Annotated in this window: 49 protein-coding genes and 5 pseudogenes (2 of these 54 cut by a window edge); 32 read left to right on the forward strand and 22 right to left on the reverse strand. The window is 70.0% G+C overall.

Translation table 11 applies throughout. The annotated features are described in order from the left end of the window. The 7 genes from QPK52_RS26115 to QPK52_RS26145 all read right to left on the reverse strand — a co-directional run. On the reverse strand, positions 1–660 hold the start of the coding sequence (locus QPK52_RS26115) for a beta-ketoacyl synthase N-terminal-like domain-containing protein (RefSeq protein ID WP_410539965.1). The gene continues 2,334 nt to the left of window position 1, outside the view; 660 of the gene's 2,994 nt are visible here — the first part of the coding sequence; its start codon is at positions 658–660; its stop codon lies off the left edge, out of view. Beyond that, entirely contained in the window at positions 653–3,043 is a 2,391-nt protein-coding gene (locus tag QPK52_RS26120; RefSeq protein WP_410539966.1) for a non-ribosomal peptide synthetase, read from the reverse strand. The genes QPK52_RS26115 and QPK52_RS26120 overlap by 8 nt, the downstream gene beginning before the upstream one ends. Beyond that, positions 3,040–4,539, reverse strand: a complete 1,500-nt coding sequence (locus tag QPK52_RS26125; RefSeq protein ID WP_410539968.1) for an FAD-dependent protein — start codon at positions 4,537–4,539, stop codon at positions 3,040–3,042. Before QPK52_RS26125 ends, QPK52_RS26120 begins: the two co-directional genes overlap by 4 nt. Beyond that, positions 4,536–5,513 (reverse strand): phosphotransferase, encoded by a 978-nt coding sequence (locus QPK52_RS26130; RefSeq protein WP_410539969.1) that lies wholly within the window; start codon positions 5,511–5,513, stop codon positions 4,536–4,538. The genes QPK52_RS26125 and QPK52_RS26130 overlap by 4 nt, the downstream gene beginning before the upstream one ends. Next, positions 5,506–6,669: a hypothetical protein gene (locus QPK52_RS26135; RefSeq protein WP_410539971.1), complete on the reverse strand. Its 1,164-nt coding sequence runs from the start codon at positions 6,667–6,669 to the stop codon at positions 5,506–5,508. Before QPK52_RS26135 ends, QPK52_RS26130 begins: the two co-directional genes overlap by 8 nt. Positions 6,670–6,755: 86 nt before the next feature. Then, on the reverse strand, positions 6,756–7,724 hold the full coding sequence (locus QPK52_RS26140; protein ID WP_410539972.1) for a transketolase family protein: 969 nt from the start codon (positions 7,722–7,724) through the stop codon (positions 6,756–6,758). Continuing rightward, the gene (locus tag QPK52_RS26145; protein ID WP_410539973.1) at positions 7,721–8,491 is read right to left on the reverse strand and encodes a transketolase; all 771 of its coding nucleotides are present in this window, start codon (positions 8,489–8,491) and stop codon (positions 7,721–7,723) included. The genes QPK52_RS26140 and QPK52_RS26145 overlap by 4 nt, the downstream gene beginning before the upstream one ends. A 151-nt stretch (positions 8,492–8,642) precedes the next feature. Between QPK52_RS26145 and QPK52_RS26150 the strand changes: the two genes are divergently transcribed. Beyond that, a complete protein-coding gene (locus QPK52_RS26150) occupies positions 8,643–9,896 on the forward strand; it encodes an MFS transporter (protein ID WP_410539974.1) in 1,254 nt (417 codons plus the stop codon). Between the two features lie 1,046 nt (positions 9,897–10,942). Here QPK52_RS26150 and QPK52_RS26155 read toward each other — a convergent pair. Further along, positions 10,943–11,548, reverse strand: a complete 606-nt coding sequence (locus QPK52_RS26155) for a lytic polysaccharide monooxygenase (RefSeq protein ID WP_410539975.1) — start codon at positions 11,546–11,548, stop codon at positions 10,943–10,945. Between the two features lie 1,108 nt (positions 11,549–12,656). Between QPK52_RS26155 and QPK52_RS26160 the strand changes: the two genes are divergently transcribed. Next, a complete protein-coding gene (locus QPK52_RS26160; protein WP_410539976.1) occupies positions 12,657–13,427 on the forward strand; it encodes a calcium-binding protein in 771 nt (256 codons plus the stop codon). 567 nt (positions 13,428–13,994) lie between these two features. Here QPK52_RS26160 and QPK52_RS26165 read toward each other — a convergent pair. Next, complete coding sequence (locus QPK52_RS26165; RefSeq protein ID WP_410539978.1) at positions 13,995–14,930, reverse strand: ScbA/BarX family gamma-butyrolactone biosynthesis protein; 936 nt, start codon at positions 14,928–14,930, stop codon at positions 13,995–13,997. Between the two features lie 96 nt (positions 14,931–15,026). Here QPK52_RS26165 and QPK52_RS26170 point away from each other — a divergent pair, with 96 nt between their 5' ends. Genes QPK52_RS26170 through QPK52_RS26180 form a run of 3 tightly spaced genes read left to right on the forward strand, consistent with a single transcriptional unit; the run spans position 15,027 to position 17,342 of the window. Further along, positions 15,027–15,650 carry a ScbR family autoregulator-binding transcription factor gene (locus tag QPK52_RS26170; RefSeq protein WP_410539979.1) on the forward strand — a complete coding sequence of 208 codons (624 nt, stop codon included), beginning with the start codon at positions 15,027–15,029 and terminating at the stop codon, positions 15,648–15,650. Then, positions 15,651–16,556, forward strand: coding sequence for an NAD(P)H-binding protein (locus QPK52_RS26175; RefSeq protein ID WP_410539980.1), 906 nt, complete (start codon positions 15,651–15,653; stop codon positions 16,554–16,556). A gap of 15 nt (positions 16,557–16,571) precedes the next feature. Further along, positions 16,572–17,342, forward strand: coding sequence for an SDR family NAD(P)-dependent oxidoreductase (locus QPK52_RS26180; protein WP_410539981.1), 771 nt, complete (start codon positions 16,572–16,574; stop codon positions 17,340–17,342). Positions 17,343–17,361: 19 nt separating this feature from the next. On the opposite strand, the gene QPK52_RS26185 is transcribed toward QPK52_RS26180, so the two are convergent. Continuing rightward, positions 17,362–18,135: a TetR family transcriptional regulator gene (locus QPK52_RS26185; RefSeq protein ID WP_410539982.1), complete on the reverse strand. Its 774-nt coding sequence runs from the start codon at positions 18,133–18,135 to the stop codon at positions 17,362–17,364. Between the two features lie 889 nt (positions 18,136–19,024). On the opposite strand from QPK52_RS26185, the gene QPK52_RS26190 reads away from it, so the two are divergent. The 8 genes from QPK52_RS26190 to QPK52_RS26225 all read left to right on the forward strand — a co-directional run bounded on the left by QPK52_RS26190 (position 19,025) and on the right by QPK52_RS26225 (position 28,878). Then, positions 19,025–19,957, forward strand: coding sequence for a ParB/RepB/Spo0J family partition protein (locus tag QPK52_RS26190; protein WP_410539983.1), 933 nt, complete (start codon positions 19,025–19,027; stop codon positions 19,955–19,957). Positions 19,958–20,809: 852 nt separating this feature from the next. Next, positions 20,810–21,982: an NAD(P)/FAD-dependent oxidoreductase gene (locus QPK52_RS26195; protein ID WP_410539984.1), complete on the forward strand. Its 1,173-nt coding sequence runs from the start codon at positions 20,810–20,812 to the stop codon at positions 21,980–21,982. Next, complete coding sequence (locus tag QPK52_RS26200) at positions 21,979–22,278, forward strand: 2Fe-2S iron-sulfur cluster-binding protein (protein WP_410539985.1); 300 nt, start codon at positions 21,979–21,981, stop codon at positions 22,276–22,278. The genes QPK52_RS26195 and QPK52_RS26200 overlap by 4 nt, the downstream gene beginning before the upstream one ends. A 45-nt stretch (positions 22,279–22,323) precedes the next feature. Beyond that, positions 22,324–23,076, forward strand: a complete 753-nt coding sequence (locus QPK52_RS26205; protein WP_093852510.1) for a hypothetical protein — start codon at positions 22,324–22,326, stop codon at positions 23,074–23,076. A 90-nt stretch (positions 23,077–23,166) separates the two neighbouring features. Then, complete coding sequence (locus tag QPK52_RS26210) at positions 23,167–24,579, forward strand: ATP-grasp domain-containing protein (protein ID WP_410539986.1); 1,413 nt, start codon at positions 23,167–23,169, stop codon at positions 24,577–24,579. Next, complete coding sequence (locus tag QPK52_RS26215; RefSeq protein ID WP_410539987.1) at positions 24,576–25,901, forward strand: acetyl-CoA carboxylase biotin carboxylase subunit family protein; 1,326 nt, start codon at positions 24,576–24,578, stop codon at positions 25,899–25,901. Before QPK52_RS26210 ends, QPK52_RS26215 begins: the two co-directional genes overlap by 4 nt. Continuing rightward, complete coding sequence (locus QPK52_RS26220) at positions 25,898–27,160, forward strand: acetyl-CoA carboxylase biotin carboxylase subunit family protein (protein ID WP_410539989.1); 1,263 nt, start codon at positions 25,898–25,900, stop codon at positions 27,158–27,160. Before QPK52_RS26215 ends, QPK52_RS26220 begins: the two co-directional genes overlap by 4 nt. Beyond that, positions 27,157–28,878, forward strand: coding sequence for a DUF885 domain-containing protein (locus tag QPK52_RS26225; protein ID WP_410539991.1), 1,722 nt, complete (start codon positions 27,157–27,159; stop codon positions 28,876–28,878). Before QPK52_RS26220 ends, QPK52_RS26225 begins: the two co-directional genes overlap by 4 nt. Before the next feature lie 109 nt (positions 28,879–28,987). On the opposite strand, the gene QPK52_RS26230 is transcribed toward QPK52_RS26225, so the two are convergent. Next, complete coding sequence (locus QPK52_RS26230; RefSeq protein ID WP_410539992.1) at positions 28,988–29,446, reverse strand: winged helix-turn-helix transcriptional regulator; 459 nt, start codon at positions 29,444–29,446, stop codon at positions 28,988–28,990. An 86-nt stretch (positions 29,447–29,532) separates the two neighbouring features. Here QPK52_RS26230 and QPK52_RS26235 point away from each other — a divergent pair, with 86 nt between their 5' ends. The 3 genes from QPK52_RS26235 to QPK52_RS26245 all read left to right on the forward strand — a co-directional run bounded on the left by QPK52_RS26235 (position 29,533) and on the right by QPK52_RS26245 (position 33,832). Then, positions 29,533–30,792: an MFS transporter gene (locus QPK52_RS26235; RefSeq protein WP_410539993.1), complete on the forward strand. Its 1,260-nt coding sequence runs from the start codon at positions 29,533–29,535 to the stop codon at positions 30,790–30,792. A gap of 522 nt (positions 30,793–31,314) precedes the next feature. After that, entirely contained in the window at positions 31,315–32,643 is a 1,329-nt protein-coding gene (locus tag QPK52_RS26240) for an aminotransferase class V-fold PLP-dependent enzyme (protein ID WP_410539994.1), read from the forward strand. Positions 32,644–33,181: 538 nt separating this feature from the next. After that, the gene (locus QPK52_RS26245) at positions 33,182–33,832 is read left to right on the forward strand and encodes a nitroreductase (protein WP_410539995.1); all 651 of its coding nucleotides are present in this window, start codon (positions 33,182–33,184) and stop codon (positions 33,830–33,832) included. Positions 33,833–33,877: 45 nt separating this feature from the next. Here QPK52_RS26245 and QPK52_RS26250 read toward each other — a convergent pair whose 3' ends face one another. After that, positions 33,878–35,383, reverse strand: a complete 1,506-nt coding sequence (locus QPK52_RS26250) for an ISL3 family transposase (RefSeq protein ID WP_410540483.1) — start codon at positions 35,381–35,383, stop codon at positions 33,878–33,880. A 124-nt stretch (positions 35,384–35,507) separates the two neighbouring features. Between QPK52_RS26250 and QPK52_RS26255 the strand changes: the two genes are divergently transcribed. After that, on the forward strand, positions 35,508–35,630 hold the full coding sequence (locus tag QPK52_RS26255; RefSeq protein ID WP_410539996.1) for a hypothetical protein: 123 nt from the start codon (positions 35,508–35,510) through the stop codon (positions 35,628–35,630). Between the two features lie 285 nt (positions 35,631–35,915). Further along, positions 35,916–36,191 (forward strand): annotated as a pseudogene (locus tag QPK52_RS26260) (IS110 family transposase); the annotation flags it as partial. 357 nt (positions 36,192–36,548) lie between these two features. Here QPK52_RS26260 and QPK52_RS26265 read toward each other — a convergent pair. Then, entirely contained in the window at positions 36,549–37,166 is a 618-nt protein-coding gene (locus QPK52_RS26265) for a DUF6461 domain-containing protein (RefSeq protein WP_410539997.1), read from the reverse strand. 78 nt (positions 37,167–37,244) lie between these two features. On the opposite strand from QPK52_RS26265, the gene QPK52_RS26270 reads away from it, so the two are divergent. From QPK52_RS26270 to QPK52_RS26290, 5 genes and pseudogenes are all read left to right on the forward strand, one after another. Continuing rightward, positions 37,245–37,556 carry a hypothetical protein gene (locus QPK52_RS26270; protein ID WP_410540484.1) on the forward strand — a complete coding sequence of 104 codons (312 nt, stop codon included), beginning with the start codon at positions 37,245–37,247 and terminating at the stop codon, positions 37,554–37,556. 212 nt (positions 37,557–37,768) lie between these two features. Beyond that, the gene (locus QPK52_RS26275; protein WP_410539998.1) at positions 37,769–38,110 is read left to right on the forward strand and encodes an ankyrin repeat domain-containing protein; all 342 of its coding nucleotides are present in this window, start codon (positions 37,769–37,771) and stop codon (positions 38,108–38,110) included. Positions 38,111–38,396: 286 nt separating this feature from the next. After that, complete coding sequence (locus tag QPK52_RS26280) at positions 38,397–38,621, forward strand: hypothetical protein (protein ID WP_410539999.1); 225 nt, start codon at positions 38,397–38,399, stop codon at positions 38,619–38,621. A 67-nt stretch (positions 38,622–38,688) separates the two neighbouring features. Next, a pseudogene (locus tag QPK52_RS26285) lies at positions 38,689–39,549 on the forward strand (IS5 family transposase). Between the two features lie 898 nt (positions 39,550–40,447). Beyond that, on the forward strand, positions 40,448–41,785 hold the full coding sequence (locus tag QPK52_RS26290; protein ID WP_410540000.1) for a VanZ family protein: 1,338 nt from the start codon (positions 40,448–40,450) through the stop codon (positions 41,783–41,785). Between the two features lie 211 nt (positions 41,786–41,996). On the opposite strand, the gene QPK52_RS26295 is transcribed toward QPK52_RS26290, so the two are convergent. Further along, positions 41,997–42,521, reverse strand: coding sequence for a hypothetical protein (locus QPK52_RS26295; protein WP_410540001.1), 525 nt, complete (start codon positions 42,519–42,521; stop codon positions 41,997–41,999). A 115-nt stretch (positions 42,522–42,636) separates the two neighbouring features. Between QPK52_RS26295 and QPK52_RS26300 the strand changes: the two are divergent. The 3 genes and pseudogenes from QPK52_RS26300 to QPK52_RS26310 form a co-directional block, all read left to right on the forward strand. Beyond that, positions 42,637–42,864, forward strand: a pseudogene (locus tag QPK52_RS26300) (GAF domain-containing protein); the annotation flags it as partial. Between the two features lie 331 nt (positions 42,865–43,195). After that, positions 43,196–43,459, forward strand: a complete 264-nt coding sequence (locus QPK52_RS26305) for a hypothetical protein (protein WP_410540003.1) — start codon at positions 43,196–43,198, stop codon at positions 43,457–43,459. A 23-nt stretch (positions 43,460–43,482) separates the two neighbouring features. Next, on the forward strand, positions 43,483–43,683 hold the full coding sequence (locus tag QPK52_RS26310; RefSeq protein WP_410540004.1) for a helix-turn-helix domain-containing protein: 201 nt from the start codon (positions 43,483–43,485) through the stop codon (positions 43,681–43,683). A gap of 70 nt (positions 43,684–43,753) precedes the next feature. Here QPK52_RS26310 and QPK52_RS26315 read toward each other — a convergent pair whose 3' ends face one another. Then, on the reverse strand, positions 43,754–44,590 hold the full coding sequence (locus QPK52_RS26315) for an alpha/beta fold hydrolase (protein WP_410540006.1): 837 nt from the start codon (positions 44,588–44,590) through the stop codon (positions 43,754–43,756). Positions 44,591–45,282: 692 nt separating this feature from the next. On the opposite strand from QPK52_RS26315, the pseudogene QPK52_RS26320 reads away from it, so the two are divergent. Continuing rightward, a pseudogene (locus QPK52_RS26320) lies at positions 45,283–45,450 on the forward strand (IS5/IS1182 family transposase); the annotation flags it as partial. Positions 45,451–45,747: 297 nt separating this feature from the next. Here the strand turns inward: QPK52_RS26320 and QPK52_RS26325 are convergent. Next, the gene (locus QPK52_RS26325) at positions 45,748–46,401 is read right to left on the reverse strand and encodes a hypothetical protein (protein ID WP_410540007.1); all 654 of its coding nucleotides are present in this window, start codon (positions 46,399–46,401) and stop codon (positions 45,748–45,750) included. After that, complete coding sequence (locus tag QPK52_RS26330) at positions 46,398–48,095, reverse strand: PHP domain-containing protein (RefSeq protein ID WP_410540008.1); 1,698 nt, start codon at positions 48,093–48,095, stop codon at positions 46,398–46,400. Before QPK52_RS26330 ends, QPK52_RS26325 begins: the two co-directional genes overlap by 4 nt. A 236-nt stretch (positions 48,096–48,331) precedes the next feature. Here QPK52_RS26330 and QPK52_RS26335 point away from each other — a divergent pair, with 236 nt between their 5' ends. From QPK52_RS26335 to QPK52_RS26350, 4 genes are all read left to right on the forward strand, one after another. Beyond that, positions 48,332–48,514, forward strand: a complete 183-nt coding sequence (locus tag QPK52_RS26335; protein WP_410540009.1) for a hypothetical protein — start codon at positions 48,332–48,334, stop codon at positions 48,512–48,514. Positions 48,515–49,239: 725 nt separating this feature from the next. Beyond that, complete coding sequence (locus QPK52_RS26340; RefSeq protein WP_410540010.1) at positions 49,240–49,845, forward strand: dihydrofolate reductase family protein; 606 nt, start codon at positions 49,240–49,242, stop codon at positions 49,843–49,845. A 414-nt stretch (positions 49,846–50,259) separates the two neighbouring features. Beyond that, positions 50,260–51,399, forward strand: a complete 1,140-nt coding sequence (locus QPK52_RS26345; protein ID WP_410540011.1) for a CU044_5270 family protein — start codon at positions 50,260–50,262, stop codon at positions 51,397–51,399. Then, on the forward strand, positions 51,341–51,982 hold the full coding sequence (locus QPK52_RS26350; protein WP_410540013.1) for a carbonic anhydrase: 642 nt from the start codon (positions 51,341–51,343) through the stop codon (positions 51,980–51,982). The genes QPK52_RS26345 and QPK52_RS26350 overlap by 59 nt, the downstream gene beginning before the upstream one ends. 313 nt (positions 51,983–52,295) lie before the next feature. Here the strand turns inward: QPK52_RS26350 and QPK52_RS26355 are convergent, their stop codons facing one another. The 3 genes from QPK52_RS26355 to QPK52_RS26365 are packed head-to-tail and all read right to left on the reverse strand — an operon-like array spanning position 52,296 to position 54,842. Beyond that, positions 52,296–53,282 carry an L-threonylcarbamoyladenylate synthase gene (locus tag QPK52_RS26355; RefSeq protein WP_410540014.1) on the reverse strand — a complete coding sequence of 329 codons (987 nt, stop codon included), beginning with the start codon at positions 53,280–53,282 and terminating at the stop codon, positions 52,296–52,298. A gap of 12 nt (positions 53,283–53,294) precedes the next feature. After that, entirely contained in the window at positions 53,295–54,539 is a 1,245-nt protein-coding gene (fmdA, locus tag QPK52_RS26360; protein ID WP_410540015.1) for a formamidase, read from the reverse strand. Between the two features lie 21 nt (positions 54,540–54,560). Further along, the gene (locus QPK52_RS26365; protein ID WP_410540017.1) at positions 54,561–54,842 is read right to left on the reverse strand and encodes an FmdB family zinc ribbon protein; all 282 of its coding nucleotides are present in this window, start codon (positions 54,840–54,842) and stop codon (positions 54,561–54,563) included. A 403-nt stretch (positions 54,843–55,245) separates the two neighbouring features. Between QPK52_RS26365 and QPK52_RS26370 the strand changes: the two are divergent. Then, a pseudogene (locus QPK52_RS26370) lies at positions 55,246–55,380 on the forward strand (IS5/IS1182 family transposase); the annotation flags it as partial. Between the two features lie 150 nt (positions 55,381–55,530). Here the strand turns inward: QPK52_RS26370 and QPK52_RS26375 are convergent. Together QPK52_RS26375 and QPK52_RS26380 are read right to left on the reverse strand one after the other, a co-directional pair. After that, positions 55,531–56,091 (reverse strand): hypothetical protein, encoded by a 561-nt coding sequence (locus QPK52_RS26375; RefSeq protein ID WP_410540018.1) that lies wholly within the window; start codon positions 56,089–56,091, stop codon positions 55,531–55,533. Positions 56,092–56,208: 117 nt separating this feature from the next. After that, a protein-coding gene (locus QPK52_RS26380) for a CHAT domain-containing protein (protein WP_410540019.1) crosses the window boundary here: on the reverse strand, positions 56,209–57,164 show its final stretch. The gene runs 2,401 nt beyond the window's last position; 956 of the gene's 3,357 nt are visible here — the last part of the coding sequence; its start codon lies beyond the right edge, outside the window — the gene reads right to left on this strand; the stop codon is at positions 56,209–56,211.

The following is a 57,164-nucleotide window of genomic DNA, read 5'->3' on the forward strand; positions in this document are numbered from 1 at the left end:
CGAGAACGGCCGGCAGGTGCCGCTGGGGGAGCCGATGCCCCCGGGACGACTGACGTAGCCGTGCTCCAGGGGCACCCGGATCGCGGCCGCCCCGGCCAGGGCGGCGTCGCACTCGTAGGATTCCAGCGCCTGCACGGCCAGGTGCACGGCCAGCAGCCCGGTCGAGCAGGCGGACTGCACCGTCACGCCGGGGCCGTGGCAGTCGAGCCGGTAGCTGACCTTGGAGGCGAAGTAGTCCTTGTGGTTGCCGGTCTCCAGCAGGCTGCCGTCGGTGGCCTCGGTGATCCCGCTCTGCTCCAGCAGCCGCTCGTGCCTGTTCGTCCCGCATCCCGCGTACACCCCGATCTCCGTACCCGGGCCGCCCCGGACACCGGCGCTCTCGAGCGTCCGGCGTGCCAGATCGAGGAAGACCCTGTGCTGAGGATCGGTCAGCAGTGCCTCGCGGGGCGACATCCCGTAGAGGCCGGGGTCGAAGTCGAAGGGCGCCACCGGGGTGGCCGATGCGCTCACCCAGGTCGCTCCCGCGGGCAGGGCCCGCTCCGGTGAGGACGGGGTCCGGTCGACGGCGTCGCTCCCCGACCGGAGAAGGGCGTCCAGCGTTTCCTCGTCACCGGCGCCCGGAAAATCGAACGCGAGTCCCACGACGGCGATCTCAGTCACGCCTGCTCCTCGCCCTCGCGGCGCGACGGCGCAGCCGGGCCTGCTCACGCTCGGCGTTGCGCCGTCCGGCGTCGGCATCGGGCGGGGGCACGGCCTCGTCGCCGCCCCCGTCGTGATCCGCGGCGCCCCGGGCCCGCGCGGCGCGTATCAGGTCGGCCTGTTCCTGCACCGTCACCCGTCCCATGAGCTCACTCAGCGGCACGGCGACGCCGAACGCGTCCTCCATCGCCGCCCTCAGCACCAGGACCCGCAGGGAGTCGCCTCCGGCGTCCACGAACGGCAGGTCCGTGCCCACCTGCTCCAGTCCCAGCACCGAGCACCAGAGGGCTGCGAGCCTGGCCTCCGTCTCGTCGACCGGCCGGGCGCCTTCCAGAACGCCGCCCGAGGGAGGCTTCAGGGCAGACCGGTCGATCTTGCCACTCAGCAGCAGGGGCAGGCGCGGCAGCAGCACGATCAGCCGCGGAACGCAGTGCGCCGGAAGCCGCCTGGCCAGCTCCTCGCGCAGACCGGCGACGGTGACGTCCCGGCCGGGGTCCGGCTGGACGAAGGCGACCAGCTGGGCCCCCTGCTCCTTGTCGGGCTGCCCCACGACCGCGCCCTGCGTCACTCCCGGGAGAGCCCGCAGGACGGACTCGACGTCGCCCGGTTCCACGCGCAGGCCACGGACCTTGACCTGGAGGTCGCGTCGGCCGCCGTACTCGAGGTGGCCGTCGTGCAGAAAACGGGCGAGATCGCCCGTGCGGAACATGCGCAGGCCGTCGACATCGACGAAGCGTCGCGCCGTTTCCTCAGGGTTGTCCAGGTAACCCGTGGCCAGTCCGGGCCCTCCGGCGTACACCTCGCCCCAGCACCCGGGCGGGACTCGCCGGCCGTCGGGGTCGAGCAGACGGATGGTGCTGTCCAGTGGGGTGCCGATCGAGCAGGTACCGCCCTCGCGGGGCCCGCTGCGGTGGGTGGCGTAGTCGTACTCGGTGAGGGTGTAGGTGTTGTGCACTGCGGGACCCGCCGCGCGCACCCGGGCCTCGAGCGCCGAGTCGAGGGCCTCGCCGCCGACGAAGACGTGACGCAGGTCCCCGAGCCGGGCGAACTCCTGCGAGGAGCTGAGGATGCGGAGCATCGACGGCACGAAGCTCACCACGTTCACCCGTTCCCGGGCCAGGAGTTCGAGCAGGTAGCGATCGTCCTTCTCGCCGCCCGGCCGGGCGATGACCGCCGTGCCCCCGCTCGCCAGCGGCCAGATGAACTCGCGGAAACTGATGGGTGACTTGAGCAGGTGACGGTCATCGTCGCCGAACGCGTACAGCGACTGCTCCAGGGCGATCCGCGACGTGTGCATCCGATGGGGGCGTACCACCCCCCTCGGCGTACCGGTGGTGCCCGAGGTGAAGATCACGTACGCCGGGTCCTCGGCGCCGACCCCTCCGTCGTCCACCGGCGCCGGGGGCGCACCGGCCGCGGCGGTCCGGGCCTCGACGACGTGCCGGACCGAGGCAGGGACCTGACCGCGTCCGGCGCGGGTGGCCACCACGGTCCGCAGTCCGGCCTGGTCGGCCACGGCCTCCCGGTACACGGGGGGGAAGACCGGATCGAGGTAGCAGACCGCGCAGCCCGCCATCAGGATGCCGAGCAGGCCCGTGAAGAGTTCGGTGGACCGGGGGCCGACCAGCCCCACGATGCTCCGCGGCGTGACGCCCGCCCCGGCGAGGCTCCCGGCCACGGCCGCTGCCCCGGCCCGCAACTGCGCGTAGGTGGTGGTCCGGTCGCCGTCGACGAGGGCGATCCCATCCGGTCGGCGCGCGGCCGTTTCCAGGAAGAGCCGGTGAAGGGTGGTGTCGGGATAGGTGACGGCCCGGCCCTGGTGGCGTTCGAGGAAGGCGGCCTCCTCGTCGGTGAGGATGTCGACCGATGCCACGGCCGCGTCGGGCCGGGCCTCGAGCGCGGCCAGCGCCCGGCCCACATGGGCGAGGAAACGGGTCAGCACATCCCGGCCGACCGTCGCGTCGGTGGCTGTGAACGTCACGGAGTCCGACGCGACCTCGGCGTGCAGGTGCGCTCCCGCGGGCGGCGCACCGGCGGGTGTCACGCGGATCCGGACCGGGCCGACGGCCCCGTCGGCAGCCCGGCCGTCGGCGAGTCCGAGCAGCGATGCGTCCCGGGCCCAGTCGCCCGGCGACCACACTTCGGTCTGCGTCTCGACCGACCAGCCGCATCCGTAGCGGCGGGCCACGAGTCCGGCCAGCACCGCGAGCAGCCGCGCCGGGGCGAGGCCGTGCCGGCCGGCCAGCGCGTGCAGCCCGGCCGCCCAGGGGGCGGTCGCGGGCTCGCAGGGTGCTCCGGGCACCGGGGAGGTCGGCGGCGCCGGGAGACTGATCGGAGCGGTCATCGGGACATCGCCGCCTCCGCGGCCACCCGGCCGGTTACGGCCCCGTAGGTGACGCCGATGATCTTCGACGAACTGTCTCCCACGAAGAACAGACCGGGGACGGTGCTCTCCAGGTCGTGGGTCAGCTCGAGGTCCGGATAGACCCGCTCGACGACCGGCGCGGCGATCACCGCGTGCGGTCCGACCATGCCGGGGGAGAGCGTGTTGAGCCGGGTGATCATGCCCTCGACATCTGCGCTGAGCTCCGGCCCCAGGAGGGCACGCAGGTCCGTTTCGGTGGTCTCGAGCAGGGTGCACGGCACGGGGGGGCCGGAGAGAGGCTCCCCCAGGAAGTCACCGACCTGCTGGACCACCGGCAGGCCGTCGCCCGCCTTCATGGCCGCGCGCGAGAAGTCGAGCGCGAAGTCGGTGCCGTCCACGCCGTCGGGCACGGTCACGCTGGTGACGACGCCGAAGTTGGACCTCGTCGTCGGGGTGGTGAGACAGTGCTGGCCGTCCAGGGCCAGCCCACCGGCGAAGTCGTAGGCCATCAGACGCCCGCCCGGGCACACGCAGAAGGTGCGCACGGAGTCCCCCCGGTCGTTGAGGAAGGAGTGTTTGGGGTTGTGGCAGGCCTCGGTGAGCGGCGCGAGGTCGTTCCGCCAGGACTCGATGCGGACGCCGAGGTCGACCTTCCTGGGGGAGAGATGGCCGACGCCGAGGGTGCCGATCACGCCGCGCACCCACTCCAGTCCGAGCTTGCCCGCACCGATGATGACGTTGCGGCTGGTCACCCGGTGCTCTCCGGCGGTGACCGTGAAAAGCCCCCGGTCGCCGCGCTCCACCGAGGTGACCCGGGTCCCCATCAGCAGATGTCCGCCCAGCTGCTGCAGTTCCCCGACGAGCGCGCCGACCACGGTGAGCGACTCGTCGACGGTGATCTCCTGGGAGGGAGCGGCGTCGGAGTGCTGGAAGACCGCACTCACCGTACGGCGGTGCGCGCTCTGCCCGGCCGGGGCGGACGCCGGGGGCTCCAAAACCTCCGGCGGGGCCGTGCGGGCCAGGCCCCAGGCGTGGAACTGCTCATAGACGGAGGCGACGAGGTCGCGGGCCCGGTCGAAGTCGCCCAGAGCCCGTTCCAGACCGCTGTAGGAGCGGGTCCTGCCGTCGGAGGTGCGCTCGATCTTGGACCGGGTGAGGCCGTTGATGTACCCGAGGTTGGTGTCGAAGTGGAAGGCCGCGCCGCCCACTCCCGTCAGGCACGTGCAGCGCTTGCACTGCATCCGGAACTTCTCCAGGTCGCGGATCGGCCTTCCGGAGGCGGCGGCGCGGACTCGGGGACACAGGCTGGCGTACATGCCCTGTCCTGCCTCGATGACCAGCACACTGCCGCCCAGAGCCGCCGCGCGGTGGCCGGCGAACAGGCCCGCGGGACCGGCCCCGACGACGACGACGTCGTATGGGCCGTCAAGGGTTACGGGCCCGCCGGGGCCGGGGTGGTCGTCGGTGCGCCTCATCGTCCGAGCTCCCGTATCCACTTCCGGCCGTCCTGGGTGAAACGGGCCCGCAGCGGCGAGTAGAACAGGTGGTCCGTGGCGCGGCCCTGCCGCCGTATGCGCTCCTCCATCCACAGGCAGAACAGGGGGACGAGTGCTCCGACATCGTGGATGCACTGATCCGTGGCCCGGGCGTACCTCCGCAGCGAGGCGATGATCGCCGCCCCCATCGGCGATGCCGGATCGAGCATCTCGTCCACCAACGAGGCCATCTCCCGGTCCTGGTGGCCGGGGTCGGCGGCGAGCACCGACGTCATGGCGAGGTTGAGTACGTCGACCGCCTGAACGCCCTCTTCCCGGCAGTCCTCCCAGTCGATCAGTCCAAGAGCACCGCCTTCGCCGACGCGCAGGTTCCACGGGCCGAGGTCGCCGTGGAACAGGCCGGTTCGGGCGTGCGACAGCGACTCCACGGTGGATTCGGGCAGCTCGCGGAACCGGGGGCCGAGGTACTCCTCCACCAGCGGCCGCGCGTCGGCCCGGTACCCGTGCCCGTGCAGCGTGGCGACCGCGTCGGTGGCACGCGTCAGCAGCGCCGGGGCATCCGTGCCGACGGCCGACAGGACGTCGGGGAAGTCGGCCCGCGGGACCCAGGACATCACGAAGCCGTGCTCCAGGCGGGCCAGGGCCACCGGTGTCTCGAACACGGGATGTGTCCAGGTCCGCCGGGCCAGTACGTCCCACTCCCGGTCGACCATGGAGTCGGAGGGGTTGAGGGGGACCTTGGCGATCCACGCCGGGCCGTCCTCGAAGAGCACCTCGACGAACAGTCGGCGCGAGACGGTACGGGCCCCCCGGGAGACGAAGTGGCGCATGGTCCAGGCGGAGCCGGGGTGCCGGTCGGCGACGAGGTCGGTGAGCTGTTCCCGTACCCGGTCCAGGACGCCGGCGACCGGCGCGTCCTCGACCCGGGTACCGGTCTCGGTCAGATCAAGCACAGGTGACCCCCGACAGGGACTCGCTCATGTTCCTGAGCACGGTGGTTACGGGCGGGCCGTCAAGGGTGCGGCGCAGTTCGACGAGACCATGGGCACGGTCGGCTTCGGTGAGGTCGAAGAAGCTCTGGACGGAGTCGCCCATCATGCTGCGGAACCTCTCCAGACCACGATTGTCGTCCAGCAGCCGCCGCGCCTGCGCGACGATGCACCGGGTTCCTTCGAAGTCGTCCTCGACCAGCGGGTAGTCCACGCCCGGCACGGCGAGTGTGGCGCCCACCCTGGCGAAGGTGGTGTTCTTGAGCATGCGCATGTTCACCACATGGCCGTAGTGCTGCTCGGGCAGCGCCATCGGAAGCCGGCCCAGCGCCATCGCCTCGTGCAGCGCCGTGAGCCCCGGAGTCATCATGTACTGCGTGGCGGCGGCGACTTCACGGAGGAACGGACGCTGCGAGAGGCAGGTGAACTCGGCGGTACGCCCGTTCACCGTGATCGACTTCTGCCGGGGTCCGCGGAAGGCGCCACCGCACACCAGGACGTTGTCGAGCTGGTGCCAGTCCGTCAGCAGGTCCCGCACCCACACGTCAATCAGTTCGAGATAGTCGTTGTTCTCCTCGAAGTCCAGGAAGAAGTTCTTGAAGCCGCCCAGGTTGATCACCAGGTCGTGCTGCTCGCCGTCGGCCGCGGGCGCGGCGTCGTGGAGACCCTCGCTGTCGACGATCGACCCGGTCAGGTGGAAGGCGGTACCGCACAGGGCGACCATCTTCTGGACCCTTTCGGGCACTCCGGGGAAGTTCTGCAGGATCGACTGGTCGGCCAGTACGTGCGCGGCCAGGATCTGCTCGTGCGGGCTGAGTTTCCCGAAGTGAGCGGTCAGCCCGGCGTAGTCGGACAGCGGAGCGGAGGCGCACAGACCCGCTATCTCGTCGAGGGAGCGATCGTGCCGCCAGAAGCTGAACAGGCTGTCGACCATGGCCACGGGACGGCCGGCGGCGACCGCCCTCATCACCAGATCGGAGTCCATCACCGAGACCACCAGGTCACAGGCGGCCAACCGCGCGGATATGTCGACCGGTCGACTGCCTATGTCGTGGACCTCGTCGAAGACATCCGGATTGGCCTGGGCGAAGGCGGCAGCGAAAGAGTCACCGACGAACACACGCCGGTGGCCGGGAAGTGACCGAGCCACGGCGCAGGCTTTGGAGACGGGTCCGAAACCACAGCTCTGGGCACCTATGACGATGTTCACTGCTTCCTCCCGGTGAGGGCGGTGGGGAGATGGGCCGTGTTGCCAAGCTGGGCGACGACGCCTTCCACGACGTGCGCGGTATCGATGCCGTAGAAGGTGAAGAGGTCCTCCCGCTCGGCGACCGGGGGATAGCGGTTGTCGACGGAGTGGAAGCACATGCTGTTCGGCCGGCCTGCGAGGACCCGGGCCGTGGCCTCGCCGATTCCTCCCGAGCGGACGTGCTCCTCGACGACGCAGACGACCCGCGCCCGTGCGGCCAGCTCGCGTATCCGGGACTCGGGAAACGGCGAGACGAGGGTCAGCGCGAACACCGACGCCGTGACACCACGCCGGGCGAGTTCGTCCGCGGCGTCGAGCGCGACGGCCACGGTGGCCCCGGTGGAAACCAGCAGGACGTCCGCGGCTTCCGGGCCGCGCAGCAGATCGCCCCGGGCGGCGTCGTGCGGCGCGGATCCCACGAAGACGAGGCGGTCGGCGCGGGCGCCCAGCCGCACGTAGGCCGGACGGGCGAGGGACAGCGCCTGTCGCACCGACCAGGCCGCGGAAGGGGCGTCCGCAGGACAGAAGACCCGCGTGTTCGGCATGTTGGCGAAGGTGACCAGGTCTTCGGGCGCGTGGTGGGTCGGCCCCAGCGGGCCGTAGCTCAGCCCGCCCCCGACACCGATGAAGGTGACGGGCAGATTGGCGTTGCACACGTCGTTGCGCGCCTGCTCCGCGGCCCGGCGGGTGAGGAACGGTGCCATGGCCGCAGCGACCACACGCCGACCGGTGCGCGCGATGCCTGCAGCCACTCCGACCAGTGTGGCCTCGGCGATCCCGACGTCGATGAAACGCTCGGGATGGGCCGCCTTCAGCGGCAGACCGAGAGCGTGACCGTCGGCGACGACCAGGACCAGTGAGTCGTCGGCCTCGGCGGCCTCGGCGAGACACTCGGCCACGGCCGGCCGCATGGGAAGACTCGTCATGCGAACGCCCCGCCAGGCTCCAGTTCGGCCAGGGCCTCGTTGAACTGGACGTCGTCGACCGTGCCGACGTGCCAGCCCGGATCGTGCTCCATGAACGACACCCCTTTGCCCTTGACGGTCCGCGCGATCAGGACGCGCGGACGGCCCCCGCCGCGCATGGCCAGGGATCGCACGAGGTCGTCCAGGTCATGACCGTCGACGTCGTCGACGCTCCATCCGAAGGCCTCCCACTTCTCACGCAGCGGCTCGAGGGCGAGGATCTCCTCGGTCGGGCCTTCCTGCTGGAGACCGTTGCGGTCGATCACGGCCACTAGCGAGTCCAGGCGCTGGTGCCCGGCGAAGAGAGCGGCCTCCCAGACCGATCCCTCGTCGAGTTCGCCGTCACCCATGACGACGAACGTGCGCCGGGGGGAGCCGTCGAGGCGGGCGCCGATCGCCAGCCCGGCCCCCAGGGCCAGGCCGTGCCCCAGCGCTCCCGTGGCACCGTCGACGACGGGCGTCGACTCCACGGGGTGCCCGGGAAGATTGCCCTCGGGGATCTCCAGACCGAACTCCTCCAGGAGCCCGTACAGGGCCCAGACCGCGTGTCCCTTGCTGAGGACGACGCGGCCCCGGTCGGGCGAGTCGACGGTGGCGGCGTTGACACCGGCCGATCGCAGAACGGCGTACAGGATCTCGACGACCGACAGGGACGAACCCAGGTGGACGGAGCGCGAGCGTGCCAACTCGAGGATCCTCTGCCGCACCCGTCGACAAGTTGGCTCCACCGCGCAGGTCTCCCTGGGTGCTCGGTCCGAGTGCTGCTGCCTACGGAACTGGATCTTAACCGGACCGAAGGCTACATCGTCAGGCCGATGTTGTCGTCTAATCTTACGACCGCTCAAGGAGCACGTCTGCTCCCGCAATTGGTGGAGGACCATGTCCCTGCGAGATACTCCCGGAACCGGAAGTCAGAAAGCCTTCTGGACCTATTACCTGGCCTCCACCGCGAGTGATCTGGGTTCAGCCGTACGCAGCCTCGCCCTGCCGCTCGTCGCTGTACTGGTGCTCGACGCCACACCGCTCGAGGTCGGCCTCATCACCGGGGCCGGCTTTGCGGCCTGGCTCCTGATCGGCCTCCCGGCCGGCGACCTGACGGCACGCTTCCCCCTCCGCAGTGCCCAGGTGGTCATGGACCTGGTGCGAGCGCTCTGCGTGCTGTCCCTCCCGGTCGCCTGGGCGTTTGACACCCTGTCGGTGGCGCACGTGGCCGCCGTCGCCTTCCTCATCGGTCTGGCGGACGTGATCTACGACGTCGCCAACTCGACCTTCATGCCCGCGGTCGTGCCACGCGAGGACCTCATGCGGCGCAACAGTCTGATGACCGGCACACAGGCGGTAACGACCCTTGGCGGCCCGTCGTTCGGCGGCGTACTCGTCCAGATAGCGGGCGCGGTACCGGCCCTGCTCATCGACGCGGCGAGTTACGTTGTGTCGGCGGTACTGCTGCGCACGCTGCCCGAGCGCCCGCCCGCGGCGAAGCCCGCGCGGGGCGAGGGCATGTGGACGCGCATCGCGGCGGGCTGGTCCTACGTCGGGAAGCACCCCGTGATGGCTCCCTTCATGTGGGCGAACGCCGCGGTGAACTTCGCGGCCGGTGCCCAGCTGGCGCTGTACCCGGTGCTTTTGGCCCGCACGCTCGACGTGGCGCCGGCTCTCATCGGCATCCTCCTCGCCGGGGAGGGGGTGGGGGTGCTGATCTCCTCGATGCTGGTCACCCGGGTCGTCGACCGGCTCGGCACCTCTCGGTCGAGCCTTGTGGGCGGTATCGGAGTCGTGGCGGGAACGGTCCTTGTGGCCGCAGCGGTAGCGTGGTCGCCGTACGACCTTCTGCTCTACGGGGGTTTCTTCCTGGGCAACGCGCTGTGCGGTGGCACCGCTGTGCTGGTCGCGGTCAACAGCCGGACGTTCGTCCAGTCGACCTGCCCGACGGAGATCCTCTCCCGGGTGACGGCGACCATACGGTTCGTCACCTGGGGAGTGATTCCTGCGGGCGGGATGCTCGCGGCACTGTCCGTAACCCACCTGGGAGCCACCATCACCTTGTGGCTCATCGCGCTGGCGGCCGGCGCCACGCCGGTGGTCCTGGCCGTCAGCAGGATCGGCAGGACCCGGAACCTCGAAGAGGTGTGACGGCGCGGCCGCCGAGGGGCATGAGCGCCTCCGCCACGCAGGACGCCGACGGCCGGCCCGCCGCCTTTCCCGCCTGACCCGGGCTTGTCCGCGCCAACGGCGGAGCGGGCAAGCCCGGAGCCCTGCGGCACTGCCGCCGTGTGGGCGGGGGCGGCGCCCGTGAAGGACGGCGGGCGGCAGCCGCGGCCGGCAATCAGACGGACCCCGCCGGTCAGCCCGCCACGGGAGCGGCCCGGCTCGGCGGTGCGCAGCGGTGCCGAGCGGCGCCGACACGCACGGAACCGCTCCTCGCCCGCCGGGTCCGCCGGCGTCGTCCCGGTCGGGCACCGGAGCATTCTGCTCCCTGTCCCCGGAATTCCTCCCCCCTCAGCGGCGGGTGCATCCAGGGGCTCGGGATCAACGGCCACACCGGCGGAGCGGGAGCGAGCCGGTGCCGCGGCTGCGGGATACGACATCCTGATCGCCGGCTCCGGCGAACCGGCGGAGATCGACCTGATCGTGGAGGTCGTCACGCCCGGCACGCAGGCGGTGATGGCGGCCGAGGCCGCCGCCTCGGCTTCGGCACGAAGATCGTCGGTGGCCGCAACGGCCCCGGCCAGGCCATGGTCGTCTTCCATCGTGTTCTGCCGCTCGATGCAGTGCGGCCCCGAGCGGCCGGCCGTCCCATCACCGGCAATCGTTCCCCCTGCCGTAAGTGAAGCGTGCTCCGGGAGGGAGCTTCGCCAGGGCATGAGGTCTCCGGGAGTTGCCGGCGGCCGGGGAAGGCCGGGACGGCGCGGGTACGCCGGGTGGCGCGATACGCCCCGGTGGGCTGACGGTGCCGAGGATTCTCCATGGCCGTTGAGTGCCGGAGTCGTACGACGAGACGGTGGGGAGCCGGTACCGTGCGGCTGCCGTGCGATCGGGTGTGTTCACACCAGGAGCGCAGGGAGCCCCGTCGGGGCAGGGTGACCGAATGGGTTCCCTGCCCCGGCGGAGCTCGGTCGGCCGGGCGGCGGGTTACCGGAGCCCGGCAGGGGCCGGTTCCGTGTGCGGTGCTCTCCGGCTCAGCCGAAGTTCACGTCGCTGCACCACATGTAGGCCTGGTCGAGGTGCGAGGCCTGCCAGATCACGAACAGGATGTGGTGTCCGGTGTAGCCGGAGGTGTTGACGTTGAACCTGATGTCCTGCGCCGGTGCGAAGCGGCCGGTCTGCGTGATGAAGTCGAGGTTGCCCCAGCCCAGGGTCTGGGTCTTGGGGTTGAAGCCCTGCTTGCTCACGTAGACCCTGAAGTAGTCGGCACCGTGGGACGCCTGGTCGTACAGATGGACCGTGAAGTTGTTGCTGACGTTGGTCATCTTCCACGGACCGGGCTTGTTCAGGCTGGCGTTCCTCGAGAGGTTGTTGCTGCAGAGCGTCCCGTCGGGGGTCCGCGCCTGGAACTGGCCACCGAGGCCGTCGCGGAGCGCGCTCATCCAGTTCCACATGGTGTCGGGGTTGGCCTGGAAGGCCTGGTAACACATGGGGTCTTCGGTCTGCATGGCCGGGTTCGTGTGGTTGCTGCCCCACGTCTTCCAGCACTGGTACGCGCGGGAGGCGGGGTTGACGATGGTGCCGTGAGCCTGGGCGGGGGCCGACCAGGTCAGTGCACCGACAACCACGGCGAACACCATGATGAGCGCCTGGAGGGGCCGGCGGAGGGGCGACCGCGAACGCCCGCTTAACGGACTCTGTTTGCGCATGTGGGGGGAACTCCTTCCAGTTCCAAGGCTGTGATGGGAGCGCTCCCAACGGTACGTCTTCTGAGTGAAATGTCAATGAAACAAACGAAGTTGGTTACAGAGGCGGGCGACGAGCAGGGAATCCGCGCTGAGCCGGGAGTCAGAACCGTTCCCGGGACCGGAAGGCGATGATGCGGTCTGGGCTGGTGTGCGGGGAGATGCGGGGGAGGGGTGTTCGTGGCATGGCGACGGGACCCGGTTCCGGCGTGAGGGCTGTCCGGTTACACAACATGTGAGACGCCAGGCCCCGATGGTGCGCTCACGCACACCCGAGCCGGCCCCGCCGGACAAGTTGCCCGGTGGGAGTTGTGACTGTATGGCGCATCGGGCGGGGAACGCGGCCGATGGCACGCGGCGGGAACGTGCGTGCCTCTCGAATCCGAACCGACGGCACTGGGGCGTGGATGCCGTGGCAGGGGAAGCCGCCGGCAACGCAGATCAGTCTCGGCGCGCTCCAGCTCACCTGGGCCGCCGCGGCCCCAGGACGCTCGCGGACCAGGTGCCGGAACACTTCCCGGTGGACGGCCGGCCAGACCGTGGAGAAGAGACCTGGCTGATCACGTCCGGGTCCGTTCCACGTTTGCTGACACGGCTGCTCCGGACAGGGCCGCCCCGCGGTGAGCGGGCGGCATGGGCTGCGGCTCGGCCGTCGCCGGCGCCCCACTGGCGATGGTTCCCCCGCCGAGCCCTCCGCCCGCACCCGGGCAGCAGCCTTCCGCTCCTCCGGCAGTCCCAGCCGTCGACCGCTTAGGCCGACTCACCTTCACCGAACCGGAATTGATCCAGCGAACCCTGCCATGGCGACACCGGGAACATGCCTGACCAAAGAAGCCCAACCATCACATCCGAAGGAACATCGGCTTACCATGACGCCGCGCCAAGTCGCGGTCTTGCGGATCCGGACCAGCAGGGAAGACTGCCTTTACGACCGGGTCCGCCCGGCCCCCGGCAGCACCACGCCAAGCAGGTCGCCCACCGTCACTCCACGAGATGAGGTCTCATGAACCGAAACCGAGCCACCGCCAGCGCGGTCGCCGTGACCCTGTTAACCGCCGGCCTCGTCGCCGGCCCGGCAGCCGCCGCCACCGCCGCCGAGGCGAAGGCCCGCGTCGGAGCCGACTGGGCAACCCAGTCGATCGTCTTCACCGCCGCTGCGGGACAGACCAACAACCTCAACATATTCTCCATGTACACCAGCGACGGGATCAGGCGGATCGGCTTCAGCGACGTGGTCCCGCTCGAACCGGGCGACCACTGTGCGTACTCCAGACCCGAGGACACCACCTCCGTCGTCTGCGAACTGCCCGCCGACAGCCCCCGGCCCGACAGGATCGACGTCTTCCTCGGCGACGGCAACGACAAGATCGCCGCCTTCACCCCCGGGATCGGCACCGTCAGCGGCGGCCCCGGCGACGACGAACTGCACGCCCACACCGCACGCACGGTGCTGGGCGACGCGGGCAACGACATGGTCATGGGGCCCGCAGTCCTGCACGGCGGCGACGGCATGGACCACCTGATGGGTGACAGCAGCAACCAGCAGATGTGGGGCGGCCGGGGCGACGACATGATCGAGGGCTACGGCGGCGACGACATCGTGTACGCCGGCCCCGGCGACGACCACGCCATGGGCGGGGACGGCCGCGACATCCTCCTCGGCGGCCCCGGCAACGACACACTGGACGGCGAAGGCGGTGACGACCTCGTCTGCGGTGGCGCCGGGAAGGACGTCCTCGAAGGCGGCCCCGGCCGCAACATCGTCCTCCCGTAATAGGTCATCCCGTCTGGTGATTCGGCGGTAGGGGATGAGGGCGCAGGCGATGCCGGCGGAGGCGAGGAAATGGCCGGCGGTGCGTTCGTAGCGGCTGCGGAGTCGGCGGCAGCCGGCGAGCCGGGCGAAGGTCCGCTCGATTCTCCAGTAGTCGTAGCCCTTTCCACCAGGAGCCTCACCTCTTCACGCACCCGGTTCTCGCGCCAGCTCAGCCCGCCACCGAACAGGCAGGAAACAGCTCACCGCCCCCGCCGCCTGCCGGTCGGAGAGGTTGAGCAGAGACTGCAGCACATACCGCAGCCGGCTGAGCTGGCGAAAGGCCGGGACGACCGTCGCGCGGACACCAGGAGACGAGGTCCTCGCCGCCTCAGAGCCCACCGAGGTGATCACACACCCGCAACGCCTGGGAGGCGGCCTCCCCGAGAAACACGAAAGGCGAGGAGGTCGATCAAGACGTCCTTCATGCCCTCAGCGCTTCCGGCTGCGGGGGACGGCTGCTGCGGAGTGCCGGCCTGCGGCTCCCGAACAATGAACCGTCCGCCGTCACCGTATGTGGGGCGGAACCCCTCATTTCACGCACAGGTTCGGGCTGTCTCCCGTCAGGTGCGACACGGTCTTGGCCGTCGCCTCGGCTTCGAAGCAGGTCTGTTCGTCCTGGTTGATGCTCACGCTGAAGAAACCATGGGTACCGGAGGCGAGATGGACCCACGCTGGGCGGTCCAGTTCCACGTATCGATGGAACCGGGCTGCCATGCTCGTGACAGCGGCGTCACCTGTGGGGTGGACGGAGAGTACTGCTTGGCGGGTTGCTTCAAGAAGGAGCATGCCAGGAGCGTGGTCGACAGGGTGGTCGAACAGGATCGGATGGTTCAAATCCACACGCAACTGCCAGACGTTGGAGTGGATGGTGGGGGCGAGGACGACATCCTGGGGCAGGTGCCGCCCTACGCTGGCGGGGAGGACGCCGGGGGTGGGGCGCAGTGCGCTTGCGCGGGCCGCGGCCGTGTCATGGCGTCCGGCGCGCAGCCGCCGATAGACATCGGGGCTGTGGACGGAGAAGCGGGTCCGGGCGTGCCCGACGGTAGTTGTGTTCGTTGACGCGGTCACGCTTACGCACGCGGAGGAGAAGCCGGCGCGGCGGCGGGTGACCTCGCTGCACTCGACGGTGAGTGTCAGGTCCATCGCCTGGTCGTCTGCCCGCAGGGCATCATGGGTCACACCGAAAGACAGATCGCCCCATATGAGTTGATGGCCGAAGGGTACTCCGAAGGCCTCGTGGGAGAGCAGCGGCAGGGCCTGTCTCACGGTCTCCGCGAACAGTAAGGACTCGTAGTGCCTGCGGGGGCGGTAGAAGCTGTGAGCGCGCGGCCATCGGGCCGTGACGGTGAAAGCATCGTCGGCGTGCGCGGACCACCCGGTCAGTAAGACCTCGGTGTGAATGTGCTTGTGCACCATGTGCTGGGGCACCGCGGTGCCTGGTCTGTCGGCGAAGGTCGCGGACACTGGGACTCCTTATGCTGCGTTGGCCTACCGCGGGAGCGATGCAGATGGTAAGGTTAAAAGAAAAATTATTTTTTGTCGATGAAGGCGAGGTGAGAAGTGCCTGACCTGAAGCAAGACCGGGCCGTACATACCCGCCAACGGCTACTCATGGCAGCGGCCGAGCTGTTCGACGAACACGGCTACAGGGGAACCAACGTCGCCGACATCGCGAAGCGGGCAGGGCTGACGCTGGGGGCCCTGTACTTCCACTACGGCAACAAGCGGGGCGTGGCCGAGGCGGTGATGAACAGTCAGCCGCAGGCCATCGAACCGCTACTGCAGTCGGAGGGAGTGCAGCATGTCATCGACATAACCATGGTGTGGGCCCGCCGTCTGCAGGTCGATCCGCTTCTGCGGGCTGGGGTTCGGCTCGCGGTCGAACAGCGGAGTCACGACATGAGCGACCCCACCTCCTTCAACAACTGGGCCGCGATTATGGCCGGGTACCTGCAGGAGGCCCGGGACAACGGCGAGCTGCGCCCGGAGGTGGATCCGGCGGCTTTGGCCAGGTTCGTGGTCGGGGCCTGCACCGGTGTGCAGCTGTACTCCCAACTGGTCAGCTGCCGCGCCGACCTTATGGACCGCACCTGTGAGATGTGGCAGATCCTCCTTCCGGGAATCACCTCGGAGGAGACCCGTGCCCGCCTTGTCGTCGACCCCGCGCGTGGATGCACCGAGTAGATGGCCGCCGGTTCCCACAGCACAGCAGAGAGCTGCTCGGGCAGAGCCGACCGCCGCATCGTCGTAACCGGCGCCACCGGCACGGTGGGACGGCACGTGGCGGGGCTATTGGCGTCCGAGGCTTCCTGCCGCGGAGTCTTCCTCACCCGGGATCCGGCCGGTGCGGCGCTCGCCGGACGTGTCACCCGGGCACACTTCGAAGACATCGCCCGCCTGACCGAGGTCTTCGCGGGTGCCGACGCCGTATTGGTCATCACCAACGACCCGCTGCGTCCGGACCACGACGCCAACATCGTCACCGCAGCCGTGGCCGCGGGCGTCGGTCACCTGGTCAAGCTCTCCGCGCTCGCCGTCGCCGATCCTCTGGCACAAGACCTCATCACCTCGTGGCAGCGCGCAGCAGAGGACCGCATCCGGCAATGCGGCATCCCCTGGACGATCCTGCGCCCCCGCGCCTTCATGACCCACGCCCTGGCCTGGGCGCCCGACATTCGCCGGGATGCCACCGTGCGCGCGCTCCACCCCACCTCCCGCAACGCCTGCATCGCACCCTCCGACATCGCACAGGTCGCGCTGCGCATCCTGCTCGAGGACGGTCACCACGGCCGGACCTATGCGCTCACGGGTCCCCGGGCGATCTCTGCCCGCGACCAGGTGGCGCAGCTCGGCGAGGTCCTGGGGCGTCGACTGACATGCGCTGGACTGACGATCGCCCAGGCTCAGGAACGCTGGCGTCGCCGGTATCCCGAGGCGATGGTGCGGGCCTTGACGGCCAGTGCGGAACGCCAGCGCGCCGGTGCCAAGGAGGAGACGACCCCCGACGTCGGCGATCTTCTCGGGCGACCCGCCGCGTCCTTCTCGTCATGGGCGAAAGAACACGCCCACTTGTTCGGTCCTCGTGTGTGATTGGTGGGCTCTTCCGTGGCGAACGAACCTCTGCTGCAGGGCAAGGTAGTCATGATCACCGGCGCTTCGAGCGGCATCGGAGCCGAGTCCGCACGCCTGTTCGCAGCCGAAGGCGCAGCCGTAGTGCTGACCGCGCGCCGCGCGGGGCACCTCGAGCGGCTCGGCGCCGAGATCCAAGCCGCCGGCGGGCGGGCGCTCGCGGCCCCCGGGGACGTCACCCGCCCCCAGGACATGCGCGACGTGGTCGAGAAGGCCGTCGACACCTTCGGGCGGCTCGACGCGGCCTTCAACAACGCTGGATGGACTTCCACCGGCACGGCCTTCCACGAGATCGGCGACGACGAGTACGACCGGATCATCGAGGTGAACCAGCGCGGTGTCTGGAATGCGATGCGCGCGCAGATCACCGCGATGCTGGCCGCTGGTACGGGCGGCGCCATCGTCAACACCTCCAGCGTCGCAGGTGTGCGCGCCACCGGAGTCGCAGCCCCTTACATCGCAGCCAAGCACGCGGTCATAGGCCTGACCCGGGCCGCGGCCGATGAGTACGGTGCGCACGGCATCCGCGTCAACGCCCTCGTCGTGGGGAGCACGGGAACGGAGCTGATGCAGGAGGTGCTGGCCCGTACGCCCGAGTTGTTCGGCCCTTTCGTCGAGCGCGCGATCCAGCAGCGGCTCGCCGCGCCGCAGGAGGTGGCGCAGGCCGCGGCATGGCTCTGCTCGGATCGCTCGTCCTTCATCACGGCGGCAGCGGTTCCCGTCGACGGGGGCTGGACCGCCCGCTGACCAGGTGCCGGGTGATCCGCTAGCCCTCGGTGTCCATGCGACCGCCAGGCATGGCCTGCTGCCATGCCGCGGCCAGGTGGCTCAGAGTCACATGGCGCTCGGCGCCGGCGTGAACGGCCCGCACCTCCGTTCCCGCCAGCAGGCAGTGCACGAGAAAGCCAAGGGTTTCTCTCGAACAACCCACGGTGCTGCCGGGGCTGCTGCATGCCCGGTCCGCCAGTCTGGCCACATGACCGCGCCAGGTGTCGCGCCACGCGAAGTGCCCCGTCAGGTCGTCACGGCTGAGTCGGCTGCAGGCGAGCACCGTCAGATCGTCGTCGATGAGCAGTGAGGCGAGCCGCAGAGTGAGGCTGGCCAGGCCCTGCAGGGGCTCCGTGTCTTCTCCCGCCTCGGCTTCGACTGCCTCGGAGGTGCGCTTCACGCCGTCCAGGTACACCTCCTGGACGAGGGCTTGTTTCGTCGGGAAATGGAAGCTCACCGCTCCCAGTGTCACGTGCGCGCGTGCCGCCACGCGGACCAGGGTGGTCCCGTGGTACCCGGACCGTACTATCTCGCCGGCCGCGGCCTGCAGGACCCTCTCGCGGGTGCGCATCGCTCGTCTCTGCGTCACTTCAACCTCTTGTGATCCACCGCGGGCCGGTGCGGGGGCCGGTGTGGATCGTGGGTAATCGGGCTTGCTGACCGTTTCAGAGAAGGCCGGGTGTTGGCCGGCCTTCGGCTGTTGTGCGTAAGCGGGGGCATCGGAGGTCTGAGCTCTTCCCGGACGCATCGCGCGCCACCGGGCAGGTCGCATCGGCCAGGGATGTGCTGTCGGCGCGGATTGCGGACGGAGTCATCACGCCTCCCGAAGAGTTGCTACTTGAAACCATTCTGCCGTTGCCGATCCGGGAAAGGGGTGTGAGCCCGGCTTATTGGCTGAAAGGTTTCGCTCAGTGCCGCCTGTCCGGCCGTCATCGCGGACGTCCGTGCCCGAGGGGGCAAGGCGGTGAAAGATTGCGAAAAGGGTGTTTCGGCATCAAGTGGGACCTGTTTTCGCCGGGAGTTCCCGGCGGGTCGAGCCGGTGCGTCCGGCACCCCGGCCGCGCCGGCAGGTGATGAGGTGCGGGTCGGCGCGTCGCCTTGCCCTGGGGCGGGTCGGCACTTTCGCCCCCTTGTCTTCTCGGTGCCGGCGACGCACCATAAAAATAATATTTTTGTAATGGGTTGGGCACGCACGGCTGCTGACGGGGGGCACCGCCCATGGGCGCGCCGACTGCTTGGAGAAGGAGCGTGTGGCAGCGCGGAGGTGCTCGACCGTACATCCCGGTGACCGCCAGCGCCGCAGGGACCACGTGTCCGGTTCGTCGGTGCCGGCCGAGGTTCGCGATGCGCTGGTCGCCGACGCCGACCTCCCGCGTTTTCCGCCCGAGACCAGGGCGCCGCCCGCCGGACGAGCGAGTCGGGTTACATGGGGCCCCGCCCGGAATGGGGCTTCGCCGAAGTCGGCTCCCGGCGCGACGCCTCGATCGCCACGAAAGGCGCCGGTCGGCGCATCCTGCTGCACGCGGTCTACTTTCGGAGGGTTACTGATGAGTACTGAGGCCATGCTCCCGCAGAAACCTGCCGGGTGCCGAGCGGGCCAGGTGCCCGGGCGCAGCCGTGAGGGGCAGGCTCCGGAGTTACCGGGACCCCCGCTGTCCGAGGTGGAGAAGGTTCCGATCGCTCTGCTCCGCCCGGCCGACTCACCCCGCAAGCAGGGCACCGACAGCCGACACGTGAGTCTCCTCGCCGGATCGGACGCGGTTCTTCCGCCGATCGTGGTCCACCGCGGCACGATGCGGATCATCGACGGAATGCACCGGCGTCAAGCGGCTGTGCTCAGAGGCGAAAGCCATGTGGCGGTGCGGTACTTCGAGGGAAGCGAGCAGGACGCCTTCGCGTTCGCCGTCAAGGCGAACACCACGCACGGTCTACCACTCTCCGCCGAAGAGAGGTCCGCGGCAGCCAAGCGTCTTCTCGGCTCGCACCCGCAGTGGTCCGACCGGGCGGTCGCGGCAGTGGCCGGTGTCTCCGCCAAGACGGTTCGCTCGCTCCGGCGGGACACCGCGCCGGCCGGCGCGGTGTCCCGGGTCGGCCGTGACGGCCGCGCACGTCCGGTCAGCACCGCCGACGGGCGACTGCGGGCGCGCGAGATGATGGAGAAGAACCCTCAAGCGTCATTGCGCACCGTGGCCAGGAAGGCCGGCGTGTCGCCATCGACTGTGCGCGACGTCCGCGAACGCCTGCGACGCGGGGAGCACGTCGTCCCGCAGAACCAACGGCCGAAGAGCGAAGGCCGGATGGACGGGCTCTCCACGACGCTGCCCGTGAAGTCGGTGGAGCAGCCCGCGGTGACAGTGTGGAGCCTGACGAAGGACCCGTCCCTCCGCCTCACGGAAGACGGCCGCCGCTTGCTCCGCCTGCTGATGACGCACCGGCTCCCGGAGCAGCGATGGGAGGAGCTCATCGCGACCGTGCCCCCACATGCCGCAACCGCGATATCGGAGGCGGCCCGGGGGTGCGCACACGCCTGGAACGCGTTTGCCGACCGGCTGTCGGCACGTCATGGGGAATCTCCCCGTGAGAAGAAGCGGTGAGTCACCACGGGTGTGCGACTGAGGACGAGCCGCAGTTGCACACCCGTGGCTGCCGGAAGTGCCGGTGAAACGCCCCGGCTCTTCCGGCAGCGACCGAGGTCTTTTCCCCGAGCGCGGCCGGATCCCGGCGGCCAGTTGAGTTCTCCGTCCACGGCAGCACGTGAACGGGACGTCATCGTGCGAGCCGACTCGTTCGACCCTGGCGGCGCGGTGACGCCGGTGCCTGTGGGGCCCGGAGACCGCACGACACCGACCGCTCGGAGCCGGTGCGCCGCCACACCGTTTCTGCCTGGCGGTGAGGGCGGCCCTCCCGGGCGGGGGACGAGTCGAGTACGCCGCGGGCGCAGGCGGCGGACAGGCTGTGGGCGGGGCCGGGAAGGGCCTGTAAACCCTACGGAGGCCGTCTGAAGGACTCTTGTCACCGCTGTCACCGCCCTGCCCTCCGTTCTGCGGAGCCGCTTCCCGAGTGAGCGAGTGCGGCGGTCCGGCTGACCGGTATGACGGTGTCGCCCAAGACGGAAGAGGCCGCACAGCAGGCGGCCTCGGCCGACCCCGGGCGATCGGTCCAAGGGGTCCCGTCCCAGGGGCCGCCGGCAGCGCTTGGCGGTGCGTCGCCGACTGCCGGGTGCCAGGCCGTGGGACACAGGCGTCCGGTGGACAGAACCACCTTTGAAAGATAGAAAAGCTGCGGCCGTCGCAATTTCCCATGAGTTGCTGCCAGTCCGGGAACCCGAGAGCGGGCGAAGCCCCGACACCTTCCCTTGACGGCGCGATCAGAGCGCTGAATGATGAAAACGTTCCTCACGGAATGCTTCCTGACTGCAGCGTGAAAGATGCGCCGCGACGGTTTTCGTGAGTGCGGAAACATCGAATGACAGGCGCGAAGATTTCCGGGTGGTCAACCGGCTGATCGGCTGCGATATTTCGGTAGCCCGAACTATTCGACCGAACGTTGAAGAGCCTGGATTTCAGGATGAGAAAACTGGATTTCAGGATGGATCGAGTGTAGGGGATCGAGTGGAGATGACCGCGGTCGACACAGAGACAATCGCGGACGTGGCCGTCGTCGGAGCCGGCCCGGCCGGCCTGTACGCCGCCTACTGCGCAGGGTTCCGAGGGCTTTCCAGCGCGGTGGTCGACGCGCTGCCGGAACCAGGAGGCCAGATCGCGGCCCTGTACCCGGAGAAGAGAATCCACGACGTCTCCGGCCACGTGGCCGTGCGAGGCCGGCAACTGGTTGACAACCTGGTCGCCCAGGTCGCGCCGTTCGACCCGCACTACCTGCTCGGCCGGGCGGCGGTCTCCCTGAAGCCGGGCGAGGGGGGAGACTGGGCGGTCGGGCTGGAGAGCGGCGGGCGGGTGCGTGCCGGAGCCGTCGTGATCGCGGCCGGGCTGGGCCGTTCGGTCCCGCGCACTCTGCCCTGCCTGCAGCCCTACGTGGGACGCGGCGTGGCGCACCACGTGCCGCGCCTCGATGAGCACCGGGACCGCGACGTGGTGATCGTGGGCGGCGGCGACAGCGCTGTCGACTGGTCCATCGCTCTCGCGCCGATCGCCCGGTCCGTCACCGTCGTCCACCGGCGCTCGGCGTTCCGCGCGCACGAGCACAGCGTCAAGCAAATGTACGCAGCCGGTGTTCGCGTGCTGACCGATGCCCGGGTGACGGGCTGTTATGGCGCGAAGAACCTGGAAGAAGTGCGCGTCCAGACCGGCGGGGAAGAATTGACACTGCCGGTACAGGCTCTTGTTGCGGCTTTGGGGTTCATTACGAACCTGGGACCGATCGCCGCCTGGGGCCTTCAGATGGAGCATCACCGGATCGTGGTCGACAGGGCGATGCGGACGAACCTGCCACGGGTTTACGCGGTCGGCGACATCTGTACCTACGAGGATCGCGTCCCACTCATTTCGGTGGGCTTCGGCGAGGCGGCGACTGCGGCGAACCACGTGGCGGTAGAGCTGCGCCCCGGCTCCCGGCTCGCGCCGGAGCACTCCACCGACCGCGACACCACCCTGCCGTCATGACCATGAACAAGCTGACCGTGCTTCCGACGGAAACCGAAATCCTGCTGCCGGCGGGATCTCCTCTCACCGAAGTCGAGTACGAAACTCCGCAGCGGCTCATCCCGTTCGGATGCCGCTCCGGATCGTGCGGCGCGTGCGTCATCCAGGTGCTGGAAGGCTTCGGCTCCCTTGGCGAACCCGACGACGACGAACGCGACTTCCTAGAAGACCTCGGCCGGACCACCGGCGACCACCGTCTGGCCTGCCAGTGCCGGCTGCGGGGCGACGCCACCATCCGCGTCGCCGACGACATCTGAACCGCTCGTACCGAACACCCGAGAACACACGAGAAAGGCGACACCATGTTGAACCGCGTGAACAACGTCGGTTACGGGGACCGTACCCCGTTCCTCAACGCGGCCGCTTCGGCGAAGCTGCGCGCCGAGATCGACCGGCAGCTCGACCAGCAGGTCCTCGAGTGGTACGCCAATGTCCCCGAGGCCGCGCACCTGGAGGGCAAGAACGTCGACTCCGAGTACTACAAGCGGAACCTGATCGAGACCGCCTACCGCATCCGGATGCTGCGGGTAGCCGAGGCCAAGGCGCTGGTGGAGATCGCCAAGCGCAGCCCGGAGGCGGCACAGGTCTGGGCCAACTACGAGCAGGAGGAGATGCTCCACGACGAACTGTTCCTCGACGACCTGGAGAAGGTGGGCGTGTCGCGCGAGCAGTTCCTGGCGACCGAGCCCTACCTGTCGACCAAGCTGCTGACCGGCTACTTCTCCTACCTCCTGGACCACGAGGGCCCGCTCGGCGTGGTGGCGTACTCCTATCTGGTCGAGTACGTGAACGTCAAGCTGGAGCCCAGGAAGCTGGAGGCGCTGAAGGGATCGGTCGGCGAGGACAACATCGGCGGCCAGATCAACCACTCGCACACCGACATCAACGACGACCACCCCGGCGAGGTGTGGGCGGCCGTCCGGCACCTGCTCCGGAACGAGGACGACATCGCCGCGTTCAAGCGGTACCTCCGCGAGCACCAGACGCTCCTGGCGCAGTACTTCGAGGAGCTCTACCTGGACACCATCGCCAAGGCCGACAAGCAGCCGGCCTGACCTTCGTCCTCGGCGGGGGCGCGGCGTGACCACGCTGCGCCCCCGCCCGCCGGTGAGGAGGCCGGATTGAGCATGGAAAAAGACAGGGGAGTGCTACTGCTCAGCCATGTCGGGTTCTCGTTCATGGAGGATCTCGTCGACACGGTCAGGTCCCGGGGACTGAAGACCTGCGTGCTCAGCTCGATGCCGGAGCCGAAGCACCAGGGATCCCGGCCCGGAACGTTGGCCGACCTCGCCGACGACGTCCGGGTGACCGCCGAGCACGTGCTGACTCCACGCGACGTCGAGGAGTACCTCGACCATCTGGAGGCCGCGGGCACGTCGGTATCGTGCTGCCTCACTGTCTGGGAGGGCTACCGGTACCTGATGGCGCTGGCCAATGCCCGCCTGGGGGTGCCGGACCTGGACGAGAAGCAGGTTCTGGAACTGCGCGACAAGCTGACGCTGCGAAACCGCCTCGCCGACGCCGGCCTCAGCCGTGGCCGGGCGTCCGCACTCACCCCCGAGACGCTTGCCGAACGCCGACGCGAGGGTGGCCGCTACTTCGTGAAGCCGGTCAGCGGCATCGCCTCGTTCGGAACGTTCCCCCTCACCGCCGACACGACCTGGGCTGACCTGGAACGCATCGCCGCCGAGGTGCGCTCCGACACGGTCTACGCCGGCGTCTTCACCACCACCCCGGACCCCGGCGGCCCCGCGGGCCCCGGGCCGCGTCCGGAAACGGCCGCGGACAAGGGCGCGGAACCGGACGCGAGCACCGGGCACGACAGGGGCTTCGGGATGGAGTTCCTCGTCGAGGACTACGTGCCCGGTCGGGAGTTCAGTTTCGAGGTGATCGTCGTAGACGACGAACCGCATGTGGTGGCCGTGCACGAGAAATGCGAGGTCACGGAGGCAGCGGGTACCGTACTCGAGAACGCCTGCGTCAGCCCGCCCACGAGCCTGTCCCAGGAAGAGATCGCCGCCGGGATCCGCTGGGTGGCGAGGGTGCTGGACACCCTCGGCCTCGGTTGGGGCTGTTTCCATGTCGAGGCGCGGCACGCTCCGTCCGGCTGGGACCTGATCGAGGTCAACCCGCGCGTCGCCGGCAGCCTGATCTCACCCAGCGTGGCGGCGATGACCGGTGGTCCCAGCCTGCTCGACCTCTGGCTGGACTCCCTGCTCACCGCCCGCAGGCCGACTGGATTCCTGAAAACGCTGAAGGAGCTGTCGTTCTCGGTGGACGGCACCACGCGGAGCGGGAACGCGACGTTCTTCCGCGTCTTCTTCGCCGCCCCCGGGACCATCCGTGAGGTGGGACTGAACGACGCTCTCCCGCTCCGGCCAGTGGTGGCGCAGATTCTTCTCAACCCCGGCGACACCGTGGGGACATCCTCGCGCGAGGTGTTCCTCGGGCAGGTGCTCTGGAGCATGGACCGAGCCGACCAGGACGCGATCCTCCCCGGGCTGCTGCCCGCCTCCGAGCGCGCGATCGAGGTCGTGTACGAGACGGAGCGCGGATGACCGGGCCGATCCTCCTCATCGTCGACTACAACCTGAGCCGTATCGACGAGGTCCGCTACCTGCGGGACTACGCACGCGAACGCCACGGCGCGACGGTGGTCCTGATCCGCGCCGACCCCACCGAAGCCGACCGTTCCATCGCCGACGAGGTAATCGATCTCGATCCACTGCGCGACGACTTCACCGAGATGGGCGAGAAACTGCTCGGCGGCATGCGCGAGCGGATCAGGGCGGGCATCGTCTTCTCCGACAACGCCGTGCGCAGCGGGGCCGAACTGCTCGAGCGGCTCGGCCTCCCGGTCGACTCACCGCAGCTGGCAGAGGGGGCGTTCTCCAAGTACCGCTACCGGCTCGGCGAGGCGGACGTGGCCGACCTGCTGGCGGCGCAACGAATCATGGTGCCGGCCTTCGCCGAGGTCGCCTCGCTAGACCAACTGAGGGACTTCATGCGCGACCATCCCGAGGGCTTCATCGTCAAGCCCGTGGCGGAGGGCAACAACCGCGGCGTCGCGATGGTCCGCCCCGGTGACGACCTGACGTCGGTGTTCGCCGAGATGCTCCCTTACCTGGAAGACGGAGTCATCTGCGAGGAGATCATCCCGTACCGGCGTGAGTACTCCTTCGACGGGCTGGGCTCGCTGGCGTTCCTCACCGAGAAGATCAGCGCGCGCGGCCGGTATCCGGTCGAGGTCGCGCAGGTGCTGCCCGCCAGGGTGAACGCCCGCGAGCGCTCAACACTGGAGAGGGCGGGAAGGCAGGCGAACTGGCTGGTCGGCCAGTGCGACGGGCCGTTCCACAACGAGGTCAAGCTGAGCGACGACGGGCTGCGTGCCGCGGTCGTGGAGCCCAACAGGCGGCCGGCCGGGATGAAGATCTGGTCACTGGCCCGATGGGTCTACGGGATCGACCTGCACCACCGCTGGGTCGACACGGCCTTCGGCACGGCCTCCGAAGCGGAGCGGCTGGTGCCTGGCTGCTCGGCGTCGACGGTGATGCTCGGCGTCGGCAGCGACCGCTCGTTCTCCCCGGACGACGTCGGGGCCGATGCGGACCCGTTCGCGGACGCCGTCCGGGCCACCGCCGAACACTTCGGCCTGGCCGAGGGGGAACTGACCGTCACGGAGTTCTCCTGGCTGTCGCCCGAGCGCCGCGACCTGCATGCCGTCGCCCGCGACAACGCGGACTTCGCGGCGCAGGGCTGCGTCGTTCTGCGTGGTGACCGCGCCGACATCCGCACCGTCGTCCACGCACTGCGCGAGGCCTGGCTGGACGCCCTGGACAGCGCTATCGCCCTCCCCGCTCCCGTCAGGAAGGCCCGATGAAGATCCTCATCCTGCACCGCGTGCCCTACTTCAAGATCGAATACCATCGAGGGATCTCCCACGACCGGCATGAGGTCACCTACTTCGGAACCGACCGGGCGCTGGCCACCCTGCCGCCCGGCCTGCGCTGCGAGCGGGTGAGCCGCCCGGGCGTGCGCTCGGCCTTCGAGGAGGCCCGGGACTGGCTGGCGGAGCGGCCCCGTGACTTCGACCGTGTCATCTCGGTGTCGGAGTACGAGCTGCTCGACGCCGCCCGGCTGCGCGAGCACCTGGGCGTCCCGGGCGCGCTTGTGGACCAGGTCACGCTCGCCCGCGACAAGGTCCTGATGAAGCAGGCCGTCGGGGAAGCCGGCCTCCGGGTACCACGCTTCCTCCCGTTGCCGCGCTTCCTCGAACGGGACGGCCGGGCGCCCTGGTACGGCCGGACCGTACTCAAACCGCATCGCGGCGCGTCCAGCGAGGACGTGCTCGTGTTCGACACCCCGCAACACGCCCACGCGGCGATCACCGGGGGCCGCACCGGCGTTGCCCGGCTCGATGCCGGGAGCGGCCGGGGCGACTTCCAGGTCGAGGAGTTCGTCTCCGGGCCGATCAGGCACTTCGACGGCCTGGTGCAGGGGGGCGAGGTCCTGCTCCTCAGCGCGAGCGAGTACGTGGGCACCTGCCTGGAGTACGCGCAGGGCCGGCCGATGGGATCGTTCCAGGTCGGATTCTCCGAGGAGACGCGCGCCTGGGTGTCGCGCGCCCTGGCCGCCGTGCGGATCGAGGACGGCAGCTTCCACCTCGAGGCGATAGTCCATGAGGGGGATCTGGTCTTCCTCGAGGTCGGCAACAGGGTCGGGGGAGCCGACGTGGTCGCCACCGTCGAGCTGGCCACCGGCGTCCACCTGCCGTCGTACGAGCTGCGAGCCCTGCTCGGCGAGCCCGTCGCCGGGGCACTCCCCGAGCCGCCCGCCGTCCGCCGTCGGTACGGCTGGTTCGTCTACCCCGGCCACCATCTGGCCGGACGGGAGTTCCGGGGCCTCGGCGGGGCCGTGGCGTTCCGTTCCAGCCCGTGCGTGGTCGCCTGGAACGAACTGCCGCGCGGCGGGCTGCTGCCGGACCACATCACCTACCAGGCCGGAGAGACGGTTCTCGCGGGGATCATCGCGACGGACACCCCCGAGGACACCCGGGACTGGATCGTCGAAATGTTCGACTCCCTCTCGGTCCGCACCCGCCCGGCCGTCCCCGCGACTCCGGAAGAGGTCCCGGCATGACCGTCCTGAACGATCTCGCGGACCGGTACGTGGATGAGCTGGCCGCGCTGGATCCCTGCCTGGCCGCTGCGATGGGCATCGCCGGGCAGGAGGGGCGGCTGACCGACTTCGGCCCGCAGGCGGCGCACGCGCGGGCGGAGCTGGCGCGTCGCACGCTGAAGGCGGTGGACGACACGCCGGTCGCGGGGGGAACGGAGCGAATCGCGGCGGCGGTGCTGCGGGAGCGGCTCGCCACGGAGGTGGCGCTGGCTGACGCCGGCGCGCACGCAACGTTGCTGGAAACCATCGACGGGCCTGTCCAGCGGGTGCGGCAGGCGGTGGAAGTACTGAATCAGGGCGGTGACACCGGGTGGGACGCCTTACTGGCGCGGCTGCGGGCCGTCCCGGGGGCACTGGCCGGGCTGCGGGAGAGCCTGGAGGCGGCGCGGCGCGGCGGCCGGGTCGCGCCGCGCCGCCAGGTGGTCCGCAACGCCCGGGAGTGCCGAAGCATGCGGCAGTACCTGGCCGGGGTGCCCGCCGGGTGCGGCGACGGTGTCCTGCGAGACGCCATGGAGAAGGCTGCGGCGGACGCGAACGAGGCGTTGACGGGTTTCGCGGCGTATCTGTCGGAGGAGCTCGCGGCTGATGCGCCGGATCTGGACGCGCTGGGCCCGGATCGCTACCAGCTAGGGGTGCGGGAGTTCCTCGGCACCCGACTGGACCTGGAGGCGACCTACGCGTGGGGCTGGGACGAACTGGCCCGGGTACAACGGGAGACGGCCGAGGCGGCGGCACAGATCGCCCCCGGCGAGCCGGTGCCGGCGGTGCTGGCGGCGCTCGACAGCGACCCGCGGTACCAGGTGACGGGCACGGCGGCGTTCCGCGACTGGATCCAGGGACTCGCCGACGGCGCCATCGCGGATCTGGACGGGACGCACTTCGAGATCCCCGGGCCGCTGCGGCGGATCGACTGCCGGATCAGCCACACCGACGGGCCCGCCTTGTACCTGGCGCCCAGTGAGGACCTGTCGCGGCCCGGGACGGTCTGGTGGACGCTGACCGACCCGGATGCGCCGATTCCGACGTGGACAGTGCCGAGCACGATGTTCCACGAGGGTGTCCCGGGCCATCACCTGCAGCTGGGCGTGACGACCCTCAACACCGCCACCCTCAACCGGTTCCAGCGGCTGTCGTGCGAGCTGCATCCGGGGCACTGCGAGGGGTGGGGCCTGTACGCCGAGCGTCTGATGGACGAGCTGGGCTACTTCGCCGACCCCGCGCACCGGCTGGGGATGCTGGTCGGGCAGCGGTGGCGTGCCGCGCGGGTCGTGCTGGACATCGGGCTGCACCTGCGTCTGCCGATCCCCGCGGGCACCGGGTTCCACGAAGGGCGGAAATGGACGCCGCGGCTGGGCCGCGAGTTCCTCACCGAGCGCTGCGGGCTGGGCCCGCCCGGGTTCGTCGAGTTCGAGATCGACCGGTATCTGGGGCGCCCCGGGCAGGCCATCGCCTACAAGCTGGGGGAGAAGGCGTGGCTGGAGGCGCGGGACGCGGCTCGTCGCCGCGATGGTGCCGCGTTCGACCTCAAGCAGTTCCACCGCCATGCCCTGGACCTGGGGCCGATGGGCCTGGACCTGCTGCGTGCCGAACTGACCCGCCAGGTCGGCGGGGGATCGGGCGGCTCGACCGGGCGCGGTGGAGACGCGTCGGCGCCGGCCTCGGTGCGGGCGCGGCGGTAGGACCCGTCGGCCGGGGCCGCGGCTCCGGCCGGCTCTCCCGGGACCGCCGCCTCCCGGGCGGGCGTGTGGAGGGTGCGGTGTCCTCGAGGTCTGGAGTGGCCGGGGTTTTCTACCGGGTCTTACGCACGTGGGTGGTGTCGGCGTCGAGGGGGGTGCCGTCGGTGGTGATCGGTGTGATTTCCGGTACCGGGGCGCCGTGCCGGTCGACGAGGGTGGAGTGGGTCTCGCCGGGTGCGAAGGCGTGGCGTTCCCCCCACTGGCGCAGAGTGAGGATGACGGGGAAGAGGGCGCGGCCGGCGTCGGTGAGTACGTACTCCCGGCGGCGGCCCGACGGTGCGGTGCGCTGGGCGAGGAGTCCGTGAGCGGTGAGCTTGCGGAGGCGGTCGGTGAGGATGTTGCGGGCGATGCCGGTGCGTCGCTGGAACTCGGTGAACGATCGTGCGCCGTCCATCGCGTCGCGGATGACGAGAAGGCTCCACCTGTCGCCGACGAGGTCGAGCGTGCGGGCGACGGGGCAGTCGGGGTCGGTCCAGCCGGTGTCCGGGGCGCGCCCGGTGCTGCGTGACATGCCACCTCCCATAGGTTGCGGATTGAAACCATCATGCCGTACCGTCGGATCAGTTGCAATTTGCTACTGATTGGGATTGGGGCGCAATGGACGTATGGCGACGGCTGCTGCTCGCAGTGGTGTGTGGTGTCGCTGTGGCGAGCATCTATGCCGCACAACCGGTTCTGGAGCCGATGGGGCGCGACCTCGGTGTATCGGCCGGACTCGCGGGATGGATCGTCGCGACCGGACAGTTCGGCTACCTGGCAGGGCTGGTGCTGCTGGTTCCGCTCGGCGACGTGGTCGACAGGCGCCGGCTCATCGCCGTGCACCTGGCGATCACCGCAGGGGGAATGCTCCTGACGGCCTCGGCGTCGGCCGCGTGGGCGGCCTTCGCCGGGCTCGCGGCGGCCGGGGTGTTCGCGGTCGTGGTGCAGACCACGGTGGCCTACGCCGCGTCGGTCTCGGAGCCCGCCGAACGCGGACGGAACATCGGTGTCGTGACCTCGGGCGTCGTGGTCGGCATCCTGGGCGCGCGGGTCGTCACCGGCGCGCTCGCCGACGTGTGGGGCTGGCGGAGTGTCTATGCCGTGCTCGCGGTGCTGTCGCTCGGGTTGGCGGCCCTGGTCCTCGCCGTACTGCCGCCGGAGGAGCGCCCCGGCCCGCCCACGGAGTACCGGCAGGTCGTCGCCTCGCTCGGCGGACTGTTCGGGCAGCGCCTCTTCCTGACACGCGGGCTCATCGCGTTCTTCCTGTTCGCGTCCTTCGGAACCCTGTGGAGCGGACTCTCCCTGCCGCTGATGGACACACCGTGGCAACTGAGCGAGAGCCAGGTCGGACTGTTCGGCATCGCCGGACTGGCCGGCGCGCTCGGCGCGGCACGTGCCGGGCGGTGGGCGGACGCAGGACGGGCGGTCCCGGTCACCGGTCTCGCACTCGCCCTGCTGGTCCTCTCATGGGCGGCGATCGCGCAGCTGCCGTGGTCGCTGTGGCTCCTCATCGCAGGCATCGTGGTCCTCGACTTCGCGGTCCAGGCCGTGCACGTGAGCAACCAGCACCTGCTCACCACCGCGCATCCGGACCGCGTCAGCAGCGTCATCGGGGGCTACATGGTCTTCTACTCACTCGGTTCCGCTCTCGGCGCGGCCGCGACCACCGCCGTCTTCGCCGCCGGCAGCTGGGCGGGATCCAGTCTCCTCGGGGCCGGGTTCGCGGCCTGCGCGCTGGCCGTCTGGGCGGCCGACAGGCGATCGCACCGCGGCAACGCGAACCTCCGGTCCGAGAAGGCGAGGACGCACCGGGCGCGGGAGGGGGCGCGAGACGCTGAACAAGCCGTGCAACCGGCGAGCGACTCCAGGGTTCCCTGACCGCCCCCTTGCCGTCGTCGAGACCACTGCCCGCCAGGCGCGCCGGGTGATCCAGACCCAGGGTGCACCCGGCCGCCGATCCGCTCCGCGAAGTCAACCGTCTGGTCGGGCTTGAACGCCGGCTCCGCTGGCCCTCGGACCCGGGCCCACTGATGGGTGGGGGAGCGCGGCGGAGACTCTCGGGAATGAGAGATCCTTTGTGGCCTGCCCGGACAGAGCTTCCTGTAGGCGGTACCGGGAAGAGCGGCAAGAGCCCCTGCGGAGGGGAAAGCCGGGGCGGGCCGGCGGAGGACCCGGTGTGCCTGCGCAAGCGCCGGTCGGTGATATCCGAAGGAATTAAGCCCGAGACAGTCCGGTGACCTCCCAGTCGCATCCCGGGTGACCTTCTTGACAGGCAGAGCAAAAATAAAATAATTTACGGAGAGTCGCTGGGGGATTCCCGGCGAGAACGAGCGTGGCGGCCACTGCCGCCTTCGTTTCGGCGGTAAAAAGCCTCTGCATCCACTTCATGGAGGAGTAATCGTGTCTATTTCGCGCCCCGAAAGCCTGGTCGGCTCCGAAGCCAAGGGTTTATCGGTGGCTTCGGTAGTCGCGGAGGGTGCTGCCGAGCGGACGGGTTCCCCTCAAGCCTTCGATCCGTACGACTGGAGGTCCGTGCGTGCGCAGTTCCTGCTTTCGCCCGACCTCGCGCACTTGTCGAACTTCTATTTCGCCTCGAACCCGACCCCTGTCCGTGATGCGATCACGAGATACCGGAGGGCTTTCGACGAAAACCCGCACGACTTCCTCGACGACAACATGTTCCGCCGCGACGAGGACATGCTGTGGCGGAGTGTGTGTGCCGCCGCTGCCGAGTATGTGGGTGGACAGCCGGGCGAGATCGCCCTCACCAGCAGCACCACGATGGGGCTCGCTCTGTTCTACAACGGTCTGCGTCTGAAGCCGGGCCAAGAGATCCTGACCACTACGCATGAGTTCTATCCGCACTACGAGGCGATACGTCTTGCCACTGAGAAGTGGGGCGCGAGCATGCGTAAAATACCGCTCTACGAATCGTCGCTGAACTTCTCCGCGGACGAGGCCGTGGACCGGATATGCGCGGCTGTGCGCCCCAACACCCGGATCGTCGGTGTTCCCTGGGTCCAGTCCGGCACCGGCGTGCGGATACCGGTGGCCAAGATCGCAGCCGCCCTCGCGGGCTTGAATCGCAACCGCGACGAAGAAGATCGCGTCCTGCTGGTGGTGGACGGAGTCCACGGCTTCGGCGTGGTGGACGAGGACGTCGCGAAGATGGGCTGCGATTTCTTCTCGGCCGGCACGCACAAGTGGATCCTTGGACCTCGTGGGACGGGGATCGCCTGGGCGAAGGCGGACAACTGGGCACTTGTCCAGCCCACGATCCCCAGTCTCATGACCAAGGAGACAGCCGACGCCTGGCGGCAGGATCGCCGGCCCGTCGGCCCGACCGAAGCCGCGTGGGTCAGTCCGGGCGGATTCTTCGCGTACGAGCACCAGTGGGCCACGGTGGAAGCGTTCCGCTTCCACCGGCAGATCGGGCGTAAGCGGATCCAGGACCGGATCGCCGAGTTGAACAGCCAGATCAAGGAAGGTCTGGCTGCCATGGACCACGTCACCCTGCACACGCCGCTCGATCCCGAACTGTCCGCCGGAATCGTCTGTTTCGACGTCCGGGGCTACAAGCCGCAGGACGTGGCGCAGATCCTCCGTACCAACCGGGTCGTCGCCAACAGCACACCGTACGGGGTTCCGCACGTACGTCTGTCCGCCGGAATCGTCAACTTCCCGGAGGAGATCGAGATGGCCCTGAGGGTCATACGGTCACTGGCCTGATGATCCACGAGCACTGTCGCAAGGTGTACGTGTGCCGGTCCGCCACCCCGGGCTCGTTGGCGGGGTGGCGGACCGGCACTTCCACGGCCCGTTCATCGCGGCCGGCCGGACCGACCACCCCAGAACACCAGTGGTGCGGCAAGCGGGCCACGGCGGATCAGAGTCCTTCGTAACGCCCTCACCGCACCGGGACCGGCATCCATACCGCGGCGCCTCCGGACGCGGCCACCGCGGGCGGCCGGGCCCCACCGTCAACGCGAGGAAACAGCGAAGCGATGCCTCGCCGTCCCCCTGGCTGCCGTTTTCGCGGAATCCCGTCCGCAGGTTCTGGAGTTTCCTGCTCGAAAAATCTGCCCCCCTCGTTCCCCGATTCACTTTCGGCCTTGTGAATGGACCGGCCGGATCACCGTCCCCGGGCCGTTGCGAACACCCGGGGAAACGAGCGGCCCGAAAAGTGAGGGGAGGGTCTGCAGGCCGTCGAGGCCTTGTAAACCTCCAGGCGAAACGAATGACGTCGAACGTGGGAAGAGGAACATCGATGGATATCATGACGGCTGTGCTGACCCGACGCAGCCAACATCAGCTCGTCGAACCCGCTCCCAACGATCAGGAGTTCGCGTATCTTCTGCGCGCGGCCGCTACAGCGCCCGACCACGGCAGGCTCCGGCCATGGCGGTGGATCCTGGTACGCGACGAAGGGCGCATCGCCCTGGGGCGCTGCTTCGCTGACGAGTGTGCGGGGCCCGGGTTCCGGCGGGGGCAAGTGGAGGCCAAGACCCAAAGAGCGCCGCTCCTCGCCACACTGGTTTTCTCACCGGTGCTGAACGACACCGGTCGCGGCAGCCCCGTCCCCGAGTGGGAACAACTCGCCGCCACCAGCGCCATGGCCGGCTTCCTGATACTGCTTCTGCACGCCCGTGGCTTCGGGAGCGTCTGGCGCACCGGCAGGTTCACCGAGTCCGAGCGGATCCGCCGTGTACTCGGGCTGCGTCCGGAGGAACGCCTGATGGGCTGGTTGTACATCGGCACCCCGCAGCGGCTCGGCTCATCGACGCGCCGGGTGACCGAGGACGTCACCGACCGGATCTCCGTATTCGCCCCCGAACCGCCGGCCTCCCCCTCCGCGTCCATACCTCGGACCAGGGCGGTCGCAAGTTCCGGAGCCGCGCAACGGGCCGGGGGACTGTAAAACGTTCGGCCCTGTCTCACATTCGGTGGTGACGGAGAGTGGCTGTTATCCGAGGATGATGCGGTGGCGAAGCAGGGGGAAGCCTGCTCGTCCGTGCATCTGGCGCGCGATTCGCTTGGTCTTGGTGTTGACTCCCTCGGTGGGGCCGTTGCTGTAGGGCAGTGTGAGTGCGGCGATCACGGCGTCACGGTCGCGGTCCAGGCCGCGGGTGAACGCCTGCAGATGGGGCAGATCGACTGCGCGGACCTGGGCGATCCAGCACGTGAGTGCGTCGGCGTTTCCCGGCTGAGGCTTCAAGAGGGGGGCGAAGTCTCTGACGGCTGCGGCCAGGTGGGTCATCTCGGGGCATGCGGCGGTGAGCCTGGCCAGGAGCTCGTGTTGCTCGGTCTTGAGGTTGTCGGGCCTGGTCAGGAGCATCCGGGCGAGTCGGCGCGGGGAGATGTGGCTGCGGTCGGCGTCCGCGCGGCCCTGGTTGATGTACTTGTGCAGGAGGTTCAGGCAGCCGGTGAAGCCGAGGGCCCTGATCTCTTCGAAGAGGCGCGCGACGGGGACGGCGGGGTCCTCGACCCGGCGTGTGCGCAGGTGCTCGCGGTAGGGATCGACGAGGCCGGCACGGTACTTGGGGACGCGGAGCATGCGCTCGGGTCGGTCGGCCCGGGCGTAGCGCTTGACGGTGTTCAGGGCCAGCTGCAGCCGGCGGGCGCACTCCAGCAGGCCCACCCCTTGGTCGAGCAGGCCGTGGACCTGGTGCCAGCGCTCCAGAGTCGTCTGTGCGCGAGGCCCGTCGTAGAGGGGTGCGTCCAGCACGGCGGCCCAGCAGCTGCTGTGGGCCTTGACCTCGCTCAGGGCGGCTTCGCACAGGTTGTGCCACAGATGCCACCGGTCGGCGACCTGCACCGCGTCGGGCAGGGCGCGACGGGTGGCCTCGGCGTAGGTCGCGGAGCCGTCGCGGCACACCACCTCGACGCCCGGATGCTTGCGCAGCCAGGTTTCCAGCGTGTCGGCCGTGCGGTCGGGCAGCACGTCGATCCGCTCATGGGTCTCGGCGTCGATCACCACGGTGGCATAGCGGTGCCGCCGGCGCAGGGCGAAGTCGTCGACACCGATCACGCGGGGCACCCGCCCGGTGGGCAGCGGGATCCGCAACAAGGTGCGCAGGGCCGTGTGATGCGAGAGGTCCACCGCGAGTACGGTCAGCAACCGCGCCCCCGCCCGGCCCGCTAACTCCTTCACCACAGCCTTGACCTGCCTGGTCAGGCGGGCCGTACGCCGCTGATACCGCTCCAGGACTCCGGGCACCTGTTCGCGGAAGGTCTGGCGGCAGCCGAGCGTGGGACACACCAGACGCCGCACCCGGACCCGCACCACCACCCAGCGCCCGTCGACCGGCACGTCGGCCACCGTCCGCAGCTGATGGCCGTGCACCCGTCCTGACGATGCCCCGCACACCGGGCAGACCGCAGCGCCCCGCGGCGTCCGTGCCCGCACCACGATCCGCTTCCTCTCATCGATCACATCCTCGATGACCAGCGGGGACAGCCCCGAGAACACTGTCTGGACAAGCTCGTCGACATCCTTCACACGGACGTCAACGACCCTCGCGACTCTCCGTCACCACCGAATGTGAGACAGGGCCAAACGTTCGGTGCAACTCCCGATCGAGGAAGACGCACCGATGACCAGTGAGAATGTGACCGAGGCCGAGTCCATCGAGTCGGGTGAGCCGCCGGCCAAGGCGTGGACGACCGGCCGATCGACGAGCTGGTGGGGCGGGCCCGGGCCGAGGGCCTGTAGCTGACCGGTGAGGGCGGGCTGTCCCCGGAGGGGGCGACTCCCAGCAGCAGCTGACAGTGATGATGTAGCCCGTGGCACCGCTTGGAGGTCTGCCCCGGCAGCTGACCGACATCCGGGTTGTCCTTGCTTGGAATTGTCGATCTCCCAAGCGGTGTCGCCGCGCGCGCCGGTCGGGCATCTGTGACTTCATAGGAGCCCGGTCAAAGGTCCCATCACTGTCTTGTCCACCTGCCCGACCGGCGCGCGTACCGCCCCTCATGTGTCGCACGGAAGGACAGCAGACACCGGCATGGCGGCGGATGAGATAGCCGTCATCGGCGGGATCGACACCCACACCGACACCCGCCGGGCCGCGGTCATCGACACGGTCGGCCGCAGCCTGGCCACGGAGCCGTTCCCCACCGCCCCTGCCGGCTACCGGCAGCTGCTGGACTGGCTGCGCTCGCACGGGGAGGTCCTCGCCGTCGGGGTCGAGGGGACCGGCGCCTACGGAGCCGAGCCGGCGCGATCCCTGTCGGCGAACGGCATCACCGTCGTGGAGGTCGATCGGTCCGACCGCAAGGCCCGACGCGCCAACGGGAAGTCCGACCCCGTCGACGCCTACGCCGCAGCAACGGCCGTGCTCCGGGCCGGGCCATGGGGACGCCGAAGTCACGCAATGGCATCGCCGAGGCCATCCGCGAAGACTTCTCACACCCCGGGCTGCCCGGCCTGTGGGACACGCTCTACCGGCACCACCAGATCTACTCGGCCCGCCGCGTCCCCGTCGAGGAGCGTGGCCTGCAGTGTGCCGGGGTCTGCCGCGGTCAGGGCGTGGTCGTCTGGATGCACCTGCGCAAAGGACCCCGAGGACAGCGCAGCGCCGTCCACTTTCCAACGGCGGGTTGGAGCAGGCTGCCTGGACCCGCTGGGGGTGCTGGTGTCAGGGGCGGGGCAGGCCGACCAGAGCGCCGGTCAACGGGGCCGTCTCCAGCAGTTCGCGGGTGATCTGCACCCCGGTGAGGCGCTCGGCGAGCGCGAATGCCGCCTGTGTGGGCAGGCCGATGTCCCGCTCGGTGCCGGCGCGCAGGTCGAAGCCGGCCGCCCGCATCTGCTCCACCGCCACCTCCGGGGTGCTGCCGCCGCGCCGGTAGGGAAACAGCGGCTCGAACGACAACCGCTCGACGCCGTCCTGGTACCAGCGGAAGCGGTCGGCGGCTTCGATGGTGCGGGAGTGCGAGACCACCGTGGTGCCCCGCGACAGCGGCTCGGCCACCGACCGGGTCACGCCGAGGAAACCAACGGGCTCGACCATCAGCGTCCATCCGCCCACCGCGGTCACGCCCGCGAACAGCCGCTCGCCGCAGAAAGCGTTCCAGGCCGCGTACGCGGGTCCGTACAGGGCGTCCACGCCTCTGACCGCGCAGACCCGCACCGCATCCAGCCGGGCCAGTACCGCCGAGACGGCGAGTCCGCGGATCGCGGTGAGGCAGTACGCCTCGGCCAGTTCGGGGAAATACTCCTCCAGCCACCGGTAGTCCCGTGCTGTTGCCCTCGACATGGCACCAGCCTCCCAGCCGCCACCGACACCCCGCCCCGGGCCCGCCCGATGGGGCGGGCGAGGCCGGAAGGGGGACTGGTGCGGCAAGTGGTGGAGGGCTGGGTGTGGAGCCGCAACGTGCGGCCGCTGCTGGAGTTGCTCTCCCGCTATGCCGGCTACGCGTTCGACGACACCGACTGGGAGACCGTGGAGGCGGCCCTGCCCACCACCGACGACGAGCGCGACGACGGCTGGTACTCCTACCCCCTGGTCGGCACCGACCAGACCGTGCGGGTGCGGTTGGCCACCGCGGTCGGCAGCGACGTGGTCTGTGTCGAGATCTCCGGTGTGCAGACGGCGGAGCTGCGCATCAGGGCCGACACCCTGCTGTCCGCCTTCGCCACCGCCTGAGTTCCTCGCGGGCCGTCAGGCGCGTATCCGCGTACTCCTGAACGGCCGCCCCGCCGAGACCCGCCGGCCTGCGCCCGCAGAACCCACGCCACCCCAGGCGCCCAGCCCACCTCCTCCTTTTCCGGGTCGCGGTCTGCCGGGTCTGCCCGGCGGCGGCCTGCCTTTGAGGAGAGTGCTGGCGGCCCGGGGCGGGGGAGGGGTTGGATGGCGCCGTGATTCCTCCGCTTCCGCCCTGCACCCCGGCCCACCGGGCCGTCGAGTGCGAAGACGCCGAAATCCTAGCCCGGCTGCTGGCCGACGGCACCGACCCCGACGAGGTGTGCGACAACCTGACGCTGTTGACCCACGCCGTCGACATCGAGGGCGACAGCGCCCTGCAGAGCGGCCGGCCGCTGACCGTCCACACCACCGCCGTCCTCCTCGCCTTCGGCGCCGACCCCCAGCTGCCGGACCCGGACGGTCGCACCCCGATGGAACTGGCCGCGTCCTACGACCACTGGCCGGCGATACGCCTGCTGCAGGCCCACATCGACCAGAGCACCGGCCGCGGCTGACCCGCGCACGGGGTGCCCGCCGACGGACAGGCTGCCGCCGAGTGGACCGGCCATCCGAACAGCCCCAGCGCGGCGGCCACGTCCTGCCGCCCGGGCCCCGCGGCGTCACCTGGACCCTCGGCGGTATGGCTTCATGCACACCTCAGATTTCTGGCTCACCTTCCGGGTCTGGGAAAGACGGCTTCTGCTGTGGGCTTGCCCCGGCCCGGCCTGCTGTCCCGGTGGCGTCTTGGCGAGACGTCCTGGTGAGGTATCCCGTTGCGCCTGAGACGATCACCAGGACCGTATGGACGAGTGCAGGGGTGGGAACATGGTCGAACTGGTGCTGATCGGCGTCTTGGCGCTCGTCGTCGGCGGGTGCGCATGTGTGGTGTGGGCGGAGCGCGGCGGGCCCCGCTGGGCCCGCATGGTGGCGACTGTGACGCTTGCCGCGGGGGAGCTGCTGCGCCGCTCCGAGAAGAACCAACGCCGGGGGCTGAGCCGGACCAGCGACGACGGTGGCGGCGACTAGGCCGTGTCCGGCGGATCGTGTGACTTTCTGACCGGCCACTCGTTGGTCCGGTCATGAGCCGGGGGATCTGACGAATCGCGAGTGTCGCTTCTGGCGCCGCGTCTGCCGCTTTCGGGTGGCCGGGGAGGCCGGTGGAACGACCACCGCACCGTGGTCAACGGGATCCTGTTCCGGGTCCGCACCGGTGTCCCGTGGCGTGACCTGCCGGAACGGTACGGCTGCTGGAGAACCGTCTACGAGCGGCATCGCCGCTGGTCGGCGGACGGCACCCGGGACGGAATCCTGCAGGCGGTCCAGGCCAGCGCCGACCTGGCCGGGCGGATCGACTGGTCCGCGGTCGGTGTCGACTCGACCTCCTGCCGGGCCCACCGGCATGCGGCCGGCGTCCGCAAGACCGCACCGCGGATCCCGAAAAAGGACGACGCCCCGGCACCACCGCCCCGACGAGGGACTCGGGCGGTCCCGGGGCGGCCCGACCTGCAAGATCCACCTCGTCGGCGAAGGTGGATGCCGCCCCATGGCTTTTCTCGTTATCCCGGGCCAGTGGGGCGACGCACCTCAGGTGATCGAGGTCCTTGACCGTATCCGGGTCGCCCGCCCACAGGGTGGACGACCGCGTACTCGACCGGACCATCTCAGCGGCGACAAGGCCTACAGCTCCCGCAGGAACCGCCGTCACCTGCGAAGACGCCACATCAAGCACACCATCCCCGAACCGAAGGACCAGCGGGGCAACCGCAAACGACGCGGGAGCAAGGGCGGATGGCCTACCGGATTGGGCAGCGAAACCTACAAGCGCCGCAATGAGGTCGAGCGAACAGTGAACCGGCTCAAGAACTTCCGAGCTGTCGCCTCGCTACGACAAGGGGCATACGTCTTCCACGGCATCGTGACGACTGCAGCGATCCGGCTTTGGCTCCGATCCTGAGGGGGTTCACCTCCCTCCTGGGGAGGCCCGAGAGAAGATCCACAGCGCGACAAACAGAGCAACGGGATAGACACCTGCGGACCACGGCTGCGGCACGACCTTCTGCGCAACCACAGTCGAGGCTGTGAGGAGCAACCAACTCAAAAGGATCCAGGGGTGCCTCAGCAGAGTCCTGACTATGACGGTTGCACGAACCCTGGAACCTTCCCCACCTTTCCCCTGGCCCGACCTCAACTCCTGCCCACAGCGATGAACTATGCCCAGTAGCCGTGATCCGCCGGACAGTGCCTAGCCGCCGGATGATGACCGCCGACTTGCGCGCCCTGTACCCGCGCGACACCGAGCTCCGGGCCGTGGTCGTCGAGGGCCTGCAGGAGGTCCACTTCCGTGGTGGCGGCCGCCACCATCCCGCTGGGCCTGGGGATGGGCGCCACTCCGGCTGCTGCCGAGGTCCCCACTCCCGTCGGCGAAGTCGGGGTGCTGGCCGGCAACTGCGGCCACACCGTGTCCCGAACCTCGCTCAGCAACGGCACGCTGTACATCCGGCTGTCCGACGGAAACATCGGCTACAGCATGAACATCCGCACCGAGTACAAAAGGAGACGGGCGGCAGCACGATCAGCGCCAAGTTCGGCTACTCGCTCAAGGGCAGCAGCTACTGGAGCAGCTCGTACTCCATCAACTCGGGTCAGACCAAGGGGCACACCTGGGCGGGCGTCTACCCGACGGGCTGCCCGTCCGCGGTGGGCATGCTCTCGGTCAGCGGCCGGGGCACCTTCCAGACTTCGCCGGTCACCACCTGCTTGTGACCCAAAAGGTGTCGGGCTGCGCAACCGCGCGCGGCCCGGCACCGTCTTGATCCCACGCCCATCCACCGCGTACTCGTTTCGAGGTTTCCGTGATCCGCGCCATCGTCCAGTCGCATCCCTGGCTGATCCCCGTCTTCTGCCTCCTGGGGTTAGCCCTGGGCGCCGGTTTGTTCCTCCTGGCGCGGCGCCACCGCCTGCCGCAGGCCCACGCCGTCCTGCTCGGCCTGGCACTGGCCGCGGAAGCCACCGCCACGCTCTACCCCATGCACCCCGGTGCCGGAGCCTCGGGCGTGTGCACGCTCAACCGCGACCTGCTCACCCCGCTGACCGGCCAGCAGGGGCTGATGAACATCATCATGTTCATCCTCGTGGCCTTCTTCGCCGCCACCACCTTCCGCCGCTACGCCCTGCCGCTGGCCGGCGGAATCCTGCTGTCGGGCACCACCGAACTCGTCCAGGCCCTCACCCCCCACACCGGCCGCTCCTGCGCCTCGGAGGACGTGGTCGCCAACACCCTCGGCACCGCCGTCGGAGTCGGCCTGGCCGCCGCACTGCACCTACTCGGCTCCCGCCGCCGAACAGCCGAAAACCGAACCGAGCCGGTCTTCACCAAGACCGACCTCGCCCGCGGCGGCACCGTCCTCGCCGCCGGCGGCGCGGTCCTGGCGCTGGCCGGCTACCTGACTGTCACCCCGGTCTTCGCCGAGGTCAGCGAACTCACCCGGGCCGACACCGCACAGCACCAGGCCGCGGAGAAGGCGGTCCACGACATCTTCGGCGACACCCACACCATCGCCAACGTCCAGTACCTCAAGGGACCGGACGCCGACTCCGGTGAACTGGTGGTCTCCCTCGACGACGGCCTGCTGCAGATCCTGTGGCCCGGCCAGGAACAGATCAGCGGCTCCACCAACGCCCCCACTCTCCCCGGTGTCCCCGACCGGAAAGTCGACTCAGACCAGGACGCCGTCCGCCAGGCCACCGCCTTCGTCCGCACTCGCTTCCCCTGGGCCCTGAAAGACAGCGAGACGACGGTCTACCCCACCGTCGCCGGCTCCCCGGCCCGCACCGTCTCCTGGCGCCGGCGCGTCGACGGCGTCCTGATGCCCATGCGCATGGACGTCGTCGTCGAGTCCACCGGCAGGATCTCCGCCTTCACCGCCCGGGACCAGAAACCCCCCGCCGACCTCCCCGCCCACAAGCTCACCGAGGAACAGGCCCGCCGGGCCGCAGCTGAACACATCAGGATCAGCAAGGTGATCGGCTCAGAGCTCCTCCTGTCGAAAACCTCCCAAGGACGCTGGGAGACCTGTTGGGCCATCACCTACGCCGTCCCCAAGCCCACCGAGGAATTCCAGGACGGACCCGGGCATGTCACCGTCCTCATCAACGCTGTCACCGGGGATTTCGTCGACATCACCTACTGAGAGCCCCGACAGCTTCAGCCCGATTCCGGCGGAGACGGTACGGCGGGCCTGGTCGCCCGAAGTGCGGGCGGTGCGGATCACGCCCGAGTGACTGGAGGTGCTGGCTTGGCATCACCGGTGCACCAATGCGGACCGGCCGTGTCCGGCCAGGTCAGGCCGCCTGCGGGTCAGCCCCCTCCTCTGGTGGGCGGCCTCCGCCGGTGGGCGGTGGTCAGTCGTGGAGTTCCAGGACGACGCGCAGCGCCGTGTTCACACGCTCCGTCGTCGCTTCGTTCACCTGTTCCAGGAACACCCCGGAGCGGATGTGCTGGGCGGTGGGCAGGGTGAGCTCGCACGGGTTCTGCCAGGGGCATGGTGACGACGGTGTCCGGTGCCCCGCCGGTTCCCTCGACCGTCGTCGCGACGACGCTTGCGGGCAGGGCTTCGATCGCGGCGCCGGACTCCACGACCGGCATCGCCCGGGCCCGGGCCGCCGGCGGTGCCCGCCGCACCCGGCGCGTGCCGGTGCCTGCGGCTGCACGGTCATGCGATGTCCTCGCCGAAGGGGTCGGAGAGTTCCTCGGCGTGGCGCGCCGGCGCCGACGCGCCACGCGGTGATGGCCGTGCCGGCCTGGCGCAGCCGCCGCTCCCGCAGGGCCTGCTCGATGTAGGCGGACAGGTTGCCGCCGGAAGCGACCTTCGCGGCTGTCATGAGGTCCGCGGGCAGCGAGACGGTCGCGCGCTCCTTTGCCGTCATGCGCGCCATCATGCGCCGCGTGTGACGAGATGGGCAGCGGTGAGCGCCCAGGGCCACTGAGCCGGAGCGCGGTGGTTGTCACACAGGCAGGCAGGCTGGTTGTCACCAAGATCGCAGGGCGGGGAAGGGCGTTCCCATCCGGTCCCCCGACTACCTGGCGGATGACAACGTACGCCACTCGCCCGTCCTGGATGAGATCGTGCGCTCGGAGGGACCGCGCGCGATCATCGCCGCGCCGTTGGCCTTCGGCGCCGACACCTTCGGCGTGTTGTACGCCGCGGACCGCAACGTGCGGCACTTCAGTGTGAGCGAGGTGTCGCTGATGAGTTCCCTCGGCAGCTTGGCGGCTGTGGCCACAGAGAAGACACGTACCCTCGAGCGCAGGAACTCGGACGTGGCCGAGCTGTCCGGATTCCGCCGCTTCGGCGAGCTGTACGGACATCTTCTCGATCTGGCCCTGGCGGGCAGCGACGTCAAGGAGCTGACGGCCGAGGTGTCGCAGGCGCTCGAAGGGGCCGTACTGGTGCTGGACGTGGAGCGGAGGCCGCTCTCCGCCTGCGGCCGGATGCCTCCGTTCGACGAGGAAGATCTGGTCATTGCGGCCCGGACCGCTTCCGCCCGGGCACGGCGAACGGCTCGGCGCGGGCCGGGCCGCGGGGGTCCGGGCGCGCCGTGTGTCCGACGAACTGACTTCGATACTGGGGCGCCCCGTCACCATCGGTGCCGGAGGCCCGGTCCACGGTCTGGAAGACGTCCGCAAGGCGTACCAAGGAGGCCATGCGCTGTCTGGAGACACTCGTCGCGCTCGGCAGCACCGGGGCTTTGCCTCGGTCGGGGAACTTGGCTTCCTCGGCGTCCTGCTCTCCGACGACAACAACACGGGCGCCTTCGTGTGGGCCACCATAGGGCCGGTGCTCGACCATGACGGCAACGGCTGACAGAGCTGACCAGGACGCTGGACATGTACTTCTCGGCCGGCGGCAGCCCCACCCGTGCGGCGGAACTGCTGCATGTGCACCCCAACACGGTCTCCCGGCGCTTGGAGCGGGTGCCGGAGCTCCTCGGCCGGGACTGGGCCAGGCCGGAACGGGCGCTCGAGGTGCGGTTGGCGCTCAGGTTCCACCGCACGCACCACATACTGAGCAGGCGACGCGACGATTAGCCCTGTTCCCGCGGCCGGGACTCCGTGGCCACGTGAGACGGTCACACCGCTGGCTGGACGGCCCGGTCGTTCATCCGGTCGTGGTGAGGAAGCCGAGCAGCTCGGCCAGGAGCCGGGCGGGCGCGTCCAGCGGAACGAGATGGCCCGCGTCGGGGATGAGGCACAGCCGTGCGCCGGGGATGAGAGCGGCCAGTTCGCGGGCCTTCGCGGCGGGGATCCAGGTGTCCTGTTCGCCCCAGCACACGGTGACGGGAACGGTGATCTGCGGATACAGGCCCTGGACCTCGTCGGTGAAGCGCTGGTCGGCCTGGGCGATCTGGCGGTAGAAAGCCGCCTGCCCCGTCTCGTCGGACCAGGGCAGGAGGAGAGCGTCGGCCGTGCCGGGGCGCAGCCCCCTGTGACTTGCCGAGGCGATGTACTCCCGTACCAGCGCGCGGTGCAGCGGCGGCGGGAGCTGTTCGAAGACCTCGGTGTTCTCCCCGACCAGCCGGAAGAAGGGTGAACCCCAGGGGGCGAGTGCGACGGGGTCGACCAGCGCCAGCCTGCGGTACTCGGCCCCGTGCAGCAGATGGGCGCGCAGGGACACGCACCCGCCGAAGTCGTGTGCGACCACCGAGGGCCGGGACAGTCCCCAGTGTTGGAGGAGTTCACCGAACAGCTCTCCCTGCGCCGCGAGTGACACGTCCTGGCCGCTGAACTTCTCGGACGCGCCGTAGCCGGGCATGTCCCACACGAACACCCGGTAGCGCCGGGCTGCCAGGGCGCGGGCGATCTCCTGCCAGACGTAGGAGGAGAACGGTGTGCCGTGCATCAGGACCACCGGCTCCCCGTCCTTTGGCCCCAACCGGTCCCAGCGGACGGTTCCGGACGGGCTGTCGTAGGTCCGGTGCAACTGCCAGCTTCCCAAGGCGGCCTTTCCTTTCGTGAGCGCGTGTCCGGTCGTGGTGCGCACGGCCCCGGAGCGGTGCCGTGTACACCGCGGACAGCTTCTCAACCGGCGACCGGAACACCAGATACCGCTCCGGGTGAGCCGTGACGAAAGGCGAGGGGTACCGAAGGCGGCGGCCGGCCTGGGACTCGGGCGCGTACCGTGGCTCCGGGAAACGCGGCGCCACCGCGTCCAACGCAGGACCGGGCCGCAGGTCGGTGATGCCCCCGGCCCGGCAGAGGATCCGGACCGTTCTCCCGGCGTCGCATCCTTTGTAAGGGCGCCGAGACCTTGCAGGGGCTGGGCCGGCACTGCTGGAGCAGCGAACCCGCCCTATCCCGTAGGGCCAGGGCAGCATGATCCGTCCTACATCATCTGGCGGGACAAGCATGCAACCAACAAATGCTCAACGCCCTCGTGAGCGGAGCGAACGTCGTCGACTTCGCGCTACCCCGCTTCGCCGCGGCGTAAGAGGCTCCGATGTCACCAGGGCCGTCAAGCGCCCGCCCGTCCACGTCCGACGGACCCGCTTCCGCACGCTGCGTACGCCGATGCATACTCGTCACTTCGAGCCGTCAGCGCTGGCTGTGCGGCCTGCTGGAGATGCATGGGGGACATGTGGTCTCTGGCGACAGCCGGCTGGTAAGGGCCACCGTGCTCGGCAGCCGGATTTCAGAACTGTCGAGCGCACCCTGGGCCGGCTCATGCACCACCGCCGCCCGGTCCGCGACTACGAAGCCGACCCCCGCCGCTCCGAAGCCATGATCCACCTCGCGATGATCGACCTCATGACCCGCCGCCTCACCGGCGAAGCCACCCCGAACTGGCGCGACACCTGAACCACGAATTAAACGCTCACCAGGCACCCCGATGAGCTCCGCATCGTTGCCGGTCTTCCCGTGTCCGGCAGGCAGCGGGGTGCTGAACGCGATCCCACCGGGCGCGCGCAGGCGGGCCCTCGCTTGACCGATCCGACTCCACCGCGATCGGGGACAGCGGCTCTCCACCGGCGCCGTGGCCGGGCAACGCCCGGTGCCGCACCGGTGAGCGATGTCCGAATACACGGCGCCGGGCGTGCACGGTGCCGGAGCACGACGTCAAGCGGCACCGCGCGCACGGGAACGACTCGTCCGGCATCAGCCGTGCACGGCGCAGCACGGGTGTGGGTCGGGCAGGTCGAAGGGGAGGTAACCCCCGCGGGCCGGCACCAGCTTCAGCACCAGCACACCGGCCCGCCACTCCGGGCGCAGATGGCTCCGGGTGTCCAGCTCGGCCGTCGGATCGGCCGGGGTGCCGCCGAGCACCTCGACCGCGGTGACGGCGCTTCGCTCCAGCAGTTCTCCGACGGTGAGCACCGTCGGCAGCCCGGCCGACCCGGGGAAGACCACCGCCCGCCCCCCGGTGCGGACGGCGCCCTCCGCCGCGGCGGCGCGGGCGGCGGTCCAGCCCTCCGGCGCCCCTCCGTACCCGTCCGTGGTGTCCGGGAGCGGCAGCCGACGGTTTCCCAGCACGGCGCGTACACCCGCGGGCAGTGCACCGATGGAGCCGCCGGCCGCGGCGAGGCGGTCCAGGGCCGCCTCGGCCGCCGCCGCGTCCGGCAGCGCCAGGGACAGCGAGACCCGGCCGGGCGCGTCCGGCACCCGGTGGGTGCAGGCGAAGGCGGTCTCCGGCAGCGGCAGGTGCCGCGCCAGGGCGTGCAGCAGGTGGTCGGCCTCACGCAGGCCGCCGGGGCCGGGGTCCAGGCCGATCACGGTGCCGGTCGGAACGCCGGTCGGGACGGTTCCGGTCACGTGGGAATCACCCACATGGGGTTGGAGTAGAACCACAGGTCCAGCCACGGGTCGGCATCGCCCACCACGTCCAGTGCCGGGCCGTGCGGGTCCACCTCCGCGCCGCCCAGGCCGGGCTGGCTGCGGTTGCCGTCGGTGCCGCGCAGTCGCACGTACAGCGGGCTGCTCACCCTGCCCAGATCGTAGGTGAGCCGCACACTGCCGGTGGACCTGCCCACCTCGAAGGACTCGACCACCCGGGTGTTCGGGGCGCTGAGGGTGTCCGGGTCGGAGGCCGGACCGGTCACCGCGCCCCGGATGACGTCCACTCGGGCCAGGACGGGCGTGAACTGTGCCCAGTTGGCGCCGTTGGCCAGCGCGATGTCGACGACCAGCTCCACCCGGGCACCGCGCCTGACCTGGAGCATCCCGCCCAGGGTGACGGACTTGCCGCCGCTGCGCAGCCGCGCGTCCAGACCGGAGATCAGACCACCGTGGTCCACCCACACCCGGCCCTCGCGCAGGCCCTCCATCACCGCCGCGTAGGAGAAGTTGCGGGCACCGACATGGGTGCGGCTGTACTGGCCGGGCCAGAAGTCACCGGCGGTCAGGTTGGGCCCGCCGGAGTACACCGGATCGCCGTGGTGGCCGTTGGTGTTGAAGTCGGTGTCCGCCGGGCGCCTGGACAGATCGCCCCAGTTGACATGGGAGTCGGAGTTGGCCGTGATCCACCAGGGCTTGCCCTCGGCCAGCAGACTGTCCCACAGGCCGCCGACCGTGGCGGTCATCCAGTCGAACCCGCCCCAGGTGCGGTAGCTTTCCGCCGGGTAGCCAGGCCATGAGTCGGCGCCGGGGGCCCCGCCGTAGTAGCCGCGGGCGCTGCCGGGACCGTGCGGGGCGGGGATGCCGGCGGCCTGGTGGCCGGGAGCCCCCTCCATGCCGATCGCGATGGCGGGCTGGGCGTCGCGCCAGCCGCGTATCTCGTGCGGGGAGTCCACGCCGCGCCGGGCCGGGTGATTGGCGAGCATCAGCGCGTCCTTGATCTTCCTGCGGCGTACCTGCCGGGCCAGGAAGTCCAGGCCGGCGATGGCCAGGGCCTCGTTCCGCGGACTGCTGCCGCTGGTGCCGGTGACGCCGCCGTCGTAGTCGGCCTCGAACTGCTTGAGGACCGAGACCTCGCCGGCCCCGGGGTGGACGAAGACAGTGCCGTGCTCGGCTCCGGGGATGTTCCACTCCAGCCCTTGGAAGACCAGGGAGTCGGAGAACTCGGCGCGGGCCCGCCTGATGTCGGGATTGACCTTCTCCACGCCGATGCGGACGTGGTTGGCGTTGCCGTGGTCGGTGATGACCATCCAGTCCAGGCCGTGGCGGGCACCGTTGCGCACCTGGTCGGCCACCCGGTACATGCCGTCAGAGCTGTACTGGGTGTGGATGTGGTGGTCGCCGGCCAGCCAGAGCAGCTTGCCGTTGCTCCTGCTCCCGCCAGGGGCAGCGGCAGCGGCCGGGGCGGCCACCCCGGGGAGGACGTTCGCGCCGGCGATGCCGGCCCCGAGCAGGCCCGCCCGGCGCAGGATGCCGCGCCGCGACAGCTGCTCGGGGGTCAACTCGCCGTCGGGCACGGACGGATCCATGGCCGCGGGCAGCGGTCCGGGCGCGGCCTCTCCACCATGGTGGTGATGCGGGTGGGAGTGATCGTGGTGGTGTCCGGTACCCATGGGCGCTCCTGAGTTGTTCCAGGCCTCGGCGGTTGCCGAGGGGAACACTCGGCAGGGCAGATGAACGCCGAATGGCACCGGGTTGGCCCGGGGACGCAGTTTGCGCATCGTCGTCATATGCGCCAGGCCCATACGGGACATGCCGCCGGCTACGCCCCCTCGCCCGTCGCCCTGCCGGCTGGGCCTCGCACGGCTTCGTCGTCTACAGCGAGGTCTCCTCCAGCAGCGGTGACTACATGGTCGACGCCCTCGGCTGGCCGGAGGACCAGAACGCCGGGCCTGCCAGCCCGCTCCACCAGAACCTCGACACCTCCGAGGTGGCCTTCGGCGGCCACTCCCGCGGGTCGATCGGAACGTTCGACGCCGCCGACGAACCGCGGCTGGAGACCACCATCCACGTGGCCGGCGGCTCCTTCTGAGCAGCGCTTGCACCTTCTGCGGTCTCGGAGAGGTGCGGTACAGGAACTGGTGAGTTCACGGTGGCAGACCGGGGCGGTGGTGCGGTGGGGGCCGGGACCCACAAGGAGTCTGCGCTCTCCCCGGTTCCCGGCGGGCCACCCGCCGTGGCCTCCTCGCCGGTGAACAGGGCGGCACCATCGTGCAGGGAATCCGTACGAGCCGCTCCGGGCCGGGCGCGCCCTACCCCGGCGCCGCGCCTGCAGTGGGTCGGCGTCGCCCCTCTGGCCGGGCGGGGCGCTGTGGGTGCTCGGCGTGATGTCACTGCTCTGGCAGACGTTCCTCGTGGCCATGGAGGCGCTCCGGGGTGCGGCGGCGGGGGAGGCGGTCGGCGGTTGGCGCCGACCGCCGCCGGTGGTACCGCGCTCCTGATCGCTGTGACGTTCGCCCCTGGAATCCACCGTCCGAACCGGTCGGTTCGTCTGATCCTCACCGGCGCACTGGCCTCCCGGGACCCCCGCCCCCGCGCCCCTCAGGGCGGTTTCGGGTTCCGGAATCGCGTGGAGATCATGACCCGACTGCGTGCACAGTGCAATCATGTAGGACTCCAGGCCCTCCGAAGCAGTGCCGCTCCGCCGACCCGATCGGCTGCAGCGTCATGGGTTCTCTCGTCACTCCACGGCGCGGCCGATGAGTTTGCGGCCCCCGGCCGGTCCAAGCTCGTGGCACCCCAGGAAAGGACACCGCCGTGTCAGAGCTTCTCATCGACTTCATCACCACCCTCGACGGCTACGCATCGGGAGAGGGATGGCCCGGGTTCTGGGGCCTGGAGGGTCCGGAGTACCTCGCATGGCTCGGCGAGCAGCCCGAGGCCACCTACCTGATGGGAGCGAACACCTACCGCCTGATGTCGGGCTTCGCCGCAGGCGAGGTCCCGAATGGCCAAAACGAGTTCAGGCCCGAAGAAGAGGCGTCCATCGACGAGCTCACGCAAGCGCCCAAGGTGGTGTTCTCCTCCTCACTCCAGGAGCCACTGACGTGGGCCAACTCCAGGCTCGTCCGCGACGACGCCGTCGAGGCGGTCCGCGCCATGAAGTCGAGTGGCTCGGGGCTCCTCAGCACGATCGGCAGCCTCAGCCTGTGCCGCTCCCTGCTGCGAGCCGGACTCGTCGACCGCTTCCGGGTCGTGATGTTCCCGGTGATCACCGGGGCCACGGGCGAAGAACGCATCTACGACGGCTATCCGGACGTCGCCCTCGAAATGATCGAGCACCGCACCTTCGACGGCCGCATCCAGCTGGTCGAGTACAAGCCCCGCGTGCTCGAGCACCCGCCGCTCGGCGTCCCTGCGTGACATCGCCGTTGTACTGGATGCCTCACCCCGAGGACGCCGCCGCCCTCGACGACTTCTGTGCGGTGCTCGCCGAGCTGTAAAACCCCATGCCCTGGATTCCGGGCAGCGGGGCCAACGCGGCTGCCCGTGTCGGCCCGTTCATCGAGTGCGCCCCCGGCCCGGTGACGACCACGGCCCTGACCTGGTAGTCCGTAGCCCTGGTTCGCCCTGGCATCCCGCACACCAGGGTCTACGCCCACCGCTATACCAGCATCGGCTGGCTGCGCTGCAACACGAGCACGATCCTTGAGGCCCGGCAGCTGGCCTGCCGTCCCCTCCACACCGCAGCAGGCCTGGATGTGCTGCGGGCTTGGTACCAGGGCCACACCAACGCTGATCGGCCGTGCCCGGTCCGGTCGGCGAAGGCGGCCGACCATGCGTGAAATCGAACTGCTCAGGAGCTGGGACGCGGGCGGGGAACCGCTCACCGACGAGGCGAGGGACCGGGCCCGGGCCCGGCTCCTGGCCGCGATGCGCGGCACGGAGCGGGCAGGCACCGCCTGGCCGGAGGCCACGACCGAACCGACCCCGGCCCCGCGCCGCCGCCGGATGCTGCGCGCCGCACTCGGCGGTGTGCTGACCGCAGCGGTCGCAGCCGTCACCCCGGTCGTGGCCGATCTGGCCGGCGACCGGAGCGGCCTGGTCACCTCCCCGCCCGCGGCCCCCTCCCCACAAGAGGAGGCAGGCCCCGCCGAGGTCCTTCGGGCCGCCGCAGAGTACGAGCGGGAGCACGCGGAGGAGATCGCGCCGCGCGACGACCGGTTCGTCCACGCCAAGCGGGCCGTGCAGGAGCGGATCCAGGAAACCGGCGAGACCAGGACCCGCACCGGCGAGTTCTGGATGTCGGTGGACGGCTCCCGCCCCTCCCGGACGGAAGGATCGGGCCAGGGCTCCTGGAACCGGGCATCGGCGGGGGGCGGCGGGAACACGAAGTGGCCACCGCTGACCTGGCGGGAACTGGAGGAACTGCCGACCGATCCGGACGGGCTGCTGCGCTCCTTGCGTGACCGGCTCTCCACACGGCCGGACACCGGGCATCCCGGCACAGTCGGCGAATGGCCACAGGCGGGAGCCGCACTGGTGGAGCTGTTGCGCGACGCTCCCGTACTGCCGCCGAAGCTGCGGGCAGCCGCCTATGAGGCCCTCGCCAGGGTGCCCGGGATCACCGCGGCCGCGAGCCAGGAGCACGTCGGAGGCGTGGCGATCTTCCTCGAAGGCCGCAAGGCGAATCCACGCAGGGCGGTACCGTGTTCGTCTTCGACGCGGAGAGCCACGCCTACCTCGGCATGCGCACCGAGGACGCCGAGCCCTTGCTGCCGGCGCAGGCCCGGAACGGAGGGGACGGCGAGTGATCCCGGCGGTCTGCCCTCGTTCGGCCGTCAGCGCGGGCCCGCGCCGGCGACCTCCGACGGGACCAGGTGGTGCGACGGCTGGCGCCGGCCCGTAGGCTGCCGCCATGACCGAGATCCAGACCCCGACGCCCCGCGACGCCTTCGAGCTGCTCATGGCCGGTAACCAGCGCTTCGTCGCCGGTACCCCCGAGCACCCGAACCAGAACGCCACCCGCCGCGCCGAGACCGCACCGTCCCAGCAGCCGTTCGCCGTGCTGTTCGGATGTTCCGACTCCCGGCTGGCCGCCGAGATCATCTTCGACCGCGGCCTGGGTGACCTGTTCGTGGTCCGCACCGCCGGGCATGTCGCAGGGACTGAAGTCCTCGGGTCCATCGAGTTCGGCGTGAGCGTCCTCAACGCGCCCTTGGTCGTCGTGCTCGGCCACGACTCGTGCGGCGCCGTCGCCGCGGCGTGCTCCGCACTGGAGAACGGCCAGACACCGGGCGGCTTCGTCCGTGACGTGGTCGAACGGGTGACCCCGAGCGTACTGGCCGCCCGCGCCTCCGGACGCGAGCAGGCCGACGAGATCCTGGCCGAGCACATCGAGCACACCGTGGACCTGCTGCTGGAACGCTCCCGCGTCCTGGCCGAGCGGGTGGCCGCCGGCCGCCTCGGCGTGGTGGGGCTGTCCTACCGGCTGGCCGACGGCAGTGCACAGCTCGTCGCCTCTCGCGGCCTCGATGCGGCGGTCCCCGCCGCGTCCTGACCATCCCGGCCGTGGCCGCCCTGGCGTGATTTGCCCTGCTCGGAGGGGACCCGTATACGTGGTGGGACCCCACCGGGTTCACCGCTCGATCGCCCGCGGAGGGCACGACCCGATGGCTCACGGAGCCGACCACGCGCCGACCTGGTGCGGGCCGCGGGCTGCGAGGTGTGCCGGGATGGGGAACGGTCGTCACCGACGACGGGCGGTACGAGCTGTGCCCGGCCTGCCGGACCGGCGGAAGCTCAGCCGAATCCGCCCCGAATCCGCCAGGCCCCCACATCCGGGAGCAGTAAGGGCAGGGCGTCGGCGCCGGTCACTGGGTGGTCCGGGGCCCCGCGGCGCGGCGGAGCCGGTTGGCGATCGCCAGTCCCAGCCCCTCCTCCGCCGGCACTGACGCGACGATGAGGTCGCACCCCCGCTGGTCGAGTTCGCGCAGGAACCCGTACAGCCCCCGCGCGTAGGCGGCCATCGAACCGGGGACCCGCACCACCGCGTGCGCCTTCACCTGGGCACCGGCGAAGGCGGCGGGAAGAAAGACGCCCACCCGATGCCCCAGCTCCTGCGCCAGCTCCGCCTCGGCGACGACCTTCTCCGGCTCGACCAGGACGACCCGAGCACGCGGCGCGTAGTGCGACGGATGCTGGCCCGGCACCCGGATGCGGCTGGTGGCCGGGATCTCGAGCGGGCGGCCCAGCACCGCTTCGAGGTCCTCGCGCGTCACCCCGCCCGGCCGCAAGATGGTCAGGGCATCGCCTGTGGCGTCGACGATGGTCGACTCGACACCGACCTCGCAGGGCCCGCCGTCCAGCACGAAGTCGACGGCGTCGCCCAGCTCGACACGAACGTCGTCCGCGGTCGTGGGGCTCACCGAGCCGAAGCGGTTGGCGGACGGGGCCGTGACGCCACCACCGAAGGCCGACAACAGCGCGAGCGCGACAGGGTGGTCGGGCACACGCACGGCCACCGTCTCCAAGCCACCAGTCGCTTCCAGGGGCACCCGGGGACCACGCCGCAGGACCAGCGTGAGCGGCCCCGGCCAGAAGCGTTCGGCCAGCAGGCGCGCCACCTGGGGCACGTCCTGGACCCAGTCGTCCAGTTGCTCCGCGCCGCCGATGTGGACGATCAGCGGGTGCGAGGGCGGACGCCCCTTGACCTGGAAGATGCGCGAGACGGCAGCGGGGTCCTCGGCGTTGGCGCCCAGACCGTAGACGGTCTCCGTCGGAAGAGCCACCAGGCCGCCGGCGCGCAGCACACCGACAGCCTTCTCGATGTCACTGGTTTTTGCCCTCACCCTCGCCATCCTACGAGCTCGCTAGCTTGAGCGGGCGCAGCTTCCCCGATCGGCGCTCTGCGGCCCGTCGCCGGACGGGCGGATGTCGAAGTCGAAGACGGCGGTGGGCAGATAGAGCGTGGCGCAGGAGTTGGGGATATCGACCACGCCGCTGAAACGGCCTTCGACCGGGGCGGCTCCGAGGAGCAGGTAGGCCTGCTCGGGTGAGTAGCCGAACTTGGTCAGGTACTCGATCGCGTTCAGGCAGGCCCGCCGATAGGCGACCTGTGAGTCGAGGTAGCGCTGGCGGCCGTCTTCGTCGACGGAGATGCCGACGAAAGTGAGGAACTCGCTGTAGCGCGGCTCGACGTTGCCGGGGTAGAACACGGGGTTCGTCGTCACCCCATAGGTTTGCATGCCGCCCTTGATGAGGTCGACGCCGAGATCGAGGTAGCCGCCCATCTCGATTGCGCCGCAGAAGGTGATCTCGCCATCGCCCTGGCTGAAGTGCAGGTCACCGGCGGACAGTTTGCCACCCTCGACATACACCGGCAGGAAAATCCGGGCGCCACGGGTGAGGTTCTTGATGTCCTGGTTGCCGCCGTTCTCACGTGGCGGCTGGGTTCGTGCCGCCTCCCGTGCGGCGCGTTCGAATGCGTCGCCTTCCAGCATGCCCAGGATCGCCCCTTGCGGATCCGGCGGCAACGCGAGCGGGGGCACTCGGTCGGGCTCGGTCGCGATGAGTTCGGCCTCCCGGGCGTTCCACCGACCGAGCAGGTCGTGCGACGGGGCGGTGCCGATGAGGCCTGGGTGGGTGATGCCGGTGAAGCGCACGCCGGGCAGGTGGCGGGAGGTCGCGATCTGCCCGTGGAAGTCCCAGATCGCCTTGTACGCGTCCGGGAAGTGCTCGGTGAGGAAACCGCCGCCGTTGGCCTTGGCGAAGATGCCCGTGTAACCCCAGCCCTGGCCGGCGACCGGCCCGGTCTCCTGCGGGACGGGACCGATATCGAGGATGTCGACCACCAGCAGGTCACCGGGCTGCGCACCCTCGACGGCGACCGGTCCGCTCAGAGGGTGGACGATCGAGAGATCGAGGTCGCGAATGTCGTTGGCGGAGTCGTCGTTGTGGACCGTCCCGTCGAACCACTCCCGGCATTCGAGGCGGAACTCGGTGCCGGGCCGAACGGTCGCCACCGGCGGGATGTCGGGGTGCCAGCGGTTGTGCGGCGGGACTGTCTGGTCGTAGAACGAGCGGGACTGGTCGATGCTGAAGAGCACTTCGGGCATCTGTCGCTCCTTGCCTGTGGGTCACGGTCTCGGGAGGCGTGCGCGCAGCGGATTCGGCGGATGAGCATGACGACGGGGTGGTGCGGGCATGCGGTGTCGCACCGTCGGCTCGTGTGCGCTGGCCTCGGCAGCGTCGCGCGCCCGTCGCAGGGCGGGGTGTGACGAGGTGATGGCGGGCGGGGTGTATACACGCGTCGCCGCTCCGCCGCATGTGGCGCACCTCGGCTCATGTACCGGGTCGTCGATCGGACGGACGACCTCGAACACGCCGCACTGTCCGCACGCGTAGTCGTACCTCGCCATGTGAGAGCCTCCGCGTCACATTCGGGGCGGACCGGGGGCGTGATGGCGCTGGCTGAACTTCCCCACTGCCGCTGAAGCAATTGGTGGTGGCTCGAGCGTAACGATCGTTCAACGGTGTAGCTGAACGACTCGGTGTGGGATAACCCCATTGGATGTGACGGCGCGCAAATGGGGGGCGTGCTGTGTTCGACAGGTCCAATAGGGGTCGACGACCTTGTCGGTGGCCACTTTCAGTACGGTGAACAGAGCGGTGGTGCACTCCGGAATGGTCGCGGGCCTGCCTTTCGGGGCTTCCGGGCCGCAGCGGAAGAATCGGGGCATTGCGATCCGGCGCTTGAGGCCGGGGCTTCTCGTCGCAGCGGAACACGACGCATTCTCCGGGTGGGCGGAAATATTACCCTTTCGCGCTCCCGGCGAACGCGCCTCCGCCCGCCTCGAGGAATGGCGACTGCTACGACGAGCACGCTGCTCAACCCGACGCATCGGCCGCATCGTCCAAGCCGTACATGTCCTTCTGGCCTGCGGCTGCACAGGGTGAAAGAATTTCACTGAGTTTTTCATCCTCGCCCGACCTACGTGCTGTCCGCACACCAACGGTGACCAGGGACGACGTGGCGTTCACGAGGAGCGGCGACTGGGCGGACCCCACGGCATACTGCACAGAAGCTGACTGCTGCGCCGCAGCGGTTCAGTCCTGATCGGAACCGCCGAGTTCCGATTGGAGTGTCCCGGACCTCTCCGGAGGGCAGGTCGCGCGCAGGTGTCTGATCGCCTCGTGCACCGAGAGGGCGTCGTAGTCGGAGGGGATGAGCCCTCGGGAGAGCAGCACGTTGAAGACCCAGTGCACTCCCGCGTCGTCGGCGCGCCACACCGCCTTCGCGGCTTCCTGCTTCACCTCCGGCGCGCAGGCGTAGCCGAGGATGTCGGCGACGCTGGTGAGGTTCGCAATGTTGTCGCCGGTGAAGGCGTCACGAAGGCACTGGACGACGACGCTGTCGTCGGGGTGGTGAAGGAAGGCGTCGATCCAACTGGTCCGCAACAGCTGCTCAGGGTGCTCGTCGGCGTCGACGTGCGTCCGGTACTCGGCGTCGTCCGGCCAGAGGTAGGGCAGCGGCCGCCGGCTCAGGAACTCGTTGACGTCAACGCGCCACGGCACGCGGACGGGTACTTCCCGCCACAGGTCGCCCGCCCAGCCCTGGCCGGAGAGCGTGACCATCCCGTCGCCGTCAGGTCCGTCCTGCCTCACCACCCGCCGCTGTTCCTCCGGCTCGGGCGCCGGTGGCGCGGGCATCCCCGCCGCCGGTTTCTTCCGGAAGCGTTTGAACAACACTGTGGCCTCCCCTTCGGCCGTGGTGGCGTTGAGTGCTCAAGCCCCGACGTGGATGTGCGCTGCCCATAGGAACGGATTCCCTGATCTGGTGATGGGACCTGGCAGGTCGTGCCCGTCGCGTATGGCGATAAGGGCGCGGTGCAGCGCGTGCGCGGTGCGACGGGTGTCGAGGCCGCCCTCCGCGGTGCGCAGGTGGGTGTAGAAGCTGTCGGCGATGGTGACGCAGAGCCGGTCGTCGACTTCCCAGAGAGTGCCGACGACCCGCGGAAAGCCCGCGAGCTGGAACGCCGAGGCGAGGTGGAGGGCCTCGTCGAGGAAAGCCCCGTGAACGACGGACGCGGTGCGGCAGGCCGACAGATAGGCGAGCTGGGCGTGGTCGAGGGCGACGGGAGCGAGGGTGGCAATGGTGAGGGGGTCGCGCTCGTGGTCTTGGAGCAGTAGGTGGCTGAGGGACGGGTCCGTGTCGTCGCTGTGACCGTGGCAGGCGAAGTGTGCGACGGGGCAGTCCGGCAGCCGCTTCAGCACGTCGGCTTTGACCGGCGTGGCCGGGTCGTCACCGCCGTCGAGGACCACGAGTCCGGGCAGATGCCTGCGGAGCATGGCGACCTCTTCGCTCGCGTGGTGCAGGGGGCCGCCACCGGGCAGGCCGGGGGTGACGGGCATCGCGACGCCGAGGGCGCGGGGTATGCAGGCCGGTGAGGTGTCCGGGACGGGGGCGTGTCGGCGGGCGTGGTGGAGCGCGCGGACGCTCGGCGTGTAGGAGGAGACCACGCGGTCCATCACCGTACGGGGTGCGGTGCCGGCTGCCGTCTCGGTGTGGTGCCCGGCGGCGTGCAGCGGCAGTAGGCTGAGCAGGCCGCTCGGCACCCACCACAGCCGGGGCCAGGCGTCCGGTTCCGCCGTCGGCCGGTGCCGGAAACCCAGCCGGTCGAGGACGAGTTCGGCTGCGGCGTCCCACAGCCACTCCAGCACCTCGCGCATGCTTGCCTGGG

Origin of the sequence: Streptomyces sp. KL2 (assembly GCF_046529545.1) — a bacterium.
Lineage (GTDB): Bacteria > Actinomycetota > Actinomycetes > Streptomycetales > Streptomycetaceae > Streptomyces > Streptomyces radiopugnans.

Coding starts and splice junctions, on each gene's coding strand:
- QPK52_RS26310 (WP_410540004.1), top strand. CDS start 43,483: ATGTACTTCTCGGCCGGCGGCAGCCCCACCCGTGCGGCGGAACTGCTG.
- QPK52_RS26235 (WP_410539993.1), top strand. CDS start 29,533: ATGGACGTATGGCGACGGCTGCTGCTCGCAGTGGTGTGTGGTGTCGCT.
- fmdA (WP_410540015.1), bottom strand. CDS start 54,539: ATGCCCGAAGTGCTCTTCAGCATCGACCAGTCCCGCTCGTTCTACGAC.
- QPK52_RS26365 (WP_410540017.1), bottom strand. CDS start 54,842: ATGGCGAGGTACGACTACGCGTGCGGACAGTGCGGCGTGTTCGAGGTC.
- QPK52_RS26335 (WP_410540009.1), top strand. CDS start 48,332: ATGGTCGACGCCCTCGGCTGGCCGGAGGACCAGAACGCCGGGCCTGCC.
- QPK52_RS26200 (WP_410539985.1), top strand. CDS start 21,979: ATGACCATGAACAAGCTGACCGTGCTTCCGACGGAAACCGAAATCCTG.
- QPK52_RS26215 (WP_410539987.1), top strand. CDS start 24,576: ATGACCGGGCCGATCCTCCTCATCGTCGACTACAACCTGAGCCGTATC.
- QPK52_RS26330 (WP_410540008.1), bottom strand. CDS start 48,095: ATGGGTACCGGACACCACCACGATCACTCCCACCCGCATCACCACCAT.
- QPK52_RS26160 (WP_410539976.1), top strand. CDS start 12,657: ATGAACCGAAACCGAGCCACCGCCAGCGCGGTCGCCGTGACCCTGTTA.
- QPK52_RS26265 (WP_410539997.1), bottom strand. CDS start 37,166: ATGTCGAGGGCAACAGCACGGGACTACCGGTGGCTGGAGGAGTATTTC.
- QPK52_RS26345 (WP_410540011.1), top strand. CDS start 50,260: ATGCGTGAAATCGAACTGCTCAGGAGCTGGGACGCGGGCGGGGAACCG.
- QPK52_RS26155 (WP_410539975.1), bottom strand. CDS start 11,548: ATGGTGTTCGCCGTGGTTGTCGGTGCACTGACCTGGTCGGCCCCCGCC.
- QPK52_RS26220 (WP_410539989.1), top strand. CDS start 25,898: ATGAAGATCCTCATCCTGCACCGCGTGCCCTACTTCAAGATCGAATAC.
- QPK52_RS26140 (WP_410539972.1), bottom strand. CDS start 7,724: ATGACGAGTCTTCCCATGCGGCCGGCCGTGGCCGAGTGTCTCGCCGAG.
- QPK52_RS26280 (WP_410539999.1), top strand. CDS start 38,397: ATGGACGAGTGCAGGGGTGGGAACATGGTCGAACTGGTGCTGATCGGC.
- QPK52_RS26205 (WP_093852510.1), top strand. CDS start 22,324: ATGTTGAACCGCGTGAACAACGTCGGTTACGGGGACCGTACCCCGTTC.
- QPK52_RS26230 (WP_410539992.1), bottom strand. CDS start 29,446: ATGTCACGCAGCACCGGGCGCGCCCCGGACACCGGCTGGACCGACCCC.
- QPK52_RS26245 (WP_410539995.1), top strand. CDS start 33,182: ATGGATATCATGACGGCTGTGCTGACCCGACGCAGCCAACATCAGCTC.
- QPK52_RS26125 (WP_410539968.1), bottom strand. CDS start 4,539: ATGAGGCGCACCGACGACCACCCCGGCCCCGGCGGGCCCGTAACCCTT.
- QPK52_RS26255 (WP_410539996.1), top strand. CDS start 35,508: ATGACCAGTGAGAATGTGACCGAGGCCGAGTCCATCGAGTCGGGTGAG.
- QPK52_RS26150 (WP_410539974.1), top strand. CDS start 8,643: ATGTCCCTGCGAGATACTCCCGGAACCGGAAGTCAGAAAGCCTTCTGG.
- QPK52_RS26355 (WP_410540014.1), bottom strand. CDS start 53,282: ATGGCGAGGGTGAGGGCAAAAACCAGTGACATCGAGAAGGCTGTCGGT.
- QPK52_RS26120 (WP_410539966.1), bottom strand. CDS start 3,043: ATGACCGCTCCGATCAGTCTCCCGGCGCCGCCGACCTCCCCGGTGCCC.
- QPK52_RS26185 (WP_410539982.1), bottom strand. CDS start 18,135: ATGCGACCTGCCCGGTGGCGCGCGATGCGTCCGGGAAGAGCTCAGACC.
- QPK52_RS26225 (WP_410539991.1), top strand. CDS start 27,157: ATGACCGTCCTGAACGATCTCGCGGACCGGTACGTGGATGAGCTGGCC.
- QPK52_RS26295 (WP_410540001.1), bottom strand. CDS start 42,521: ATGACGGCAAAGGAGCGCGCGACCGTCTCGCTGCCCGCGGACCTCATG.
- QPK52_RS26175 (WP_410539980.1), top strand. CDS start 15,651: ATGGCCGCCGGTTCCCACAGCACAGCAGAGAGCTGCTCGGGCAGAGCC.
- QPK52_RS26350 (WP_410540013.1), top strand. CDS start 51,341: ATGACCGAGATCCAGACCCCGACGCCCCGCGACGCCTTCGAGCTGCTC.